This is a genomic window from Candidatus Fusobacterium pullicola (assembly GCA_018883725.1).
Taxonomy (GTDB): Bacteria; Fusobacteriota; Fusobacteriia; order Fusobacteriales; family Fusobacteriaceae; genus Fusobacterium_A; species Fusobacterium_A pullicola.
On the sequence record JAHLFN010000036.1, the window covers coordinates 1 to 46,199 of the forward strand.

Annotated in this window: 41 protein-coding genes and 1 pseudogene; 13 read left to right on the forward strand and 29 right to left on the reverse strand. The window is 29.9% G+C overall.

Features of this window, described 5'->3' with window-relative positions; all coding sequences use genetic code 11:
* Window positions 1–207, reverse strand: a 207-nt coding sequence (locus tag IAA47_04150; protein MBU3842162.1) for an AbgT family transporter, incomplete at its 3' end; no start/stop codon positions are given.
* A gap of 179 nt (window positions 208–386) precedes the next feature.
* Between IAA47_04150 and IAA47_04155 the strand changes: the two genes are divergently transcribed.
* From IAA47_04155 to IAA47_04165, 3 genes are read left to right on the forward strand one after another with little or no spacing between them, the layout of a single operon-like run.
* Window positions 387–902 carry a shikimate kinase gene (locus tag IAA47_04155; protein MBU3842163.1) on the forward strand — a complete coding sequence of 172 codons (516 nt, stop codon included), beginning with the start codon at window positions 387–389 and terminating at the stop codon, window positions 900–902.
* An 18-nt stretch (window positions 903–920) separates the two neighbouring features.
* Window positions 921–1,703 (forward strand): SDR family NAD(P)-dependent oxidoreductase, encoded by a 783-nt coding sequence (locus IAA47_04160; GenBank protein ID MBU3842164.1) that lies wholly within the window; start codon window positions 921–923, stop codon window positions 1,701–1,703.
* A gap of 11 nt (window positions 1,704–1,714) precedes the next feature.
* On the forward strand, window positions 1,715–1,909 hold the full coding sequence (locus tag IAA47_04165) for a hypothetical protein (GenBank protein ID MBU3842165.1): 195 nt from the start codon (window positions 1,715–1,717) through the stop codon (window positions 1,907–1,909).
* A 64-nt stretch (window positions 1,910–1,973) separates the two neighbouring features.
* Here IAA47_04165 and IAA47_04170 read toward each other — a convergent pair whose 3' ends face one another.
* The 6 genes from IAA47_04170 to IAA47_04195 form a co-directional block, all read right to left on the reverse strand.
* Window positions 1,974–3,329 (reverse strand): MATE family efflux transporter, encoded by a 1,356-nt coding sequence (locus IAA47_04170; GenBank protein ID MBU3842166.1) that lies wholly within the window; start codon window positions 3,327–3,329, stop codon window positions 1,974–1,976.
* A 182-nt stretch (window positions 3,330–3,511) separates the two neighbouring features.
* Window positions 3,512–4,513, reverse strand: a complete 1,002-nt coding sequence (locus IAA47_04175) for a 7-cyano-7-deazaguanine synthase (GenBank protein MBU3842167.1) — start codon at window positions 4,511–4,513, stop codon at window positions 3,512–3,514.
* A gap of 2 nt (window positions 4,514–4,515) precedes the next feature.
* A complete protein-coding gene (sepF, locus tag IAA47_04180; GenBank protein ID MBU3842168.1) occupies window positions 4,516–5,025 on the reverse strand; it encodes a cell division protein SepF in 510 nt (169 codons plus the stop codon).
* A 15-nt stretch (window positions 5,026–5,040) separates the two neighbouring features.
* Window positions 5,041–5,718 carry a YggS family pyridoxal phosphate-dependent enzyme gene (locus tag IAA47_04185; protein MBU3842169.1) on the reverse strand — a complete coding sequence of 226 codons (678 nt, stop codon included), beginning with the start codon at window positions 5,716–5,718 and terminating at the stop codon, window positions 5,041–5,043.
* 15 nt (window positions 5,719–5,733) lie between these two features.
* A complete protein-coding gene (gene hemW, locus IAA47_04190) occupies window positions 5,734–6,810 on the reverse strand; it encodes a radical SAM family heme chaperone HemW (GenBank protein ID MBU3842170.1) in 1,077 nt (358 codons plus the stop codon).
* 64 nt (window positions 6,811–6,874) lie between these two features.
* Window positions 6,875–8,605 carry a phospho-sugar mutase gene (locus IAA47_04195; GenBank protein MBU3842171.1) on the reverse strand — a complete coding sequence of 577 codons (1,731 nt, stop codon included), beginning with the start codon at window positions 8,603–8,605 and terminating at the stop codon, window positions 6,875–6,877.
* Window positions 8,606–8,860: 255 nt separating this feature from the next.
* Here IAA47_04195 and IAA47_04200 point away from each other — a divergent pair, with 255 nt between their 5' ends.
* Window positions 8,861–10,297 (forward strand): helix-turn-helix domain-containing protein, encoded by a 1,437-nt coding sequence (locus tag IAA47_04200; GenBank protein ID MBU3842172.1) that lies wholly within the window; start codon window positions 8,861–8,863, stop codon window positions 10,295–10,297.
* 74 nt (window positions 10,298–10,371) lie between these two features.
* On the opposite strand, the gene IAA47_04205 is transcribed toward IAA47_04200, so the two are convergent.
* The 12 genes from IAA47_04205 to pnp form a co-directional block, all read right to left on the reverse strand.
* The gene (locus IAA47_04205; protein MBU3842173.1) at window positions 10,372–10,923 is read right to left on the reverse strand and encodes a response regulator; all 552 of its coding nucleotides are present in this window, start codon (window positions 10,921–10,923) and stop codon (window positions 10,372–10,374) included.
* Between the two features lie 66 nt (window positions 10,924–10,989).
* The gene (gene dnaN, locus IAA47_04210; GenBank protein MBU3842174.1) at window positions 10,990–12,120 is read right to left on the reverse strand and encodes a DNA polymerase III subunit beta; all 1,131 of its coding nucleotides are present in this window, start codon (window positions 12,118–12,120) and stop codon (window positions 10,990–10,992) included.
* A gap of 26 nt (window positions 12,121–12,146) precedes the next feature.
* Complete coding sequence (locus IAA47_04215) at window positions 12,147–12,968, reverse strand: sigma-70 family RNA polymerase sigma factor (GenBank protein MBU3842175.1); 822 nt, start codon at window positions 12,966–12,968, stop codon at window positions 12,147–12,149.
* 28 nt (window positions 12,969–12,996) lie between these two features.
* Window positions 12,997–13,998 carry an NAD(P)H-dependent glycerol-3-phosphate dehydrogenase gene (locus tag IAA47_04220; protein ID MBU3842176.1) on the reverse strand — a complete coding sequence of 334 codons (1,002 nt, stop codon included), beginning with the start codon at window positions 13,996–13,998 and terminating at the stop codon, window positions 12,997–12,999.
* A gap of 10 nt (window positions 13,999–14,008) precedes the next feature.
* On the reverse strand, window positions 14,009–14,611 hold the full coding sequence (plsY, locus tag IAA47_04225) for a glycerol-3-phosphate 1-O-acyltransferase PlsY (protein MBU3842177.1): 603 nt from the start codon (window positions 14,609–14,611) through the stop codon (window positions 14,009–14,011).
* Between the two features lie 9 nt (window positions 14,612–14,620).
* On the reverse strand, window positions 14,621–15,973 hold the full coding sequence (gene rlmD / locus IAA47_04230) for a 23S rRNA (uracil(1939)-C(5))-methyltransferase RlmD (protein MBU3842178.1): 1,353 nt from the start codon (window positions 15,971–15,973) through the stop codon (window positions 14,621–14,623).
* On the reverse strand, window positions 15,973–16,233 hold the full coding sequence (locus tag IAA47_04235) for a hypothetical protein (GenBank protein MBU3842179.1): 261 nt from the start codon (window positions 16,231–16,233) through the stop codon (window positions 15,973–15,975). Before IAA47_04235 ends, rlmD begins: the two co-directional genes overlap by 1 nt.
* Window positions 16,234–16,235: 2 nt before the next feature.
* A complete protein-coding gene (gene rsmH, locus IAA47_04240) occupies window positions 16,236–17,177 on the reverse strand; it encodes a 16S rRNA (cytosine(1402)-N(4))-methyltransferase RsmH (protein MBU3842180.1) in 942 nt (313 codons plus the stop codon).
* 52 nt (window positions 17,178–17,229) lie between these two features.
* The gene (locus tag IAA47_04245) at window positions 17,230–17,487 is read right to left on the reverse strand and encodes a YggT family protein (protein MBU3842181.1); all 258 of its coding nucleotides are present in this window, start codon (window positions 17,485–17,487) and stop codon (window positions 17,230–17,232) included.
* A 15-nt stretch (window positions 17,488–17,502) separates the two neighbouring features.
* Window positions 17,503–18,036 carry a CDP-diacylglycerol--glycerol-3-phosphate 3-phosphatidyltransferase gene (gene pgsA / locus IAA47_04250; GenBank protein ID MBU3842182.1) on the reverse strand — a complete coding sequence of 178 codons (534 nt, stop codon included), beginning with the start codon at window positions 18,034–18,036 and terminating at the stop codon, window positions 17,503–17,505.
* A gap of 26 nt (window positions 18,037–18,062) precedes the next feature.
* Entirely contained in the window at window positions 18,063–19,400 is a 1,338-nt protein-coding gene (gene rimO, locus IAA47_04255) for a 30S ribosomal protein S12 methylthiotransferase RimO (GenBank protein MBU3842183.1), read from the reverse strand.
* Between the two features lie 99 nt (window positions 19,401–19,499).
* Window positions 19,500–21,599 carry a polyribonucleotide nucleotidyltransferase gene (gene pnp, locus IAA47_04260; protein ID MBU3842184.1) on the reverse strand — a complete coding sequence of 700 codons (2,100 nt, stop codon included), beginning with the start codon at window positions 21,597–21,599 and terminating at the stop codon, window positions 19,500–19,502.
* A gap of 226 nt (window positions 21,600–21,825) precedes the next feature.
* Here pnp and IAA47_04265 point away from each other — a divergent pair, with 226 nt between their 5' ends.
* Window positions 21,826–24,135 carry a patatin-like phospholipase family protein gene (locus IAA47_04265; GenBank protein MBU3842185.1) on the forward strand — a complete coding sequence of 770 codons (2,310 nt, stop codon included), beginning with the start codon at window positions 21,826–21,828 and terminating at the stop codon, window positions 24,133–24,135.
* Window positions 24,136–24,217: 82 nt separating this feature from the next.
* On the opposite strand, the gene IAA47_04270 is transcribed toward IAA47_04265, so the two are convergent.
* A complete protein-coding gene (locus IAA47_04270) occupies window positions 24,218–25,840 on the reverse strand; it encodes an ATP-binding cassette domain-containing protein (GenBank protein MBU3842186.1) in 1,623 nt (540 codons plus the stop codon).
* A 149-nt stretch (window positions 25,841–25,989) separates the two neighbouring features.
* Between IAA47_04270 and IAA47_04275 the strand changes: the two genes are divergently transcribed.
* Genes IAA47_04275 through efp form a run of 3 tightly spaced genes read left to right on the forward strand, consistent with a single transcriptional unit; the run spans window position 25,990 to window position 28,669 of the window.
* Complete coding sequence (locus IAA47_04275) at window positions 25,990–26,949, forward strand: NADH:flavin oxidoreductase (GenBank protein ID MBU3842187.1); 960 nt, start codon at window positions 25,990–25,992, stop codon at window positions 26,947–26,949.
* Complete coding sequence (earP, locus tag IAA47_04280; protein ID MBU3842188.1) at window positions 26,930–28,093, forward strand: elongation factor P maturation arginine rhamnosyltransferase EarP; 1,164 nt, start codon at window positions 26,930–26,932, stop codon at window positions 28,091–28,093. Before IAA47_04275 ends, earP begins: the two co-directional genes overlap by 20 nt.
* A gap of 12 nt (window positions 28,094–28,105) precedes the next feature.
* Entirely contained in the window at window positions 28,106–28,669 is a 564-nt protein-coding gene (gene efp, locus IAA47_04285) for an elongation factor P (GenBank protein ID MBU3842189.1), read from the forward strand.
* Between the two features lie 68 nt (window positions 28,670–28,737).
* On the opposite strand, the gene IAA47_04290 is transcribed toward efp, so the two are convergent.
* The 5 genes from IAA47_04290 to modA form a co-directional block, all read right to left on the reverse strand.
* Window positions 28,738–29,754 carry a YeiH family protein gene (locus IAA47_04290; protein MBU3842190.1) on the reverse strand — a complete coding sequence of 339 codons (1,017 nt, stop codon included), beginning with the start codon at window positions 29,752–29,754 and terminating at the stop codon, window positions 28,738–28,740.
* A gap of 193 nt (window positions 29,755–29,947) precedes the next feature.
* Window positions 29,948–30,409, reverse strand: coding sequence for a cyclic pyranopterin monophosphate synthase MoaC (gene moaC / locus IAA47_04295; GenBank protein ID MBU3842191.1), 462 nt, complete (start codon window positions 30,407–30,409; stop codon window positions 29,948–29,950).
* A gap of 2 nt (window positions 30,410–30,411) precedes the next feature.
* Window positions 30,412–31,434, reverse strand: a complete 1,023-nt coding sequence (locus IAA47_04300; protein ID MBU3842192.1) for a molybdopterin-binding protein — start codon at window positions 31,432–31,434, stop codon at window positions 30,412–30,414.
* A complete protein-coding gene (gene modB / locus IAA47_04305) occupies window positions 31,431–32,105 on the reverse strand; it encodes a molybdate ABC transporter permease subunit (GenBank protein ID MBU3842193.1) in 675 nt (224 codons plus the stop codon). The genes IAA47_04300 and modB overlap by 4 nt, the downstream gene beginning before the upstream one ends.
* Before the next feature lie 2 nt (window positions 32,106–32,107).
* Window positions 32,108–32,842 carry a molybdate ABC transporter substrate-binding protein gene (gene modA, locus IAA47_04310; protein ID MBU3842194.1) on the reverse strand — a complete coding sequence of 245 codons (735 nt, stop codon included), beginning with the start codon at window positions 32,840–32,842 and terminating at the stop codon, window positions 32,108–32,110.
* Between the two features lie 125 nt (window positions 32,843–32,967).
* Here modA and IAA47_04315 point away from each other — a divergent pair, with 125 nt between their 5' ends.
* Window positions 32,968–33,459 carry a MogA/MoaB family molybdenum cofactor biosynthesis protein gene (locus IAA47_04315; GenBank protein MBU3842195.1) on the forward strand — a complete coding sequence of 164 codons (492 nt, stop codon included), beginning with the start codon at window positions 32,968–32,970 and terminating at the stop codon, window positions 33,457–33,459.
* A 63-nt stretch (window positions 33,460–33,522) separates the two neighbouring features.
* On the opposite strand, the gene dnaN (IAA47_04320) is transcribed toward IAA47_04315, so the two are convergent.
* Genes dnaN (IAA47_04320) through IAA47_04330 form a run of 3 tightly spaced genes read right to left on the reverse strand, consistent with a single transcriptional unit; the run spans window position 33,523 to window position 36,931 of the window.
* Window positions 33,523–34,614 carry a DNA polymerase III subunit beta gene (dnaN, locus tag IAA47_04320; protein MBU3842196.1) on the reverse strand — a complete coding sequence of 364 codons (1,092 nt, stop codon included), beginning with the start codon at window positions 34,612–34,614 and terminating at the stop codon, window positions 33,523–33,525.
* Window positions 34,615–34,628: 14 nt separating this feature from the next.
* Window positions 34,629–35,657 carry an extracellular solute-binding protein gene (locus IAA47_04325; protein MBU3842197.1) on the reverse strand — a complete coding sequence of 343 codons (1,029 nt, stop codon included), beginning with the start codon at window positions 35,655–35,657 and terminating at the stop codon, window positions 34,629–34,631.
* A gap of 59 nt (window positions 35,658–35,716) precedes the next feature.
* The gene (locus IAA47_04330) at window positions 35,717–36,931 is read right to left on the reverse strand and encodes a hypothetical protein (GenBank protein MBU3842198.1); all 1,215 of its coding nucleotides are present in this window, start codon (window positions 36,929–36,931) and stop codon (window positions 35,717–35,719) included.
* Between the two features lie 114 nt (window positions 36,932–37,045).
* Here IAA47_04330 and IAA47_04335 point away from each other — a divergent pair, with 114 nt between their 5' ends.
* The 4 genes and pseudogenes from IAA47_04335 (at window position 37,046) to hydE (ending at window position 39,668) form a co-directional block, all read left to right on the forward strand.
* Entirely contained in the window at window positions 37,046–37,816 is a 771-nt protein-coding gene (locus IAA47_04335) for an RNA methyltransferase (protein ID MBU3842199.1), read from the forward strand.
* Between the two features lie 49 nt (window positions 37,817–37,865).
* Window positions 37,866–38,069 (forward strand): annotated as a pseudogene (locus tag IAA47_04340) (NUDIX hydrolase).
* Window positions 38,066–38,563 carry a hypothetical protein gene (locus IAA47_04345; GenBank protein MBU3842200.1) on the forward strand — a complete coding sequence of 166 codons (498 nt, stop codon included), beginning with the start codon at window positions 38,066–38,068 and terminating at the stop codon, window positions 38,561–38,563. Before IAA47_04340 ends, IAA47_04345 begins: the two are co-directional and overlap by 4 nt.
* Before the next feature lie 13 nt (window positions 38,564–38,576).
* Window positions 38,577–39,668: a [FeFe] hydrogenase H-cluster radical SAM maturase HydE gene (gene hydE, locus IAA47_04350; GenBank protein ID MBU3842201.1), complete on the forward strand. Its 1,092-nt coding sequence runs from the start codon at window positions 38,577–38,579 to the stop codon at window positions 39,666–39,668.
* 62 nt (window positions 39,669–39,730) lie between these two features.
* On the opposite strand, the gene IAA47_04355 is transcribed toward hydE, so the two are convergent.
* Entirely contained in the window at window positions 39,731–45,724 is a 5,994-nt protein-coding gene (locus tag IAA47_04355) for an autotransporter domain-containing protein (protein MBU3842202.1), read from the reverse strand.
* Window positions 45,725–46,199: the final 475 nt, after the last annotated feature.

The window sequence follows — 46,199 nt, forward strand, 5'->3', positions numbered from 1 at the left end:
TGTTTCTTCAAAATTTCCAGTAGTTCTATTTAAAGCTTCATATGTTACTGAAACTCCCATTTTTGAAGTTATTCCTGAAATTATTATAATTGCCACACAAAATAAAAAAAATAGTGTCACTGGATGTGGCAATCTATTTCCACCTACTTCAATAATATCCAAAAACTTGTTAACAAAACTCTTTTTTTTCACATTTTTCTCTTTCATTCCTTCCTCCTTTTTATTTTTAAAATATATAGAATATTTTATATAAAATATAACTTTTTTAGTTATGTTTATTATACTTTATTTTAAAATTAAAATCAATATAAAAAAATAACTTTTTAATAATTTACTGCTTTTATTTGGTAATTATACATGTTATAATATTTTCTAAGGAGGAATAGATGAAGGATAACATTGCATTAATTGGATTTATGGGAAGCGGTAAAAGTACCATAGGAAGAATACTAGCTAAATATATGGATATGAAATTTATAGATATAGATAAGATGATCGCTGCTCGTGAAAAAAAGAGTATTCCTGAAATTTTTTCTGAAAAAGGTGAACAATATTTTAGAAAATTGGAAAGAGATATTGTAAAAGAAGAATCTCTTAATAATAATATTGTTATAGCTACTGGTGGAGGAGTTATTATAGATAATGAAAATATAAAAAATCTAAAAGAAACTTCTTTCGTTGTCTATCTTGATTGTACTATAGAGTGTATCTATGAAAGGGTTAAAAATAGTAAAACTCGTCCTCTTCTAAATGTAGAAAATATGTTTGAAAAAATTCAAGAACTTCATCAAAAAAGAGAATTACTTTATAAAATTTCTAGTGACTTTATTATTAAAATAGATAGTAATAGTAATATGTATGATACTGCTGAAAAAATAAAAAAAGCATATATTGAAAGTTAAAATAAAGGGAGTGGTACTATGTTCAGTACAAATAGAGTAAAAGGAAAAATTGCTTTAATTACTGGAGCAACTAGCGGTATAGGAAAATCTTGTACTATAGCTTTAGCAAAACTTGGAATGAAGCTTATTATAACTGGAAGAAGAGAAAATCTTTTAATTAAATTAAAAAAAGAGCTTGAAGAAAAATTTTCAGTTCAAGTTCTAGCTATTCAATTAGATGTAAGAAATGCTGATGAAGTTAAAGATAAACTATCTTCTATTTCAGATGAATGGAAAAATATAGATATTCTTATAAATAATGCTGGATTAGCTGCTGGGTTAGATAAATTATATCATAACTCTACTGAGGACATCTCAAATGTTATTGATACTAATATAAAAGGATTACTTTATGTTACTAATGCAATAGTTCCACATATGATAGAAAGAGATGTTCCAGCTACTATTATCAATATTGGATCTGTTGCTGGAGATGCTGCCTACGCTGGTGGAGCTGTATACTGTGCTTCAAAAGCAGCAGTTAAAATACTATCTGATGGACTTAGAATAGATTTAGTAGATACAAAGATTAAAGTTACTGATGTTAAACCTGGTCTTGTTGAAACTAATTTTAGTCTAGTAAGATTTAAAGGTGATGAGGAAAGAGCTAAAAAAGTATATCAAGGAGTAGAACCTCTTACTCCAGATGATGTAGCTGAAACTGTTGCATATATAGCTAACCTTCCAGACAATGTTCATATTGCAGAGATAACTCTTTTATGTAACAATCAAGCTGATGGTAGAACAATATATAAAAAATAATAGGAGAACAGATGGAAAAATATTTAATTACAAAAGAAGAAAAAGAAAATTATTTAAAAGAGTACCCAGTACTTGAGTGTGAAAACTCTATAGGAATAGATTATGATGGATATATATCTATCAAATGTAAAAAAATTACTGGTACTTGTACTTACAAAACTTCAACTAAAAATGAATATCATAACTGTAAGCTACTAAATAAATAGATATTTAAAAAGTAAGAATTGAAACATTAATACGAAGCAATTCTTACTTTTTTTATAAAATATTCTATTTTTTTAACACTGACTTCCAAGGTGTTTTAGTTACAATATAATAAAATAAAAATCCTGCAACATAGTTAGATACTAAATTTCCCCAGAAAACTGAATCCACTCCTAGCCATCTTTTAGTGATTAATATAAAGATATATCTTATCAACCAAACTCTTAAAATCCCCATAAGAAGTGGTAATCTTGTTCTACCTAGTCCTATAAAAGCTCCTTGAGAAACCATATATATTCCAAATCCAATTATAGAAAATGTATATATTTTTAAAGAGTGATCAGCTATATTTACTATTGTTTCATTATCTTGGAATAGTTTAACTAGAAAATCACTAGTAGGAAGGAATATTGCAATTATAATTAAAGAGATTACTATACTTACTCTACACCCATAATAAAATGATTTTCCAGCATTTTTAGGTTTTCTAGCCCCTATATTCATACTTACCATAGTTGTTACTGTAGTTCCTATTGAAGATGGAAGATTAAAACACATAGCATTTATATTACTTGCTATAGTTTGAGCTGTTAAAACATAAGCTCCATATTTTTCAACTTCCATATTTATTAAAAAAAATCCAAAGTTTATTAGAGAGTAAGTTAACATTGTAGGTAGAGCTAACTTTAATAATTTTTTTAATAATTTTGAATTAAATGTAAATCCCTTTAGCTCTAATCTTGTCATACTTTCCTTTACAAATAGGTCATAATACATCCAAATGGCTATAATTACATATGAACATAAAGAAGCCATTACAGCACCAATAACTCCCCAATGAAGTATTGCTAAAAATATTGTATTAAAAACTATTTTTAAAAGAAGTAAAATTATCATTCTAATAAGTGTAGCCTCTGGTTGTCCAGTAGCATTTTTTATAGCATTAAAAATAGCCGCCATAAATAGCATTGGTATCACTATAGCATATAAACTCAGATATAGAAATACATCATAAGCTATCTCTGAACTTATACTTTTAGAAACTACAGAAGCAAAGATTATAGAAGTAGGAGCTACCACTAGTCCAATAATAAAAGAAAAAACCATTATTTGAGTAGATACTCTTTTTACCTCTTCCAGATCTCCGGTTCCATTTATCTGACCTACTATAGCCATAGATGCTACTCCTAATCCCTGTGAAAGGGCATTTATTATATTTATTATAGGTTGACCAAATCCTACCGCTGCTGCCACTAAATAACCTGAAGTTCTGTTTAAAAATAATCCATCAGAAAGAGGAATGAGTGATTGAACCATTCCCATTAAAAGAGTTGGAAAAGAAAGAAACAGTAAAGTGTTAAGAATATTCCCATTTAGTATCATCTCACGGCGTTTCTCAACATTTGTAGATAAAAATCCCATAAAAAATCACCTGCCAGTATTACTTTTTTGATAAACTTGTTTAATACTATAGTAACATATTTTCTTATTATTTAAAAGATAATACTTGTAATTTTAAATTTATATTATAAACAATACAAATTACTTTAATAAATATAAAAAGGTAGCTATATCTCCATAACTACCTTTTTGAGAGTAATTTATTATCCTACTATTTGATATTTTTTCATAAACTCTTCTACTTTTTTTCCATCAACAACTGGTACTTTAGAGATTTGATTATTAATTCTTACCTCTATCTCCTCTTTTCCTTTGCACTTAGAATATCTTGAGAATAGTTCCTTTATTATATCCATATCTTCCTCTGTAAACTCTCCAAATCCTAATATATGAGGTCCTGGAACTCTATGTCCACATAGATAAAAGCTTCCTAACGCCTTATAGCTTGCTATCTTCTCATTCCCCTCTTGATCTCTACCTACAAATAGATATTTTCCTTTATCTAATCTATAGAATCTACTCTTTTTAATTAAATGGAAAAGAAATGAAAACTCTTCTTCTAAAAATCCATCTTTTTCAAGAATAGATAATCTATCTGAAAAGGCTGGGTCTGTTAAAAGACATCCTCCTCCTGGACTTGGATACTCAACTAGTCCATATTTATCCATAAGCTCCATCTGTACATGTCTACTTCTGCCTTGAATATCTAAAAGTTTTTCTCTATCAATCCATCCCTCTAACTCTGGTTTACTAGGTGGTAATAATTTAGCTGAAAGTGGTCTCACTATCAACTCATCCATTCCTGATAATTTTTTTACTTTTTCTAAAGCAGCAGCATTTTGTGACATAGGTCTTTGTCCTAGTACCTCTCCTGAAATAACAAAGTCCGCATCATACTTTTCTAGAAGTTCTCCAGCAACTTTAAACATAAGTGAGTGACAATCTATACATGGATTCATATTTTTTCCTCTTCCATATACTGGATTTTTTACCACTTCAGTATGTCTTTTTTCAAAATGTACATACTCTACCTTTATTCCAAGTTGTTCAGCCATCTTTTCTGCCTTTTCATTCTTTCCACCAAAAAAGTGAGAAACAAAGTTCAATGCAATAACCTCAATACCTTGATCTTTTATAACTTTAATTGCTAAAGCACTATCCAATCCTCCTGAAAATAGTGCTAATGCTCTTCTTTTTTTACCCACAACTACCTCTCTTCTCCAAATCCTTTAAAAATTTTTGGACTTATTATTTTTTTATCCTCATAATAAACCTTCATACTTTTTGGAACTACTGTAAATACTTTTTTACTGATCATTAGATAATTAGCATCCTTTACAGTCATAGCTCCAGATAAAAAGTTCATAAGTCTAACTGCTGTTTGCTCATCTAAATACTCTAAATTAAGAGTAACCATTTTATCAGCTCTGATATAATCAACTATCTTTTTACAATCTGAATAAGTTTTAGGGTCTAAGAATATAGTTTGATAACTATTTCCTCCCATTTCAGTTTCTAAACTAGAAACAGCTTTTTGCTTTTGTTTTTGTTTAGGCACATGATTTTGTATAACAGGCTCAGATTCTATCTTATCTTCTGAAACCTCTATATCTGTTATTCCACTCTCTTCAAAATTGATATCACTATCTGTTCCAGCTCCATCTGGATTATCTAAACCAAATAATACCTTTATTTTATCTATTGGATTTTTATTCATTTTAACTCCTCCTAACTATTGATATATCTTTCTTCCTACTCTTATTATAGTAGCTCCCTCTTCAAGAGCTATTTTGTAATCATTTGTCATTCCCATAGAAAGTTCTGCTAATCTTCCTTTAAAAAACTTATCATTCAATTGATCTTTTATCTCTCTTAATCTTCTGAATACTCCTCTTACTACCTCTTCATTATCTACAAAGGGAGCCATCGTCATCAAACCTTTAATATTTATATTAGAGAGTTCCATTAATTGAGGTAAGTCATTATATAAAGTTTCTAGTTCATATCCTTCCTTACTCTCTTCTCCAGCTATATTAATCTCTAATAAAACATCTATTGTACGATTATTTTGTTGAGCTCTCTTATCTACCTCTTGAGCAAGAGATAGTTTATTTACTGAATGTATAAGTTTTATAAAAGGTGCTATGTATTTTACTTTATTTTTTTGAAGATTTCCTATAAAGTGCCACTCTATATCATCTTTTCCTTCAGAGCTATATTTTTCATACTTCTCTTTTATAACTTGAGCTTTATTTTCTCCAAATACTTTCACACCACAGTTTAAAATTTTATTCATAGTCTCGGTATCCACATACTTTGTTACAGCTATAAATTTTACCTTTTCAGGATAAACAGAGTACTCTTTAATATCTTTTTGAATATCTTGAATATTATTTTTTATATTACTCATCATTCTCAACTCCAATCAGATAAGTTCATCAATTACATCATTAGCAAGAAATATCCCCTTTCTTGTCAATATATAACTTTCACCTATTTTCTGTAAAAATCCTCTTTTCTCCAACGAGATACACTTTTCTAAATATTTTTCACTTGGAATAACTCCTTTTTTTAAAAGTCTTAGGCCTAACATATATCTATACTCTTCTTTAGACTCTAAATCTACTATCTCCTCTTCAAAAATAGGAAATACTCCCCTATCTATATTATCATAATATTTGGAAAATTGCACCTGATTTTTATACCTTTTCCCATCTATATATCCAGAAGCTCCCAGTCCTACTCCCAAATACTCCTTATTTTCCCAATATTTTGAGTTATGCCTAGCCTCCTTACCTGGAAGACAAAAATTTGAAATTTCATAATGAATATATCCAGCCTCTGTTGCTCTATCAATTATATACTCAAACATTTGTGCCTCTAATTCATTATCTGTTTCTTGGTATACTCCCTCTTCTAACTTCTTAAAAAATGGTGTTCCCTCTTCCCAGATAAGTGAGTAGATAGAAAAATGCTCTGGTCTTAACTCTAGTAGCTTTTCTAAATCCTTTTTTACTGCCTCAAAACTCTGATTTGGAAGAGAAAACATCAAGTCTAAACTGATATTTTCAAAACCAGCTTTTCTTGCTTGTAAATAAGTCTCTATTCCCTCTTGAGAGCTATGCTTTCTTCCCAAAGTCTTTAACATCTCATCATCAAAAGTTTGAATTCCAATACTCAATCTATTTATTCCAGCTTTCTTCAATTCCTGTAGTTTAATTAAATCTACAGTTTTAGGATTTACCTCTAAGGTCACTTCAGCATTATCTTTTATATCTAATCTATCCAGTACTTTCTCAATATCCTCACTATCCATTATAGATGGTGTTCCTCCCCCAAAGTAAACTGTATCATACTCATATTTTGGATATAACTCCAATTCCTTCATTAAATAATCTGTATATTTTTTTCTCTCTTCCTTTTTTGAAAGAAATGATAAAAAATCACAGTAATTACAAATACTCATACAAAAAGGAATATGGATATACACTCCATCTAACATTTTTCCTCCTACTCTAAATAATAGAAGGCAATATAAAATTGCCTTCTATATTAATTTTATTATTTTATAATGTATCTATATATTTTAAAAATTCTGATTTCACATAAGTTAGTTTTTCATCAGCTTTCTCATTAGTTGAATCTACTACACATAAGTAGTACTTAATTTTTGGCTCTGTTCCAGATGGTCTAACTGTTATATAAGTTTTATCCTCTAATACAAATTGAATTACATCTGATTTTGGTAAATCTATTCTCTTTACTTCACCTGTTACACAATTTTTCTCAACTTGTAATTTATAATCTCTACAGATAACAACTTTTTTACCGCATATCATATCATGTTCTCTATTTCTCATATTTTCCATGATTTTTCCAATCTCTTCTAGTCCAGATTTTCCTGTTTTTGTTACAGAAACTGTTTCTTCCTTATACCAACCATATTTTTCATATAGTTTGTTTAACTCTTTGTATAGTGTAGAGCCAATACTATCATAATAACAAGCCATCTCTGCTATTAATAAAGAAGCTACAACAGCATCTTTGTCTCTTACATGTGTTCCTACTAGATATCCTATAGATTCCTCAAATCCAAATAGATATGTTCCATCTAGCTCTTTATTTTCAAACTGTCTTATTTTTTCTCCAATATATTTAAATCCTGTCAATGTTCTGAATATTTTAACTTTTTTATCTTCAGCTATAACATCTAACATTGGTGTTGAAACTATTGTAGAGATAACCGCTCCATTTGCTGGTATATTTTTATTCATCTCTAATAGATAGTTCATAAGAAGTATTCCTAATTGATTTCCATTAGGATAATACCAATTTCCATTGTCATCTTTTATAGCTATTCCTGTTCTATCTGCATCTGGGTCATTAGCTAAACATATAGTAGCTCCTATCTTATCAGCTAGTTCTGTACTCAACTTAAATACTGATTTATCCTCTGGATTTGCATATGAGCAAGTTGGAAACATTCCATCTGGCATCTCTTGTTCAGCTACTGTATACACAGACTCAAATCCCATCTCTTTTAAAACTCTTTGAACTGCAACTCTTCCTGTTCCATGTAATGGAGAGTAAACTATTTTGAAAGTTTTCTTATTAGGTAAATCTCTATTTATAGCTTGTTTTTCAACCTCTTCAACAAATCTATCATCTATCTCTTTTCCAATATATACTAATAATCCTTTAGCCTTTGCTTCCTCTTCCGATATCATCTTTACATCTTTAAATATATCTACAGAGTTAACAGCATTAACAACTCCACTTGCTTGTGGCTCTACTATTTGAGCTCCATCTTCCCAGTATACTTTATATCCATTATACTCTTGTGGATTGTGAGAAGCTGTTACCATTACTCCTGCTTGAGCTTTTAATTCTCTAGTTGCAAAAGATAACTCTGGTGTTGATCTTAAAGATTCAAATAGATAAGCTTTTATCCCATTTCCAGCAAGTACAAGAGCCGTATTTAAAGCATACTCTGTAGAACCTATTCTACAGTCGTAAGCAATAGCAACCCCTCTTTTTGCTCCCTCTTCTCCTGTAGTTTCTAATATATAGTTAGCTAACCCTTGTGTAGCCTTTCTTATATTATAGTTGTTAATTCTATTTCTTCCTACTCCTCTTATTCCTCTCATTCCAGCAGTTCCGAAGCTTAAGTCTGTATAAAATCTATTCTCTATCTCTTTTTCATCAGCTTTTATACTTAATAGTTCTTCTCTATCCTCTTCAGTTATATTTTTTGACTCTAACCATATTTTGTAATAATCTAAATAATTTTTTTCCATGCTATTCTCCTCCATCTATTTTATATTCTAAATATATTATACTCTATTATTAGAAATATTTTAAGAAAAAATTTACTTTTCTTTATGTTTTTATATTTATATTTTTATATTTTTTTAAAGCTTTTTCCATTTTTATATTATATTTTTATTTACACAATATTTTTTTATTTTATACTTTACAAATTTTATTTTTCATTATACAATAAATTAATCAATGTTAATGTAACTAAATTTTATTTTTTGGGGGTTACTATTTTGAAAAAAAATACATTAAAATCACTAGATGTTGATGTGATTAATTTTATACTTCATAATAATAATGCGTCTATTGATGAACTTTCTAATTGTTTCGATGTTTCTCAAGTTAATATTCGGACTATCTTAGCTAAAATAGAGGAATTTGTTGCCGAGCAAAATTTAGGAAAACTCCTTAAAGAAAATGGAAATTATTATTTCGAAAATAATATTATAGATTTAGATTTTGACTTAGAACCTTTTTTAAGTGATGATTTAGAAAAAAAGGAGAGAATTACCTATATTATTTTAAAATTAATTTTAGAGGGGTCTCTTAATTTAACTTCTATTTCAAAAGAGTTAGGAATATCTAGAATAACTTTAAATTCAGATATTGAGATTATCAGAGAGATTGTTAATGATTTTAATTTAAATTTAACTAGCATACAGTGGAAAGGAATATTTTTTGAAGGTAGTGCAGAGAATCTTCAAAGTTTTTCTATCTTTTTTATTGCTAAGCTGTACATAGAAAATTACTTTTCTTCTCCATTAAGAGAAATAGTTAACCCAAATATTCAATATTATTTTAGAGAGTTTTTAAGCTATGAAGTAGAAAAAAAACTTACTAATTTAGCTAATAAAATTTACCATTATTTTAATATAAATTTGGGAGTATATTACTACCATTTTTTACTGGCTTTACTTATATATATCTATTTAGGAGTAAAAAAAGGAATTAAATTTTCTGAAGGAGCTAAAAATTCATCTCTTGACCTAACTGAATCTTTAGATGATATTTTAGATTCTGAGGATAGAGAGCTAATAGATAATAATTTAAATATGATTATTTCATATTTATCAGTTTGTATCAACAAAGAGTGTTCAGTAATTTTTCCCTTTATTGTAGAAGATGCAATTCAAGAGATATATTCAAGCTTTGATCTTAATGAAAATTCTTTAAATTCTCAATTATTATCTTTTTTTGTTACTAATATATACTTTGAAAATAGATTTTTTATACCTTCATATATTAAATTTAATAAAAAAGATGAAAAATTATTAAATGATAGCATTTCAATTAGATTGATGGTTATTTTTGACAGATATAAAATACCTTATAGTAGAAAAAATATTGCTTTTTTATATTATTTTTTAAAAGAAGAGCTTTCACAAACTAAAAAGAAAAATATATTGATTGTAGATTATAGTGCTATGACTTGGAAGGCTAATAAATTAAAAAATAAACTTAGATATTTAGAACAGGTCAATGCTGTTCAAGTTTCTTCGTATTTTAACTTTAAACTTTTTCCTATTGAAACTTATAAAAAATATGATATTTTTATCTTTATTGATTTGCCAGTTGAGAAAAAAGCTAATTACTCTAAACAATGTTATTTTATTAATAGCTATGAATTATTAAAAAATTCATTAAATATATCAAAACTACTTGAAATCTAATAATATAACAAATTAAAAATCTCAAGAGTAGAACTTCTCTATTCTTGAGATTTTTTATATCTGTAACTTATTTTTTAAGCTAAACTATCTAATATTTTAAAAATATTCTCTTTTATTATCTCTATATCCTTTTCTATTTTTTTATCATAAGAGTCATTTTTAGATAAAAGCTTTATAAAATCTTGACACAGATGCTCAATACTTTCAATTCTATCTGTAATCATCTGTCTTTGTTCCTCTTTTATTTCATATAACTCTATCACATTCTCAATTCTTTTTCTTAAAAAATATGGAACAAAGGGTTTTTCAATTATATCCTTAACACCTAATTCATAAGCTTCATACATTACCTCTTCTGAGTTATCAGCTGTTATTATAAAAACTGGAACTCCTTCAGCAAGTTGCTCACTCTTCATCATTTTTAAAACTTCTATTCCATTCATTTCTGGCATAACTAAATCTAAGAGAATTGATACTATTTTATTAGAATTTTCCCTTATATACTCTAATGCTTCTATTCCGCTAGCTACCTCTACTATCTCATACTTCTTTTTAAAAATATTGCTAAGTATAGCTCTATTCATTTCTAAATCATCAACTATGAGTAAAGTATTCTTTTTTTCCATTTTTCCTCCAAATTTATCTAAATAGATATTTATATAGCCTAAATAATTTAATCTCTCTATTTATTTTTAATCTTTTAGAGCAAGAGGCATCAATATATATAAATAATCCTCTACATCCTCTTCTCTTATTTTAACAGAGTTATTAGATGCAATAAATTCTAAAGTTATATCCTTATTTTTATTTAAATTTTGAACGAAATCAGATAAGAACTTTGTATTTAAAGCTATTTTTATATTCTCACCTATATAATCAACCTCTAACTCTTCATTTATTTTAGCTACTTCATTTACACCATTTACTTGCATAATATTACCATCTATATAAAAAGTTGCTCCATATTTAGTCTCATTATTATTTCTTACAAATATGATTATTCTTTTTAAGATCTTGATAAATACTTCAGCATTTATTGTAAGTTTTTTATTGTAGCTATTATTTCCTAAAATTCCCTTATAATTTGGAAATGCCATATCTATTATTCTACTAATAACAAGTACATCTTCCATCTTAAAGAAAATTTGTCTATTTATGAAATAAAAAGCTATCTCAGTACTATCTATACTTCTTAAAAGTTTAGTCAATGCTTCTACTGTATTTAAAGGAATACTTACATCTATTGCTTCATTTACCCTTTCAACCTCTTTTTCTAAATACACAAGTCTATATGTATCTGTTGTAACAAATTTTAGTTTATTTCCTTCACTCTCTACTCTTATACAGTTTATAGATGGATTATCTCCAGAGGGAGCAGCAGCGTATTTTACCTTTTCTAATATCTCAGCTAGCTCAATACTGTTTATCTTAAACTCTTCTTCCCTTTTAGAAAAATCTTCATCAACTAAAATTTTAGGAAAATCTTCTACATTCATCAATGAAAATTCAGAAGATGAATCTGAACTTTCAATTACTAAATTTCCATCTATTTCACTGAAAGTTACTATCTCATCTTTTAATTCTTTAAGATACTCTTCAACCAGTTGATGTTGGAAAACTATCTTTCCACTCTCTAAAACCTCATCACATTGCATCTCAGTTGTTATAGTTGTTTCTAAATTAGTTCCACAAAAGAAAAGATTGCTATCTCTAGTCTCTATGTATGCACATGAAATAATTGGTTTTATCTTGTTTTCACTAATTGTTTTTTCCACTATTTTTAATCTTTTTAAAAATTCTGCTCTTCTTATTCTTATTTTCACTATTTTTTCCTCCTAACTAGGAACTTTTAAAAAAACTTGTCCTTATTTTTCTCACACTGTAATTTCAACTTTTGCAACGTTTTTTTCTCAATCTGTCTTACTCTCTCTCTTGTTATATTAAAAGTTGCTCCAATCTCTTCTAAAGTATGTATCTCTTCACCATCAAGTCCAAATCTCAATTTTAATATCTGCTTTTCTCTATCATCAAGAACTTTCACTATTTCCCTTACTTGTTCTCTTCCTATTTCCTCAATTATATTATCTTCGATCGAAGAGTTTTCTGTATCAGCTATAATATCTTCTAATTGAATATCATCACCTATACTTGCACTTAAAGACATAGTGTCTTGAAAGGCTAACATAATCTCCTCTATCTTATCTTTATCTATTTTTAACTCTTCAGAAATCTCTTCAACAGTAGGGTATACCCCCTCTTCTCTAACTCTTTTTAATACATATTTATTTACTTTACTCAATAAATCATATTTATATGAAGGGATTCTAATCCCTCTTCCCTTACAAATAATTGCCTTTGTAATAGATTGTTTTATCCACCAAACAGCATATGTAGAAAATCTAAAGCCCTTATCCATATCAAATTTTTCTATTGCATAAATAAGTCCAAAATTTCCTTCACTTATTAAATCTATTAGACTGAGTCCTCTATTAACATAATTCTTAGCTATATTAACTACAAGTCTCAGATTAGATAATATTAACTGATTTTTAGCTTCAATATCTCCACTTTTAGCTTTTTTTAATAATTCTATCTCTTCTTCTTTATCCAATATCTTATATTTTCTAATATCTTCTAAATAATATGAAATAAGGTCTTTATCTAATGTCATGTTGCATCCCCACTTTTTTGTATTAATATTAGTAAAACTCTACTTTTAACTCTCTTTCCATTAGCTCTTCAACCATCTTTTTAGCTTCTGCATTATTATAGATAATATTATAAGTCGCTTCTACTATAGGCATTGAAATTTTCAAATTTTGAGCTTGCTCATACACTGCTCTCACAGTCGGTACTCCCTCTGCTACCATTGTCATGCTTTCTAAAATCTCTTGAATACTTTGACCTTTTCCTAAGCACTCACCTACATGTCTATTTCTACTATGTTTACTTGCACAAGTAACTATTAAATCTCCTATTCCACTAAGTCCAGAGAAAGTTCTTTCATTAGCTCCTAAGGCTTTTCCAAATCTTGTCATCTCTGCTATTCCTCTAGTTATAAGAGCTGCTTTTGTATTATCTCCAAATCCCATTCCATCTGCTATTCCAGCTCCTATTGCAAGACAGTTCTTTACAGCTGCTCCAACCTCTACTCCTACAATATCTTCATTTAGATAAACTCTAAAGTTTTTTGTATTAAATAACTTCTGTATCTCTCCAGCTTTATCTTTTTGTCCTGCTGCTACTATTGTTGTAGGTAACCCTATAGCTACCTCCTCAGCATGAGTTGGTCCAGATAACACAACTATATTTTTATGATATTTTCCTATTATCTCATCTTTCATCACTTCTGATAATCTCATTCCCGTAGATACCTCTATACCTTTAGCTGTATTTACAAGTATCATATCTTCAGTAAGTTGAGAGGAAAATTTACTGATTACTCCCCTTAGAACTTGAGATGGAACTGAAAAAATTACATATTTAATCCCTTTTAATAACTCTTCACTCTCTGATGTTACATTCAAATTTTCTGGAAATTTTATTCCTGGTAAATATCTACTATTCTCTCTTGCAAGTTGTATTTCCTCAGCTCTAACTTTGTCATACTCCCACATTGTAACATCATAGTTTTTTCCAGCAAGTACAAGTCCTAAAGCTGTTCCCCAACTTCCTGCACCTATTATTACAACTTTTTTCATGAAGTCCCTCCTATTTTAGTCTAAATTTATTCTCCGTTCCCTTCATAAGTCTCTCTATATTACTTTTATGTTTATATACTACAAACAATCCTATTAAACTTGTCATAACTAATAATGGAAGTTTGTCCAATCCATTTTGTGTAGGATAAAAATATGTTAATATCGGTAACATTATAGCGGCTATTATCGAACCTAACGAGATATATTTTGTTATAGCTACCACTACTATAAATATTATCAATAGTGTTAAAGTTACTTGAGGAATTAAAAATAAGAATACCCCAAGTGATGTAGCAACACCTTTTCCACCTTTAAAATTCAAGAAAAATGATAGAGTATGTCCTACTATTGCTACTACTCCTATAAGTAGTAATGAATCTCCAGTTACTCCAAACTTACTTGCTATAAAAGGCGGTAAAAAACCTTTTAAGGCATCTGCTAAAAGTACCATCAATCCATATCTCGGTCCTAAAACTCTATAAGCATTTGTAGCTCCTGAGTTTTTGCTTCCATGTTCTCTTATATCGATACCCTTAAAATATTTTCCTATCCATACCCCATTAGGTAAAGCACCTAAAATATATCCTATTATAATAAAGATTATTAACTTCATATCCCTCTCCTATTTATAAAATCTTCCTACTACCTCAGTATGAGAAGTTCCTGGGAACATATCCACTGGTTGAACCTCATCTATTTTATATCCTAATCTACTTAAAATCTCTGCATCCCTAGCAAAAGTAGATGGATTACATGAGATATAAACAATCTCTTTAATTCCACTTTCTGCTGTTTTTATCAAACTTTTCTCCTCTATTCCTTTTCTTGGAGGGTCAAATATTACAGCATCTACCCTCTCTCCAGAATTTATAAGCTCTAACATCTTATCCTCAACAGCTCCATTTATAAACTCAATATTTTCTATACCATTCTCTTTAGCTGTTTTTATTCCATCTAAAGTTGCAGACTCTACAAGCTCTATTGCATAAACTTTTTCAGCTTTCTTAGATAATATCATAGCTATAGTTCCTGTACCTGAATAAGCATCTACTATATATTTATTCTCTATATTTGGGAAATAATCTATAGCCGTTCTATAAAGTTTTTTTGTTTGAGGTAAGTTTATTTGGAAGAAAGATTTAGGTGATATATTGAAACTTATTCCATCTATCTCCTCTTTTATACTCTTCTCTCCCCAAATAAATATATTTTTCTCTCCTAGGGCAAAATTTGTTCTTTTATTATTTAAAGATACATATATAGATTTTATAGAAGATACCCTATTCTTTAACTCCATCAAAATATCTTTGTATCTTTTTTCAACCTTATTATCATTAATTATAAGAACAACCATAGCTTCATTTTTAGAGTTTGTTCTTACCATTATATGTCTAAGTATTCCTTTATGCTCATTTTCATTGTATACTGAAACTTTCTCTCTGTTCAAGATCTTTTTTAACTCTCTTATTATCTCATTTCCAAGTTTTGAATTTAATATATTTTCCTCTACTTGGAAAACATCATGAGATTTTCTCTTAAAAAATCCTGTTATAATCTCATTTTTATACTTTGAAAATGGTTCTATTATCTTATTACGATAGTGGTATGGATCTTCACTTCCAATTACATCTTTAACAACCACATCTAATTTCCCTATCTTTTTCATTACATCTTCAACCATAGCCTTTTTATACTTCAGTTGAGCTTCATACTTTAACATACCAAAATCACACCCTTGAAAATCTTCAAAAGAGATTTTGGTAATATCTTCAACTCTCTCCTCACCTGGAGATATTATCTCCTCTATAAGTCCTCTAGCATAGGTCTTTTTTACAGATATTATTTTTATTTTAACAATATCATTTGGAACAGACATTGGAACAAATATAGCAAAATCATTGTAATATCCAAGTCCCTCTCCTCCATTAACAATCTTATCAATTTTTAGCTCTATTATTTGATCTTTTTTTAACATTACTCTTCCTCTATTCTAAAGAATTTTATTCCTTGAGAAATGGCCATCTTTTTTTTATCTCTCATTTCATTTCCAATTCTTTCTAAATCTATTATATTGTCATACTCTATTTCTTTTTTAGAAAGCTCTTTTTGTAATTCATCAAGTATTTTTTTGTCCTGTTTTATACTTAGTTCTATCTTAGAAACTTTTATAAGAAGTGTTCCATGTAGTATCCAAATAGATAATATCCCTATTAAGAGTATAGTTAAATTTTTCAATTTTATCCTATCCTTTCTACCACTCTAAGTTTTGACGAATGAGCTCTATTATTAAATTCAACCTCTTCTCCCTCTGGAACAATAGGTTTTCTTGTAATAATCTTTACTTTAGCTTTTCCTCCACATACACATATCGGCAATCCTGGTGGGCATTTACAAGCTGTTGCTAAATCCTTAAATTTAGTTTTAACTAATCTATCTTCTAAAGAGTGGAATGTAATTATACCTAATCTTCCACCAATTTTTAATGAGTCTACAGCTTTATCTATAGCCTTTTCTAAAACTTCTAGCTCTCTATTTACCTCTATTCTTATAGCTTGGAATGTCTTTTTAGCTGGATGTTTTTGAGCTCTCTCTGGATAAGCTCTCTTTATAATAGCTACTAGCTCACCAGTTGTTTCTATATTCTTTTCCGCTCTAGCCTCACATATAAATTTTGCTATCTTTCTAGCATTTCTCTCTTCTCCATATTCAAAAATTATCTTAGCTAATCTCTCCTCTGGATACTCATTTACTACCTCATAAGCTGATAGAGGGTTACTTCTATTCATTCTCATATCAAGTCTTGTATCATATCTATATGAAAAACCTCTCTCTGGATCATCTAATTGAGTTGAAGATACCCCTATATCCATTAGTATTCCATCAACTTTGTCATACCCAGCCATATACAGGACCATATCTAAATTTTCAAAGTTATTTTTGAACACTTGCCATTTTTTTCCATACTTTTCTAACCTCTTCTTTGCAAAATCTATTGCTTGCTGGTCTTGATCTATTGAGATAAGGTGACCCTTCTCAGAAAGCTCTTTTAAAATTCCCTCCGAATGTCCTCCCCCTCCTAGAGTACAATCTAAATATACTCCATCTTTATTTATTACTAAATTATCTATACACTCTCTATATAAGACAGGTATATGATATTCACTTACTATATCTTCCATTGTTCACTCCTAATTCTATTTTACAAAAATAGAGAAGCCTTGGCTTCCCTACTTAGAATATAAGCATAAAAATTAATCTTCTTAAAATTATGAAAAAGAAATATGCTATGATTGGTGAAATATCCATTCTCATATTTCCCATAGGTATAAGCACTCTAAAAGGTCTTAGTATTGGTTCTGTTGTACTATATATTAAATCAGTAAATCCATTTCTTGACATTGGTGCTATCCAAGAAAGAAGTACTCTTATTATAATAAGAGTATTTATTACTGTTATTAATAAATCAACTATTCTTGCTATTAAAATCATTTTTTTCACCTCTCTCTATTTAGAGTTTAAAAAATAGTGCTTAGCTTTTGAAGTATACTCCCATCCAGACCATAGTGTCAATATAACAGGTATTAACATCATATAAAAGTTATATGGATTTTTTCCAAATACCATCATTATAAGTATCACTATCATCTGACTAGTTGTCTTATACTTTCCTAAATTTCCAGCTGGGATAACCTCTCCCTTAGCTGCAGCTAACATTCTTATTCCACTTATTAAAAACTCTCTAGCTATTACTACAATAGACATCCATGAAGGTATATATCCTAGGTCAACAAATATGACTAGGGCTGAAATCACAAGGACTTTATCAGCTAATGGGTCCATTATTTTTCCAAAATCTGTTATTAAATTATGCTTTCTTGCTAAATACCCATCAAAGAAGTCTGTAAGTGAAGCCACTACAAATATTCCAAAAGCTATTGCCCTATAAGTAAATCCTCCCTCATTTGAAAATTGAAGAAAATATATAAAAGGTACAGCAAGTATAAGTCTTAAAAATGTTAATTTATTAGGTAAATTCATTTTTATGCTCTCCTTTATTATTATATCTATTTTTCGTTCTCAACTATTGGTCCAACAAAATCATATTCAAAATTTTGCTCAACCTTTACTTTTACTATCTCTCCTGGTCTTGCAGTTCCATCAGTTGTAAGAACCTTTCCATCTATCTCTAATGCTTGTCCTCTTGTTCTTCCCTCTAGTAAGTACTCACTTTCACTAGATACTCCATCTATCATAACCTCTATCTCTTGACCTAAGAATCTTCTATTTTTTCTCTCTGCTATCTCACTTTGTAAATTTACAAGTTCAGCATATCTTCTCTCTTTTATCTCTTCAGGTACTTGGTCTGGTAAGTTATAAGCTACAGTGTCCTCTTCTCTTGAGTATTTAAAAACTCCAGCATAATCAAATTCAAACTCTTTTACATACTCTTTTAACTCTTGGAAATTCTCCTCTGTTTCTCCTGGGAACCCAACAATAAGAGTTGTTCTGATAGTAGCATCTGGAATAGCTTTTCTGATTCTATTCAGAACGCTTTTTACTTGCTCTCCATTTTTTGCTCTAGCCATGTTTCTTAAAATATTATCAGAAACGTGTTGGATAGGTACATCAAAATACTTACAAATCTTATCTTCTGATTTCATAACCTCTATAAGTTCATCTGTAACATATTCAGGGTGCATATAATAAGTTCTAAGCCATTTTAGCCCCTCTATTTTACATAACTCTTTCATTAGAGCCGCAAGTTTTTTATCTCCGTATAGATCTATTCCGTACTCAGTAGTCTCTTGAGCAAGTAGGTTTATCTCTCTTACTCCAGAAGCAACTAATCTTTTTGCCTCTTCTACTATATCCTCTATACTTCTACTTCTTAGTCTTCCTCTCATCTGTGGAATTATACAGTAAGTACAAGCTCTGTTACATCCTTCAGATATTTTTAAGTAAGCTGTATGAGGAGCAGTAGTTAAAACTCTATCAGTATTAGCATTTGCTAAGAATGTCATATTTTTTGTTTCAACTGCCTTTTTTCCTGCTAGAATCTCATCTACAACTTTCTCTATCTTATCTACATCACCAGTTCCTATTACAGCATCTACTTCAGGAAGTTCCTTTAAGATCTCTTCCGAATATTTTTGAGCAAGGCATCCAGCTACTATTATCTTTTTTAAATTTCCAGTTTCTTTAAATTCACTAACTTCTAAGATAGTTTGAATAGATTCTTCCTTAGCATCTCCAATAAATCCACAAGTATTAACTATAACTATGTCAGCTTCTGGTATCTCACTAGTAAGTTCCATCCCTTTTCTTTTAGATAAAATTCCTAAATAGTGCTCACTATCTACTAAGTTTTTACTACATCCTAAGCTAATTAAAGCTAATTTCATTCCTATTTTTTCTCCTTTTTCTAAATAATCATTAAAACTAAAATAGTTTTAATTAGGGAAATAGAAAGTACTTTAGTACTCTCTACTCCCTAATAATTATTATACTCTTTTTTTACTTAAACTAATTTTTCCATTATCAGTAGAGATAACTTTTACATCAAATACATCTCCTACTTTTAATACATCTTCTACTTTTTCTACTCTTTCTTGAGAGATTTCAGATACATGTAGAAGTCCCTCTTTACCTGGTAATATCTCCATAAATGCTCCAAATTTTTGAATACTTGTTACTTTACCAGTATAAACCTCTCCTACTTCAACATCTTTAACATATGAATTTACTAATTTAATAGTTTCATTTAAAGCTGCTTCGTCTTTACAGAATATAGATACTTTTCCATCATCATTTATATCTATTGTAGCACCTGTTTGGTCTATTATTCCTTTTATATTTTTACCTCCAGGTCCTATTAATACAGCTATTTTGTCAGTAGGTATAGTCATTTGATAAATTCTCGGTACATTTGATTTAATTGGAGCTGGTTCAGAGATTGTATTATTCATTAATACTAATATCTCATTTCTAGCATCTAAAGCTTGTTTTAAAGCTATTCTCATTATCTCTTCAGTTATTCCTGTAATTTTTATATCCATTTGAAGAGCTGTAATTCCATTTTTTGTTCCAGCAACTTTAAAGTCCATATCTCCAAGGTGATCTTCAAGTCCCATTATATCTGTTAATACAGTGAACTCATCTCCCTCTTTAATAAGTCCCATAGCTATTCCAGCAACATGCTCTTTTATTGGTACTCCAGCTGCCATAAGTGAAAGTGACCCTCCACATATAGAAGCTTGTGATGATGAACCATTTGATTCAGTTATCTCAGATACAACTCTTACTGTATATGGGAATTCTTCTTCAGATGGAACAACATATTTTAAAGCTCTTTCTGCTAGTGATCCGTGTCCTAACTCTCTTCTTCCAGGTGCACCCATTCTTCCTGTTTCTCCTACTGAGTAAGGTGGGAAGTTATAATGTAAGTAGAATTTTTTGTAGTACTCTTTCTCTAAATCATCAACTAATTGCTCATCCTCTTTTGTTCCTAAAGTAGTTACAACGATAGCTTGAGTCTCTCCTCTTGTAAACATAGCTGAACCGTGTGGGATAGGTAAACAATCAACTTCTGCAAATAATGGTCTAATTTCAGTTGTTTTTCTTCCGTCAACTCTATGTTTGTGGTAAAGAATAGCGTCTCTTACTAATTTTTTCATAAGGTCATGGTAGTAACCTTTAAATTCAATTAGAACATCTTCAGGTATCTCTACCTCTTCTCCTTCACCATAATTTTCAACTTTGAAAGTCTCTAATAATTCAGCCTCTAGAGAATCTACTGCTTCCTCTCTATTTTTCTTACCTAATGTAAGAACAGCAGCTTTTAATCTTTCCATTCCTCTTTCATCTATGAAGTTTTTAACTATTGGCATAACTTCTGGTTTTACAAACTCTATCTTCTCTTTTCCAATCTCTTTTGCAAAAGCCTCTTGGAAGTCACATATTTTCTTAATATTTTCGTGAGCAAACATTATCGCCTTTAACATTGTTTCCTCATCTAGCTCATTAGCTCCAGCCTCAACCATGTTGATAGCCTCTCTTGTTCCAGCTACAGCAAGTTCTAACTCACTTGCTTCTAACTCTTCTGGAGTAGGATTTAAGATGAACTCTCCATTTTTATATCCAACTACAACTCCAGCAACTGGTCCTAAAAATGGTAAATCAGATAACATTAAAGCCATTGATGAACCAATTATTCCTAGATAATCTGGTGTATTTTTTTCATCAAATGATAAAACTGTATTTACAATGTGTACATCATAGTTGAATCCATCTGGGAACATTGGTCTTATAGGTCTATCTATAAGTCTTGCTGTAAGTGTTGCATTTGTTGAAGCTTTTCCCTCTCTTTTGTTAAATCCACCAGGGAATTTTCCAGCAGCATAGAATTTCTCTATATAGTCAACTGTAAGTGGGAAAAAATCATTTTCCTTTCTAGGCTCCTTACTTCTATTAACTGTACTTAATAATACAGTATCTCCATATTGAACCATTACAGCTCCACACGATTGTCTAGCTATTTTTCCATTAGAAAATGTAAGCGTTCTACCAGCTAATTCCATTTGAACTTTTCTTTCATCAAACATTATTTTCCTCCTAATTATTCTCAGATTAGGAAGTAAATAATAAGGAGTAAAGAAATAGCTCCTATTACCTTACTTCTTACTACTTAACCTTCCTAATCTCTTTTTTTAAACTATTATAACATTTTTAATATTAAAAATCAAATTTTACATAACTCTTTATTTTATTTTTTTGAAAAAATTGGTATAATATATTGAAAGTCAATTAAATATTTTTTAAGGAGGAGGTATGAGAAAAAACAGATTGCTCTTTCTGATGGTTTTACCGTTCCTTTTTATTCCATCTAAAAGCTTTGGTAAAACTTTAAATTTTACCTCAAAAGAGGATATTGAAATAAAAAAACTAAAAAAAGAGATTCAACTTCTTGAGAATAAAATATCTCAACTTGAAGAGATTAAAAAAAATAGATTGATTAAAAATAAAAAAAATCTGAAAATAGGGCTAGCTCTTAGCGGTGGAGGAGCCAAAGGACTTGCACATATAGGTGTATTAAGAGTTTTAGAAGAGTTAGGAATACGCCCTGACTATATAGCTGGAACAAGTATGGGAGCTGTTGTTGGAGCTCTATACTCAGCTGGCTACTCTCTTGATCAGATTGAAAGTATTTTAACCAAAAATGATTGGGATAGTTTTATCAATGGTTCATTCATAGATGATAAAGTTCCTCTAGAAAAAAAGGTTAACAATAAAAAATATATGCTTTCTATCAGATATGATAATAAATTTAATTTCTCTCTTCCAAAGGGGTTTGGAAATAATCAGATGATATATTTTGAATTAAAAAAGCTTTTAAGCAATGTTGATAATATAAATAACTTTGATGAACTTCCTATCCCTATGAGAATAATAACTACTGACCTCAATACTGGAGAGGCTGTGGCTATGAAAGAGGGAGATTTAGCAAAGGTTATCACTGCTAGTATAGCTATACCAACTGTATTTGATCCTGTTGAAATAGATGGGCGTCTCTATATTGATGGACTTGTTTCTCGTAATTTTCCAGTTGTAGATGTTATAGATATGGGAGCTGACATCGTAATTGGAAGTGATGTTGGAAATGAGATAAAAGATAAAAAAGATTACAACATAATCAGTGTTCTAAATCAATTAGTTGCTATTCAAAGTGCTTCATCTACTAGTGAACAAAGAGAGTTAACCTCTATCTTAATAACTCCAGATGTACTTGAGTACTCAGCTACTAATTTAGAAAAGGGTAAACTTTTTGTAGAAAAAGGAGAGGAGGCAGCAAGAAAGCAACTTCCACTTTTAAAAGATTTGCCAAAGGTGAAGAGGGAAAATTATCTAACCTCTTCTGAAAAAGGTAGCTCAAAAAATATTGTAATAAAAAATATAGAGTATAAAAATAGTATATCTGAAAAAAACAGATCTATTATAAATAGTATTTTAGAAAATATTTTAAATAGAGAAATCTCAGCTGAAGAGTTAGAAAGTTCTATGATGAAGGTTTATGGAAACGATATTATAAATCGTATTTACTATGAAATTCAAGATAATACTTTAGTTATTGATGCAGATATCAATCCTAATAACTCCTTTGGAGTTAGTGTAAACTATTTGACTGGCTATGGAACAACATTTGATGTAGGGACTACCCTTACTAATTTTGGTAAAATCGGAAGTAATACCCTAGTTGATTTTCAAGTTGGAGATTATCTTGGGCTTAATTTAAAAAACTTTGCTTACTATGGATATTCTAATAAAATAGGTATTTTTACCAACTTAGGTTACAATGAAAATCCATTTTTCATATATGATGGGGATAAAAAAATATCTGATTCCCTTGTTAAAAGTGTTGATTTTGAAATTGGATTACTTACCCAATATAATAATCAGCTTATAGCATCTTATGGTATTAAAAACTCCTATAGTAAATTACTTCAAGAGACAGGTTCAATATATTCAGAGGACATTGAATACTCTAAAAACTATAATGGAGCTTTTTTTAGAACTACATTTGACACATTAGATTCAAATACCCACGCTAACTCTGGAGTTAAGCTTGATTTTGAATATAGCTGGGAGGGAAGTTTTGATAAATCTAACTCTAACTTTTATGGTCCTCTTTACTCCTTTGATGGTTATGTTCCTATCAATAAAAAATTCACCTTCAACTACGGATTATATGGAGGAGTTATCTCTGGAGATGGAGTTACTTCAATAGATAAGTTTATCCGTTTAGGTGGAACAAAGAACAATATGCATAACAAAGACTTTGCTTTCTATGGTTATAGATATCAGCAAAAGCTTGTTGATGAGTTCTTGATTGGAAAACTTGCCTTAATATATAAACTAGATTCAAATCTATATCTCAGTGCCCGTTGGAATATAGGAACCTACAGCGATTTAGAGACAGAGAGCTATCCAAATTCTAAAAAAATATGGGAAGATTACTCTCAGGGGTTTGATATATCTATTACCTATGAAAGTATCTTTGGTCCCTTTGAATTCTCACTAGCTCGTAACAATGAGAAAGAGAAGATACTATCTCAAATCAGTATCGGATATATTTTTGAATAGTTTTTATTTTAAAAAACACTATAAATTAAAAGAGGAGCTATTACATTTTATCTTTGTAATAGCTCCTAAATTTTATACTTTACTATTCTGCGTAAAGCTCTTCAAGTCTAGCTTGAACTCTTTCATCTTCTAAGTATTCATCATAAGTCATTGTCTTATCTAAGATTCCATTAGGTGTAATCTCTATAATTCTGTTAGCTACAGTTTGAATAAACTCGTGGTCATGAGCTCCAAATAGGATTGTTCCTTTAAAGTTTATTAAAGCTTTGTTCAGTGATGTAATTGACTCTAGGTCTAAGTGGTCATTAGGGTTGTCAAACATTAATACGTTTGCGTTAGTAAGCATCATTCTAGCTATCATACATCTTACTTTTTCTCCTCCAGATAAAACTGAACAGCTCTTTAATGTTTCCTCTCCAGTAAACAACATTCTACCTAAGAATCCTCTTACAAAAGCCTCATGTTGATCTGGTGAATAAGGTCTTAACCAATCTATTAGATTTAACTCTTTATTTTCAAAGAACTTAGTGTTATCCTTTGGCATATAAGCTTGGCTTGTTGTAACTCCCCAAGTATAGCTTCCTGAATCTGGTTCCATCTCTCCACTTAAGATATTTAATAGAGTAGTTTTTACGATATCATTCTTAGCTAAGAATACAACCTTATCTCCAGTATAGATAGTGAATGATACATTATCTAAAACTTTTACTCCATCTATTGTCTTAGTTAAGTTCTCAACTTTAAGCATGTTGTTTCCAGCTTCTCTCTCTTGTTTAAACTCAACAAATGGGTATTTTCTGTTAGAAACTTGCATATCTTCAAGTTGTAACTTATCAAGAAGTTTCTTTCTTGATGTAGCTTGTTTAGATTTAGATGCGTTGGCACTGAATCTAGCAATGAACTCTTGTAGCTCTTGTCTTTTTTGCTCAAGTTTCTTGTTTTTAGCTGATATTAATTTTGTCATAAGTTGATTTGATTCATACCAGAAATCATAGTTTCCAACATACATCTTGATTTTTCCATAATCTATGTCTGTAATATGTGTACACACTTTATTTAAGAAGTGTCTATCGTGAGATATAACTATTACAGTTGTATTATCTAAATCCATTAGGAAATTTTCTAACCAAGTTATAGCTCTAATATCAAGTCCGTTAGTAGGCTCGTCTAGTAGTAGAACATCTGGTTGTCCAAATAAAGCTTGGGCAAGTAATACCTTAACTTTCTCTGGCTCTCCTAACTCTTTCATATATTTGTGGTGTAACTCAGTTCCTATTCCTAATCCCATAAGTAAAGTTTCAGCTTCTGTTTCAGCTTCCCAACCATTTAGCTCGGCAAACTCTCCCTCTAACTCTCCAGCTCTTATTCCATCTTCGTCAGAGAACTCCTCTTTGGCATATATAGCATTTTTCTCAACTATGATATCCCAAAGTTTTTTATGTCCCATTAAAACAACATCTAAAACCTTATCCTCTTCATGAGCAAAGTGGTTTTGGTTAAGTACTGCCATTCTCTTATTTTTATCAAAGATTACCTCTCCTTCAGTTGGCTCTAATGCTCCTGAAAGTATCTTTACAAATGTAGACTTACCAGCTCCGTTAGCTCCTATAAGCCCATAACAGTTTCCCGGTGTAAATTTAATATTTACATCTTCAAATAATTTTCTACCAGAAAATCTCATACCTAGATTACTAGTTGCTATCATTTAAATAATTCCTCCTTGTTAACTCTTCAAAATTCCATACTATTATATCATTAATTTTAAACTTTTACAATTAAAAAAATATATTGTGTTTTTTTAAGTTTTATCATATAATATAACCTGAATGTTTTTAAGAAAAGGAGATTTTAAAGATGGCATCTATATTTGATAGTTTCAAAATAAAAAATATAGAGTTAAGAAATAGAATTGTTCTCCCACCACTTGTGAGATTTTCTATTGTTGGACTAGATGGATATGTTACTGATGAGTTAGTGGAGTGGTATGAAGATGTACTTCGTGGAGGGGTTGGCTTTGTAATAGTTGAAGCTACTGCTGTAAGTGAAGATGGAAAGTTAAGAGAGAATCAACTTGGAATATGGAACGATTCATTTATCCCTGGACTTAAAAGAATTGCAGACAAGTGTCATGAGTATAATGTTCCTGTAATCATACAGATACATCATGCTGGTTTTAAAGAGGATATCAAAAATGTTGATAAATCTGTACTTGAAGATATTTTAGAAAAGTTTAAAATAGCGTTTCATAGAGCAAAATTGGCCGGCTTTGATGGAATAGAGATACATGGAGCTCATACATATCTTATCTCTCAACTGAACTCTAGACTTTGGAATACTAGAAATGATGAGTACGGTGGAAGTTTTGAAGGAAGAATGTATTTCTCTAAAAGACTTATAGAGGAGACTAGAGAGCTTTTTGATGATAACTTTATCCTTGGATATAGAATGGGAGGAAATGAGCCTGAACTTTCTGATGGAATAGAGATTGCAAAGTATTTAGAAGGTTTAGGTGTAGATGTAATTCATGTTTCATCTGGTGTACCTGACCCTAAGTATATGAGAAAGGAAAAGATAGATATATCTTCTGATTTTCCATTAGATTGGGTAATATACATGGGAGTTGAGATAAAAAAACATCTCTCTATTCCTGTGATTGGAGTTAGAAATATAAAGAAAGAGAGTCAAGCTAGTTGGCTTGTTGAGAATAATCTTTTAGATCTTGTAGCTGTAGGTAGAGCTATGATAGCTCGTCCTAACTGGGTAAATGTAGCTAGAAAGGAGTACGAAGCTAGAAATGGAGTTAAAAACTCTTGATATATTTTGTGAAATTATAGATAACTATGGAGATATTGGTGTAGTTTATCGTACTGCTAAAGAGTTACAAAAAATATTTCCTAAAAGTAAGATAAGGGCATTTTTAAATAAATTAGATGAATTTAAAAAAATCAATTCCCAAGTACTTGACCTGCCATCACAAAATATTGATGGTATTGAGTATATTACATTTGATTATCTAAGAGATAATGCTAATGAACTTCTGACAGCACAAGTTATAATTGAAGCTTTTGGTTGTCAAATACCTAAAGAGTATATGGAAATTGCCTATGATAATTCTGAGTTACTTATCAATCTAGAGTATCTTTCAGCTGAGGATTGGATAGAAGACTTTCATCTTCAAAGCTCTCCACTTGGCAGAGGAAAACTAAAAAAAGTTTTCTTTATGCCGGGATTTACTGAAAAATCTGGAGGGGTTATAGCTGATTCAAACTATCTTGAGAGAATTCAAAGGGTCTTAGAAAACAAAGAGTTTTATGAAAAAAAATACCTTTCCGATATAGAGGATAGAGAAAATAAGATTATTGGAACACTTTTCTCTTATGAAAAAAACTTTACTCCTCTTTTAGAAGATCTCAAAAAATTGGATAAAGATGTTGTAATTTTAGCTATGGGAGAAAAGACACAGGATAGTTTAAGAAAAATTTTTAAAAATTTTTCAATAGAGGACTTTAGAAATTCTCTAAAATATGGTAAAATAGAAATAAGGTTTTTAAATTTTCTCAATCAAGAGGAGTATGAGGAGCTAATTAATATAGTTGATTTTAACTTTGTACGTGGAGAGGACTCTTTTATCAGAGCAGTTCTCATTGGTAAACCATATATGTGGCATATCTACTGTCAAGAGGAGTATGCTCATATGGATAAGATTGAGGGATTTTTAGATAAATATAGAAGAGTGATTGAAAACTTTAGTGATGAAGATTTTCTACTCAACATGGAAAAGTTTTTTAAAGATTATAATTTTAGAAAAGAAAACAGTTTGGAGCTTGGAAAGGAGAGTTATCTTTACTTTTTTGAGAACCTTGCAAAGATAGAAAAATATAATACTATCTTTAGAGATTTTCTTATACAAAAATGTAATCTTATAAATAAATTAAAAGATTTTATAGAAAAATATTGAGGAGGTTTACAAATGAAAATAGCTCAAGAATTAAGAGCAGGAAGCACAATCAAAATCGGAAACGATCCATTTGTAATTTTAAAAGCTGAGTACAACAAATCAGGAAGAAACGCTGCTGTTGTAAAATTCAAAATGAAAAACTTAATATCAGGAAACATTTCTGACGCTGTTTATAAAGCAGATGACAAAATGGACGATATCAGACTTGATAAAGTTAAAGCAATCTACTCTTACCACGATGGTGAGTTCTATGTATTCTCTAACCCAGAAACTTGGGATCAAATCGAACTTAAAGAGGAAGATTTAGGAGATGCTTTATACTACTTACAAGAAGAGATGGAATTAGAAGTAGTTTACTACGAGTCTACTCCAGTTGCAGTTGAATTACCTACTTTCGTAGAAAGAGAAATAGTTTACACTGAGCCAGGATTAAGAGGAGATACTACTGGTAAAGTATTAAAACCAGCTAAAATCAATACTGGATATGAAATCCAAGTTCCTTTATTCGTAGAGCAAGGAGAATGGATCAAAATAGATACTAGAACTAACGAATACGTAGAAAGAATTAAAAAATAGTAACTATTCAAATCTAAATAATTTAAAAGGTGCTAAGAGCTAAAATTGGCTCACAGCACCTTTTCTTATTACCAAATTCCCAACATATACTGTATAATCAAACTTACAATAGTTATTCCACTCCAACAAGCAAATCCCATTAAAATAGGTTTTCCTCCTGTCTTTAAAAGCTTAATAATATTAGTATTTAATCCTATTGCACACATAGCCATTACAATAAAAAACTTACTTAAAGTTTTTATTGGTGAGAATACAGATATACTTACTCCAAAAGATACAGCTATTGTAGTAACTATTGATGCCCCAATAAAATAAAGTATAAAGAATGGAAAAATCTGTTTTAAATTTAATTTTTTATCAGACTTATTCTCTTTTGCTGATTTTATTGCTAAAAAAATTGTTATAGGAATAATTGCCAGTGTTCTTGTCAATTTTACAGTAACAGCTTTATCCAGTGTCTCTACTCCTAAATTATAGATAGCATCCCAAGTAGATGCCGCTGCTGTTACAGAAGATGTATCATTTACAGCTGTTCCAGCAAAGATTCCAAAAGCTTCTCCAGAGGTTGTTGAAAACCCTACCAAGGAACCAAATGTTGGAAAAATAAGTGCTGCTAATACATTAAAGAAAAATATTACAGATATTGCCTGTGCTACCTCTTCGTCATTAGCATCTATAACTGGAGCTGTAGCCGCAATAGCTGAACCTCCACATATAGAAGATCCAACTCCTACTAATGTTGCTATCTTTGTTGGAATTTTTAATACTTTTTGGAGTATATATGCTATTATTAATGATGTTGCTATTGTAGCTACTATTATTGGTAAAGATTGAGCTCCTGTTTCTAAAACAACAGAGAGATTTAATCCAAAACCTAAAAGAATAACTGCATATTGAAGTACCTTTTTTGATGTAAAGAGAATTCCCTTTTGAAACGGAGCTTTATCTCTTATAAAGTGAGTTACTACCATTCCTAATAATATTCCAAAAACTGGTCCCCCTATTATAGGATATTTTTCTCCCAATATCCATGCTGGAATACTCAATATTAATACTAAGAACAATCCTAATATATTCTCTTGCATCCATCTCTTTAAACTATTTTTTTGATAACTCATACCACTGTCCCTTCTATCTAGTAATTTTACTAATAAAAAATATCATATTTTAATTGGGATGTAAAATAATAATTATTTATATCTTTATAAATTATACTAATATAGAAAAAAAGCTATCACAATACTAATCTTTAGAAATTAATATTGTAATAGCTCCATTTTATAATCTGAAATCTGATTTTCCACCAGTTTTCTCTATTAATTTTATATCTCCTATTATCATATGTTTATCTACAGCCTTACACATATCATATATTGTAAGAGCTGCTATAGATACAGCTGTAAGGGCTTCCATTTCCACTCCTGTTTTACCTGTTGTTTTCACAACTGCCTCTATCCATATTCTATCCTCAGCAATTTCAAAAGATATATCTGCCCCAGTAAGTAGAATATTATGACACATTGGAATCAGATCCCAAGTCTTCTTTGCCCCACATATACCTCCAACTTGAGCAACAGAAAGAACATCTCCCTTTTTCATCTTTCCTTCACTAACCATATTTATAGTTTCTGGATTCATCTTTATATATCCTCTAGCTATGGCTCTTCTCTGTGTTTCATTCTTTTCACTGACATCAACCATTCTAGCTCTACCTTTTTCATTAAAGTGTGTAAAATCCATAGTTACCCCTGCTTTCCAAATGAACAGTTAGGATAGTGGCAAACTCCACAAGATTGGCACAATCCTCCATTTCCATACATCATAATATCTCTTTTACTCAATCTTTCTCCAGTCATAACTCTCGATAAAACTATATCAAAAATAGTTCTTTTAGAGAACATCACACAACCTGGTAACCCCATCATAGGTATATCACCTAAATAAGATAGTAAAAACATTGACCCCGGTAAAACTGGTGCTCCATAAGTTACTAATTCTCCTCCCATCTCAATAATAGAACTTGGAGTTAAATCATCTGGGTCAACCGACATTCCACCTGTAAATATTAGCATATCTGCCCCTCTATCTAAAAACTCTTTGGCTCTTGCTTTTATAACATCTTTATCATCTGGACATAAAACCTGTCCTACTATCTCACAATTATACTCAGCTAATTTATTCTTTATTACAGCTCCAAATTTATCCTCTATTCTTCCATAAAAAACTTCATTTCCAGTTGTGATAATTCCAACTCTATATTTTTTATATGGAGCAACCTTTAATAATGGAGTCTTTATTAACTCCTTTGCTCTTTCCATCTTCTCTTTAGCCACAACTAGTGGTATAACTCTAGCTCCACCTACTAATTCTCCCTTTTTTACAGAGTAGTTATTAGGTAAAGTAGCAAAAGATATCTCCCCTAGCATATTTAACTCTAGAAGATTTTCACTATCAACTTTTAAAATCCCGTCACATTCAGCTCTAAAGTTTATCTTTCCCTCTTTTATCTCGTCATCGGTATATATATTTTCTCCTTTTCCTAATTCACCTAGAATTACAGCAGCTTCATTTTCATGTACTCCCTTATCTCCTAGCTCAAAAACATATATATGATCCTTTCCTAGACTAAGAAGTTTTGGAATATCCTCCTCTTTTATAATATGCCCTTTTTTAAAAGCTCTTCCCTTAAATTCCCCTGGAAGAATCTGAGTTATATCATGCTGAAGTACATACCCAACAGCATCAACTGTTTTTATTTTCTTCATATATTATCCCTTTCTTTTTTAAATAAATAATTATAAACTATCATTATAGTAAAACTTATCAATAAAATCACAGCTAAGAAAAAGTTCGCTGTCTGTGTATCTCCACTCTCAGAAGCTGAATAGATTGCCATAGATATAGTTTGAGTTTTCCCAGGAATATTTCCCGCCAACATAAGTGTTGCTCCAAACTCTCCCATAGCTCTTCCAAAGGATAAAACCATTCCAGCTAAAATATTTTTCTTTATAAGTGGAAGTGTAATTAATCTTAAAATTTGAAGCTCACTAGCTCCACACTCTCGCCCAGCTTCAAAATATACTGGATTTAGAGAGGCAATCCCTGTTTTAACACTATTATACATAAGTGGTAGTGATACCATAAAGGCTGTAATTATTCCAGCCCACCATGAAAAGATTACCGATATATTGAAATATTTATATAGGATTGCCCCTATTATCCCTCTCTTTCCAAGAATTAAAATAAGGATATACCCTAATACACTTGGTGAAAGGAATAGTGAGAAATTTATAAACATCTCAGATATACTCTTTACTTTTGAATTTGCTCTCTCTAACAACCATACTAATAAAATAGATACAATAGTTACTATCAATGTTGAGATTATTGCTATTTTTAAAGTTAATAAAATTATATTTAAGTTTAAACTTGTCATAACTAATCTGCCATCTCAAAACCATATTTCTTATACAGTTTTTTAGCTGTTTCTGAATTTAAATAATTATATAGTTCTACTACATTCTCATTTGCTCTATCCTTTATAACTCCATAACTATATATGATAGGAGTATGTAAATTTTCAGGTACTGTATAAACTATTTCACTATTTTTTAAAACCCTTGCATCTGTCTTATAGATAAGAGAATAATCCACTTCATATAAATCTACATATTGGGCAGCACTTCTCACATCTTTGGCATATACTATATCCTTTTGAACCTTATCCCAAATTCCATAGTTTATAAAAGCTTCTTTGGAATACTTTCCAGCAGGAACACTTTCTGGAATACCTATAGCTATACTACTTCCAACTAACTTATCTAAAGAATCTATATTACTTCTTCCAGCCACAACAAGTCTATTCTTTAAAATATCCTTTTGATACTCTTTATCTATAAATCCTTTGTTATCTAAATCTTTTAAGTCTTTTTGTGAAGCAAAGAATACTAAATCAACTGGTGCCCCGGCTACAATCTGATTTTTCAAAGCTCCAGAACCACCTAAATTAAGATTTATCTTTATATCTTTATTTTCATTCTGAAATTTCCCAGTCAGCTCCCCCATTACCTCTTTTAGACTAGCTGCTGCACTTACTGTTATCTCCTCTTTTGAAAAAGATAATGAAGAGAGTGTTAACATACCAATTAAAGTTTTTAGTATGATTTTTTTCATCTCATCACCCCGTATTTTAATATTTATCTAAATAGATGATAACAAATTTACTAAAAAATTTCAAGATTTATTGATATTTTATGGTATAATTGAATTAATAATAAAACTACTAGTGAGGTGAAATTATGTTCAAAGTTGCTATTGTATGTATGAGTGATAAAGGTTCTAAAGGTGAAAGAGAGGATATATCTACACAAGTTATAGAAAGAATTATGATTGAAAATGGATATGAAGTAAGTGAAAAAGTTTTAATTCCTGATGAATTTCAATTAATAAAAGAGACACTTATAAATCTATGTGATAATAATTTAGTTGATTTAATTCTTACTACTGGTGGAACAGGATTTTCAAAAAGAGATGTAACACCAGAAGCTACAGAGGAGGTTATTGAAAAAAGAGTTCCAGGTATTCCTGAAGCTATGAGAGCTTACTCTTTAACTATTACAAAGAGAGCTATGCTTTCTAGAGCCACTGCTGGTATCAGAAAAAATACCCTTATTATAAATATGCCAGGAAGTCCGAAGGCTGTTGAAGAGTCTCTTAACTACATAGTTTCAGAGTTAAAACATGGACTAGAAATAATGGTTGGTTCTGCTAGTGATTGTGCTAGAAAATAATCTTAAAAAATAAAGAGCAAGTGGTTTAGCTTGCTCTTTTATTTACTCTTTAATTACTATTTTTTAATCTCTCAAAGCTAGTGGCATAAGAATATAGATATAGTCATCATTTCCTATCTCTTTTACCTCAAACATAGATGAGGCATTATTTCCACTAATAATTACATTGTCTGATATATTATCAATATACTCAGATAAAAATTTACAGTTCAGAGAAGCCTTAAAGTCATCTCCTTCTTTTAGCATATTTACTTTTTGATTTATCTTTGCTCTACCAGAGAAGGCATTGATAACCATCATCTTTCCTGTAAAGTTAAATATTGCTCCAAACTTAGCATCTAAACTTGTCTTTGCTACAGTGATTACTCTTTTTATAGCACTTCTTAATTCATCTCTATTAAATTCCATCTTCTTTTCAAAAGCTGAAATTCTAAGAATTGTTTTGAAATCTGGATATTGAAGCCCTATTGTCTTACTTGAAAAATAAGAGTTTTCCCATGTTATAACCAAAGTATCTCCACTATAACCTATATTGATATCTTTATTATAATCTTTTAATAGTTTGCAAAGAGTATTTATAGTTTCCATAGGGATAGATATCTCTTTTTCTTCATTACACTGAACTCTCTCTCTTAAGAAAAGAAGTCTATATGAATCTGTAGAAACAAGGTTTAATTCCTCTTTCTTAAATACCGCTCTTACACAGTTTATCTGTATATTATCTGTACTTTGAAAGGCAGCAAACTTTGCTTTATCTAAAAGAGAGACAAAACGTGCTCCATCTATTGTTAAAAGGTTTTGTGCTTCTAATTCTGGGATAACAGGATATGCTCCTCCCTCCAATGTAGAAAACTCAGCCTGATGAACAGCTATAAATCCATTTTCACTAGAAAACTCTATTCTCTCCTCTTCTAATAGCTTAATATATTCAAGAAGTAGGAAAGGTTTTAAAATAACCTCTCCCTCTTTTTCTACCTCTGTCTCTATCTTTCTTATATGCTCTATCTCTAAGTTTGTTCCAATAAAGATAACTTGATTCTCTTTAGCTGTAATCTTTAATCCTGAAACTATTGGCTTAATAGGGTTCTCTTTCAAAATATTTGTATATTCTGAAAGAACTGAAATCAACTCTTCTCTTTTTATGGAAAATTTCATTTTAACCTCCAAATTTAATCGGCAATTAGTATTTCTTGCCAATATTTATTTTGTAAATCAAGAGTCTTGTTTATATCTCTTAAAACTTGTACATTTTTTAAATCTGAAATTTCAAATAGAGGCTCAACTGTCATTAAATCTCTAGCTTTTACATTTACAGATGGTGTTTCAAGAGCATCAGCCATCTTAGCAGCTACTTCTGGTCTCAATGTATACTCTAAAAACTTGTAAGCATTCTCCTTATGAGGAGCTGATGATAAAATAGTAAATGAATCAACATAAGCTGTTCCACCCTTCTCTGGTATTATCATCTCCACATTTTTTCTCTCATTTTCATCTAACTCTTTAAAGATGTTGTCTGGATAACCTTGTACTACCCAGAAATCTCCACTTGCAAATCCTTTTCCAAATGACTCAGCATCAAATTTAGCTATATTTTTTTTCCATTTTTTAACCAATCCCGCTGCTTGAGCTATTGCTTTTTCATCATCAGTAGTTTGTGGATATCCTAACATACCTAAAGCTGATGTCATTACCTCTCTCATATCATCAAGAAGAGTCATTCTACCTTTTAAATCTGTTCTTTCATAGATAGAGTAATCTCTTGGAAACTCTGGAACATATTTTGTATTTACAGCAATAATAGTTGCTCCTATTAAGTATGGAACCTCATAGTCATTTTGAGGGTCAAAATGATGAAGCTTCTCTAATACTAATGGGTCTAAGTTATTGTAATTTGGTAATTTACTCTTATCTAATTTATCAATCATTCCCTCTTTCATCATTATCTCTACATAGTCAGCTGACGGCATAACTATATCGTACCCATCTCCACCAGCTTTTAATTTTGTAAACATCTCTTCATTAGAGGAATAAATATCTTCTATTACTTTTATACCTGTTTCCTTTTCAAAATCTTCATAAATACTTTGAGGTATAGTATCAGCCCAACCATATACATATAATACGTCTTTACTTTCTTCTTTCCCTCCGCACCCTACTAATGCCATAGCTAAAGCAAGTGTACTTAATATTTTTTTCATTTATCAACCTCCTAAAACTTTATCAATATATATTATTCTAATATGAAATCTAGATTAAGTCAATTACTTCTTAATTCTTTTATATACCCTTCTATTTCGTCCAATATTCTCATTAAATCTTCTCTAAAATCTCCATTTTTTCCAATTGTTTTCATACTTATTTTTTCTAAATATATTAGAGATTTAAAAGCCGTGAATATATTTTTTTCAAAAACTACTCCATAACTACTTACTAATCTAAACATCTCCATTAATTTTCTAACTAATGTATTATTTGTTGGATAGCTTGAATTAAAAATTTGCTCCATATCTCTTACTACATACTCTAACTGTTCTTGAGATATTTTCTCCTTGGAAATATCATTAAATATCTCAGTAACCTTTCTAAAATCTCTTTTTAATGCATACTTTAGAAGTTTAAACAATCCTTCTTTTGTCTGAGTTGTTAAAATAGAGATGGTATTACAATCTAAGAAATGTATATTTCCCTCATCACTTAAAATAAGGTTTCCAGAGTGTAAATTATTATGAAAAACGCCAACTTTCAACATAAAAAATAACTGTGTTCTAATTAAATCTAGAACATCTTTATAACTTAATCTATTATATTGTAGTAATTCATAAAAATAACTTCCATACACAAACTCTGTTACTACTTTATCATCAGATGATAGATAAGCATATATTTTCGGAAATTTAATTCTTTTTAAAAACTTTATCTCTTTGTACTCATCAAGATACTCTATTAAATTTTTAGTATATCTTATCTCATTTCCTAAAACAAATTTCCTGTTAATACGTTCCTTTAAGTCTGTTAAAATTTCCTCTATTTTATATTCTTTATTTATCCAAGGTCTTAAATATTTTTGATATTTTAAAGTTTTTTCTATTTTATTTAATTTTTTAAAACAGTTATTTTTGGAAACTGGATTAACCGCCTTTATCGATATCTCAACTCCACTTTTTAGACACCCTTTAAAAAAACAGTTGATATCAGAGTAAGAATACGGATAATTATCATAATACTCTAATAGTGAAAACAAGGGATCATCTTTTTTTACTAAATTCAGCAAATGTTTTTCTTCCTTTTCTAAATGTGTTGTTTGAAATTCTGAAAGAAATAGACACTGTTCTATATTTAATAGATCAAATCTTGTTGAATACTCTTCAGCTATATAAATTCCTACTCTTCCTAAATCTGTTACACAGGATAATTTTTCAGCTCTTCCACTCTTTAGTGCTTTCATAAACTTTATAAATTTAAACGATAACATTTTTATCTCCTCTACTATGATTTTATCATTAAAATTATAATACATATTTTATATTCTGTAAATAACAAGGTTTTTATGGTATAATAAAAAGTAGAAAAATTTCAGGAGGATATTGTGGAATTTATAAATAGTTTAGATAATAGTACAATTAAAAGAATAAAAAAATTGAAACAGAGAAAATATAGAGAAGAGGAGAAAAAATTTTTAGCTGAAGGAAGAAAATTTTTAGATTTTGATTACCAACCAGAGTTAATCATATTAAAAGAGAATTTTGAAGAGATAGAAAATATCAATCAAAAGTTAGAAAAGTTTAATTGTAGAAAATTGGTGGTTAATGATAAAATTTTTAAAGAATTAACTTCCCAAGAAAACTCCCAAGGAGTTATCTTAGTATATCCTTACTGTACTAGTGATATTAACTCTCTACAAAAAAATATTGTAATTTTAGATAAAGTACAAGATCCTGGAAATCTTGGTACAATTATCCGTGTAGCTGATGCTGCTGGGTTTAGAGATATTTTATTAACTAAGGGAAGTGTTGATTGCTACAATGAAAAATGTGTAAGAAGTAGTATGGGCTCTATATTCAATATGAATATAATCTATATGGAAGAGGTTGCACTTTTAAAATATTTAAAGGAAAATAACTATAAATTACAGGTAACAGCCCTTGAGAAAAATTCAATAGAGTACACTCAGATGACTCTTGCTGATAAAAATGCTATAGTTTTTGGAAGTGAAGGGAACGGAGTGAGTAAAGAATTTTTAAACTCTGCTGATGAGTGCGTTATCATTCCTATATATGGAAGTGCTGAATCACTAAATGTAGCTATGGCTTCTGGTATTATTCTTTACAAGGTTAAAGAACTTGAAACTTTAAAGTAATTTTTTGCTAAAAGGATTTGTGATGGATAAATTTGAAGAGTTAGAAAAAATGGTAACTCTCGAGATTCCAGCTGGAGTTTTAGAGGAAAATGAATGTCCTATGAGTGCAGCTATTAGGGAGTTAGAAGAGGAAACAGGATACAGAGCTAATAAAATAGAAAAAATATGTGAATATTTTATGAGTCCTGGAATATCTGATGGAAAAAGTATAATAGGGGTGGAGTTTGCTAAAAGAAAAAGAGGAATATTATGAAAATAAAAAAGCTTTTCTTTCTTTCAATCATTCTATTACTCTTTACTAATTGTTCTCTTATTGGTGTAGATAAAAATGAAAAAATATCTAAATATTTTACTATGGGAGAAGCTATATATAGTAGTACTGCTATAAAAAAAGGTATTAAAAATACACCTAGTTGGAGTGAGAGAGCAAATATCAGATATACAGCTAAAAGACTTGATGAGGTTAGAACTATTCTCGGACGGCCTGTAGTAGTTAGTAGTTGGTTCAGAAGTGAAAAACTTAATAAAATTGTTGGGGGTTCCTCTACTTCTGGACATCGAACTGGAATGTCTGTAGATATTATATTGAAAAAAGGTAGTGCTGGAAAAAAAGAGTATGAAAAAGTTAAAACAAAGCTCAAAAGCTATGACCAACTCATATATTATCCTAATAGAGGGCATCTTCACATAGGATTTAAACAATATAAATTTCAAGAGAGAAAACAAGTTATGATTAAATATAATTAATTAGGTGATAATTATGTCTGAAAAAATAAAAAATATTTTAAGTCAAGAGAATTTTTCGAAGGAAGACCTACTTGAACTAATGAAGATAGATAACTCCGAAGATTTAGACTTACTATTTAAAAAAGCTTATGAGATAAAAGCTAAATATGTTGGGAGAAAGGTTTACTACCGTGGACTTATTGAGATAAGTAATAAATGTATAAAAAATTGTAAATATTGTGGAATAAGAAGAGATAACCATAATGTTGAGAGATTCTCTATGTCTAAAGCTGAGATAATGGAAGCTGTAAAGTGGATATATGATAATAACTATGCCTCTATAGCTCTACAATCTGGTGAAAGACAAGATGAGGAGTTTGTCTCTTTTATCGAAGACTTAATCAGAGAGATTAAAATTTTTTCCAATGGAAAACTAGGAATTACTCTATCACTTGGGGAGCAGAGTAAAGAGACATATAGAAGATGGTTTGAAGCTGGAGCTCATAGATATCTTCTTAGAATAGAATCAACAAATTTAGATATATATAACCATCTACACCCTATGGATAACAAACATACATTTGAAGTGAGAAAAAAATGTCTTGAATATCTAAGAGAGATTGGATATCAAGTTGGAACTGGGGTAATGATTGGACTTCCTAATCAAACTGAAGAAGACCTTGTAAATGATATCCTATTCTACAAAAATATGAATATAGATATGATAGGTATGGGGCCATATATTCTTCATAAGGATACTCCACTTGGTAAGGCGTGGGAAAATAGTGTAGTTAGTGTTGAAAAAAGAGTTGAGTTAGGATTAAAAATGATAGCTATTACTAGAATTTTCCTAAAGGATGTGAATATTGCTGCTACTACAGCTCTTCAAGGACTTGACCCTCAAGGAAGAGAGAAGGGGCTTCTTGCTGGAGCTAATATCCTTATGCCTACAGCAACAGCTCTTGAACATAAGGGAAAATACCTTCTTTATGATAATAAACCGGGAATAAATGATAGTGTTGAGAAAGCTAAAGAGATTATGGATAGTAATGTAAAAGCTATTGGTGATGAGATTGTTTATGGAGAGTGGGGGGATTCTCTACACTTTAAAAATAAGCAAAAATAGTTTTCATTAACAAAAGCACCTCACAATCTTATTTTTAAGATCTTGAGGTGCTCTTTTAATAATTAAAATTTATATCCTATTCCTGCTCCTATCTTCCATTCATTTTTCATATTTTCACGAGCAAATGAATAACTACTCACTATATCCATAAGCGTTCCATTTTGATGTTCATACTCATACTTTATGTGTGTTGTTATTATATCATTATTTTTCTCACCTACTAATACTCCAAACTCTTTTCCACCTTTATAGCTACTTTTTAATTCCGTTGCTTCTGAACCTGACACTATATTTTCATAATCTACCCCTGCTTTTAATATATGCTTTCCTTTACTTCCTAATACTTCTCTCTTTAAATCTCCTCCCACTTTTGCTGTTAAATAGTTAAACTCTTTTTCCTTTGTATCTAAAGACAATACTCCCTCTTCTCTTATCTTATCTTGCTTTATAAAAGTATATCCTACATTGAAATAAGGTTCAAAATATAAATTATCTTTTATCTCGTGGGTATATCTTATATCTGTATATATGTTTATTCCATTATCATTATAATTACCACTATATGATTGAGCGTTTGTTTTGTCATAGAAAATATTGCTATAATCTTTTGTTACTCTATCACCTTCATAATCTCCATACTGATATCCTACACCTAAAGCTATTCTCATATTATCAATATATTTTTTTCCATATACTCCTAAATAAATTGAATCACCATCTAATTTACTAGATGAGATCTTCGCTTCAGAATTTGTTCCTCCTAAAACTATTCCAACTGTATTATCTAAACTTAATCCATACTCTGCTTGAGCATAAGCTCCTGTTAATTTCATATCACTCTCTACACTTGATTTTCCTGCATCAAATGAATAGTAATTTCTTCCATAATATTTGTCCTTTGTTCCTCCATCTACATGAGTTAATCCTCCATAAACTGCCCATTTATGAATATCAGGACGTAATTCTCTTCCTAATACTGAATTTTTTAGCATGTCCATTGATTTTCTTGATAATTCTGAAGAATAGCTATATGGATTAGCTCTATATACATCTGCAAGATATTTAATAAATCCTTCTAATTTCTTATCATCAGATACATCAAAATATTTTGTTTCATCTGTTGATGTCATACTTTGATAAATAGAATTTAATTTTGAATATTCTATACCATCAATCACCGGATTTTCTCCCTCTTCTGGGAATGTAATATCCTCTCCTGGGGTTGATCCTGGTGGAGTTTCTATAGGATCTTCTTCAGGTGTATTTGAATCTATTACTGGTGGTTTTAATGGTAGATCTTTTACTGGATGTACTACTGGTTTTCCATCAGCTCCTAACTGTATTGTAAATAATGAAGAAGTAGTATCAATTGTTACATCATCTTCATACTGCGTCTCTTTTCCTTTCATTGTTTCATCAAGTTTATTATTACTTCCAAAATCAAGAACTGTTCCTATCCCTAATCCATTCAAATCAAATAGAAGTTTTCCACCCTCTGAACTTATAGTTCCACTGTTATTCATAAGTGCATGAGTACTATATACTTGTAATGTACTATCTGTTGCTCTTGTTACTCCGCCAGTTGTTCCTGTCGGTTTAACTCTTAATACTAAGTTTGCCCCTTTCTTTATTACTATATCTCCTAACTGTGCATCAACTGTTTCATATAAAGTTACATTAGTTCCTACAGTAGTACTTTTAAAGTTACTAATATCCTGATAAATATTAATATTATTTCCTGATATAGCTCTTGTATCTTGAGCTACTGAACTCTCAAATAGTAAGTTTGCACTACTATTCCCATCTAGTTTTCCATTCAATTTAACTGAATCATCTATAGTAAGATTTCCTATTGAACTTATACCACTATTAACTACTGTTCCATTTTTTAAATTTATATCTGTTCCTACTATAGCCTTTTCATAACTTCCAGAATTTATTACTAGGTTATTCGCTGTAAAAGTTCCATCTTTTACTTGAACTGCTGTTCCTATACTATTTATTGTAGAGTTTGAAAGTAACAGTATCTCTCCATTATCTACTATAACTGAATTGTCACCATTTCCTACTACATTTATTATCAAATTCTCTTTCTCATTTATTTCAGATGACAAAATAGCTCTAGCTTTATTTTCCTCATCTATTCCATTGATTACTAACTTATTCTCACTTTCTAAATTAATTGGTTCGAAACTTCCTTCTATTTTAATTTCATCAGTTCCATATCCCGTTATCAATAGTCCTTTATTTTGAATTTCTAATTCTTCTTCAAAGTTTTTGATTCCTGTTGTTCCACCAATAATTCCCGTATTTGTTATACTAGTTAAATTTATTTTTGCTTCATTTGTATCAGTCTTATCATTATAAATAGCGTATTTATTCCCGTAAATTACTCCATTATTTACTATTTCTTTAATTTCAAAGTTACTATTTTTATTATAAAAAGCACTAGTACTTCCAAATATTACTCCATTATTTTCTATATTAGAAATTGTTGTTGTTGTTATTTCGTCTATATTAAATGAACCTTGAGAGAAATTTGAGTCAAGATTATAGATTGCATATCCATCTTTATTCCCTTTTCCCGATATAGTACCATTATTAATTAAGTTGGATAATTTATAATTTCCATTTTTCATTGAAATTCCATATCCATTACCTGTACTAGCTTCTCCTAATATGCTTCCTTCGTTATTAAGCTCAGAAATAGTAGTATCTCCTTTTAAAATTACATTTAAAGAAATACCATACCCATCTCCTTCATCTGCCTTTCCTAATATTTTTCCACTATTTATTAACTTTGGAAGGTTCACCATAGCTCCTTCAATCTCTATACCATATCCTAATAAACTTCCCTCTCCTAATATAATACCGTTATTTTCTATGCCTGTAAAATTAGAAGTTTTTGACTGTAAACTAAAACCATATCCATTAGTTTTACCTCTTCCTAATATAATACCCCCATTTGAAATATTACCTACATTTACAGTACTGCCATTTGCATCATCTTTTGTATTATCTTTTATATAAATTCCATATCCACTATTTTTTGTTACCTCTCCTGAGATTATTCCATTATTATTTATTCCACCTAAACTAAACTCTATTCCAGTTGTATTTTCTAAATTAATTCCCTTTCCACCATCACTTCCTTTTCCTAGTATTGTCCCATTATTTGTTACCGTATCTATTCTTGAACCTGATCCAATATTAGAAATTCCATATCCTTTTCCTAAATTGATATCTGTACTTTCTCCTAGTATTAATCCACTATTATTTACTGTATTAATCTTAGAAGAATTTCCGTACTCTATACTAATACCACTTCCTTTATTTCCACCTTTTCCTAATATAATACCAGTATTTAAAATTCCTCCTCCTTTACCGATTTCAGGTTGAGAAGTTGATATAAAGGCAATAGCTTCTCCATTATTAGTACCTATCCCTGATATTATTCCTTCATTTACTATTTTTCCAACTTCTGCAGTTCCTCCATTTGAGTTATAAATTGCATATCCATCTCCTGAACTTGATTCCCCTGATAAAATACCTTTATTTGTTATATTTCCTATTTTCTGAGTTCCACTAGACTCCAATTTGAATACATAAGCTTTTGAAGTTCCTATTCCACTCATAGTTCCATTATTAGCTATTTCTCCTACTTCTACACTTCCTGAACTTGCAAGAGATATTACTGCTCCTTCACCATTTACGTCAGTTACACTTCCTAAAATTATATTGTTATTTAATATCCCACCAATCTTCGTAGTACTACTATTTGAACTATATATTACATAACCATTAGTTGTTCCTGTTCCTAATAAACTACCATTATTAACTATAGAATACTGTTCATTTGAACCTATAGTTCCACCATTCTGAAAATATATAGATGCCCCTGTTCCATTAGTTGCAACTCCTTTTATTTCTCCATCATTTATTATATTGCCTATTGTCGATCCTGCAGATCCATATATTCCATAACCACTATTTATCCCTGTTCCTGATATACTTCCTGACTTACCATTTGTTATATCTCCTATTATATTTCCAGCTGAATCTCCATATATTCCTGCTCCTTTTCCAGTAGTTGCAGAGCCTTTTATTTCTCCATCATTTATTATATTGCCTATTGTCGATCCTGCAGATCCATATATTCCATAACCATCAGTTACTCCTATTCCTGATATACTTCCCTTTGATTCATTTATTATATTTCCAGCTGTTATAAAATATATTCCTATTCCCTTTTTACCAGTTGAAGTTCCTTTTATTAAATTACTATTTGTTATATCACCTAAAGTTGTTCCATATGTACTATATATACCATATCCTCCATTAGCTCCATCACCAGATATTTCTCCACTATTTTCTATTTTTTCTATTAAAGTTTTACCCCATTGTAAAGAGATTCCATATCCTGTTCCATTAGTAGAAGTACCTGATATTATATTCTCATTATTTATCAATTCTAAATTACTTTTAGATTCTATTGTGCTACTATAAGGTGTTCTAGTATTTATCTCAATTCCTACAGCTTTGTTTGAAGTTGTATTCCCTGAAATTGTCCCCTTATTATTTATTTTTCCTAAATTAAAAGTAGTACTTGAAGTTATACTTCCACTTCCTGTATCTATAGATATTCCATAAGCTCCGTTGCTACCTATCCCTTTTATTACACTATTTTTATCAATATTATCTATTCCACTTATATCCAATACACGAATTCCATAAGCCGTTCCAGAATCAGTATTCCCCAAAATTGTTCCTGAATTAGTTATTTTTCCTATTTTATTTTCTGCACTCCCAAATGTATCTATTCCAGCACTTATTCCATTAATAGTTGAATTCCCTTCAATATTTCCAGAATTTTTTAGTTCTTGAATTACTACCTTTCCTCCTGTTAAAAATATTCCACTACCTTTTCCTAATATTTCATTTGCATTATCTATTTTCAATATTGTTATTTCTGGACTTGAAATCTTGATTCCGTAGCTAGTATCACCTTTTATAGTTCCACTATTTATTAGTTCATTAAATGTTACCTTTCCTCCTGTTAAAGATATTCCGTTACTCTTACCATATATTTCTCCATAATTTGTAACTTTTCCTAAATAATTTTCTGAAGACGAAAGGCTTATTCCATAACCACTACTATAACCACTACTATTTCCTTCACCCTTTATAATACCTTTCTCATAATTATATATACTCTCAATATAACTATAGGCACCTGCACTAGATATTCCATAACCATTCTCTCCTATACCAATTATACTTCCAGAGTTTTTGATATTTCCTATTCTTCCATTGGAAAATATTCCATAAGCATTCCCTTTTTTATTACTTGTTGTATCTTTTATAGCACTAGCACTAATAGTTCCAGAATTAATGATATCATCCATTTTTATATTATAACTATCAACAGAGAAGTAAAATGGACTTTCAGAAATTGAACTATCCTTTATTATATAATCTTTTACAGCAATACCGTAACTATCCCCATTTTTTGTACTAACTTTAATATCTCCACTATTTATTACATTTCCCATCATCGAAGTAATATTTAATTTAACTGTTCCTGAATTAGGAATTTGTGTTATAATACCTCCAGCATTTACAATTCCATAACTATCTCCAGAAGTGTTAGCAACTGAAATTTCTTCTGTATTGGTAATATTTCCTATGATAGAATTTAAAGTATAACTTTTTCTAACATCACTCACATCAAAATCTCTACCAGAAGAAAATATTCCATAATTATTTGAATTAATTTTATTATTATTATTTATTGATAATATTATATTATTCTCTACAACACTTCCATTAACTTTTATCCCTTTACTATCATTACTACTACTCCATATAAAATTTCCATTTTCTTCCCTTACTACTGTTCCAGATGTAGCAGTTACTTTCCCATCTTCATATTTGATTTCAATAGCCTCTGAATAACTCACTCCTCCAGTAATTAAGAAACTAATTATAAATCCAAATGTAATTTTTCTTTTTCTTTTTAGATACCTCTTTAATGATTTTTCAATTAACCCTTTCATAAAATCTCCTCTTTATTTTATATTTTCACTTTTTAATGAAAAAGCGAATTTAAAGATATAACTTTTAAAATTTTTAACTATATTTTTAATAGTATACAATAATTTTATAGTTTTTTAAATAGTATAATGTATATATTTTTTTTATGATTAATAGATTTAAAATAGTTTTACTTTACATTGTAAAATATTTTTTAATAAAAATACGTCTTTTCATTAATTATAGAATATAATCTTATAAAAAATAAAAAGAGAAGTCGAGTAAAACTGTATTTTGCAAATAGTTTAGGTTCTTTCCAGAGTTAATTGATTTATGGAGGTAAATATTATATAATAGCCTTGAATTTAACTTCAAGGAGATGTAAAGAAATGGATGAATTAATAAAAATTTTGGATAAAAATCTAACTTATCTTAATCATGAAATTTTAGAAGATACAATATACATAAAAGTGACTTCAAGTAGAGAAAGTTTTGTAT

Coding starts and splice junctions, on each gene's coding strand:
- pgsA (MBU3842182.1), bottom strand. CDS start 18,036: ATGAATTTACCTAATAAATTAACATTTTTAAGACTTATACTTGCTGTA.
- IAA47_04345 (MBU3842200.1), top strand. CDS start 38,066: ATGAAAATAAAAAAGCTTTTCTTTCTTTCAATCATTCTATTACTCTTT.
- rimO (MBU3842183.1), bottom strand. CDS start 19,400: ATGAAATTAGCTTTAATTAGCTTAGGATGTAGTAAAAACTTAGTAGAT.
- modB (MBU3842193.1), bottom strand. CDS start 32,105: ATGACAAGTTTAAACTTAAATATAATTTTATTAACTTTAAAAATAGCA.
- sepF (MBU3842168.1), bottom strand. CDS start 5,025: ATGAATAAAAATCCAATAGATAAAATAAAGGTATTATTTGGTTTAGAT.
- IAA47_04265 (MBU3842185.1), top strand. CDS start 21,826: ATGAGAAAAAACAGATTGCTCTTTCTGATGGTTTTACCGTTCCTTTTT.
- rlmD (MBU3842178.1), bottom strand. CDS start 15,973: ATGTTAAAAAAAGATCAAATAATAGAGCTAAAAATTGATAAGATTGTT.
- IAA47_04160 (MBU3842164.1), top strand. CDS start 921: ATGTTCAGTACAAATAGAGTAAAAGGAAAAATTGCTTTAATTACTGGA.
- IAA47_04220 (MBU3842176.1), bottom strand. CDS start 13,998: ATGAAAAAAGTTGTAATAATAGGTGCAGGAAGTTGGGGAACAGCTTTA.
- plsY (MBU3842177.1), bottom strand. CDS start 14,611: ATGAAGTTAATAATCTTTATTATAATAGGATATATTTTAGGTGCTTTA.
- modA (MBU3842194.1), bottom strand. CDS start 32,842: ATGAAAAAAATCATACTAAAAACTTTAATTGGTATGTTAACACTCTCT.
- IAA47_04270 (MBU3842186.1), bottom strand. CDS start 25,840: ATGATAGCAACTAGTAATCTAGGTATGAGATTTTCTGGTAGAAAATTA.
- IAA47_04330 (MBU3842198.1), bottom strand. CDS start 36,931: ATGTTATCGTTTAAATTTATAAAGTTTATGAAAGCACTAAAGAGTGGA.
- pnp (MBU3842184.1), bottom strand. CDS start 21,599: ATGTTTGATGAAAGAAAAGTTCAAATGGAATTAGCTGGTAGAACGCTT.
- IAA47_04185 (MBU3842169.1), bottom strand. CDS start 5,718: ATGAGTAATATAAAAAATAATATTCAAGATATTCAAAAAGATATTAAA.
- IAA47_04290 (MBU3842190.1), bottom strand. CDS start 29,754: ATGCAAGAGAATATATTAGGATTGTTCTTAGTATTAATATTGAGTATT.
- IAA47_04245 (MBU3842181.1), bottom strand. CDS start 17,487: ATGATTTTAATAGCAAGAATAGTTGATTTATTAATAACAGTAATAAAT.
- rsmH (MBU3842180.1), bottom strand. CDS start 17,177: ATGGAAGATATAGTAAGTGAATATCATATACCTGTCTTATATAGAGAG.
- hydE (MBU3842201.1), top strand. CDS start 38,577: ATGTCTGAAAAAATAAAAAATATTTTAAGTCAAGAGAATTTTTCGAAG.
- IAA47_04205 (MBU3842173.1), bottom strand. CDS start 10,923: ATGGAAAAAAAGAATACTTTACTCATAGTTGATGATTTAGAAATGAAT.
- moaC (MBU3842191.1), bottom strand. CDS start 30,409: ATGGATTTTACACACTTTAATGAAAAAGGTAGAGCTAGAATGGTTGAT.
- IAA47_04275 (MBU3842187.1), top strand. CDS start 25,990: ATGGCATCTATATTTGATAGTTTCAAAATAAAAAATATAGAGTTAAGA.
- earP (MBU3842188.1), top strand. CDS start 26,930: ATGGAGTTAAAAACTCTTGATATATTTTGTGAAATTATAGATAACTAT.
- IAA47_04300 (MBU3842192.1), bottom strand. CDS start 31,434: ATGAAGAAAATAAAAACAGTTGATGCTGTTGGGTATGTACTTCAGCAT.
- IAA47_04155 (MBU3842163.1), top strand. CDS start 387: ATGAAGGATAACATTGCATTAATTGGATTTATGGGAAGCGGTAAAAGT.
- IAA47_04325 (MBU3842197.1), bottom strand. CDS start 35,657: ATGAAAAAAATATTAAGTACACTTGCTTTAGCTATGGCATTAGTAGGG.
- IAA47_04195 (MBU3842171.1), bottom strand. CDS start 8,605: ATGGAAAAAAATTATTTAGATTATTACAAAATATGGTTAGAGTCAAAA.
- dnaN (MBU3842196.1), bottom strand. CDS start 34,614: ATGAAATTTTCCATAAAAAGAGAAGAGTTGATTTCAGTTCTTTCAGAA.
- efp (MBU3842189.1), top strand. CDS start 28,106: ATGAAAATAGCTCAAGAATTAAGAGCAGGAAGCACAATCAAAATCGGA.
- IAA47_04315 (MBU3842195.1), top strand. CDS start 32,968: ATGTTCAAAGTTGCTATTGTATGTATGAGTGATAAAGGTTCTAAAGGT.
- IAA47_04170 (MBU3842166.1), bottom strand. CDS start 3,329: ATGGGATTTTTATCTACAAATGTTGAGAAACGCCGTGAGATGATACTA.
- IAA47_04165 (MBU3842165.1), top strand. CDS start 1,715: ATGGAAAAATATTTAATTACAAAAGAAGAAAAAGAAAATTATTTAAAA.
- IAA47_04215 (MBU3842175.1), bottom strand. CDS start 12,968: ATGACATTAGATAAAGACCTTATTTCATATTATTTAGAAGATATTAGA.
- IAA47_04355 (MBU3842202.1), bottom strand. CDS start 45,724: ATGAAAGGGTTAATTGAAAAATCATTAAAGAGGTATCTAAAAAGAAAA.
- hemW (MBU3842170.1), bottom strand. CDS start 6,810: ATGTTAGATGGAGTGTATATCCATATTCCTTTTTGTATGAGTATTTGT.